This window comes from Pseudomonas sp. TE12508 (genome assembly GCF_056279485.1).
Genome location: NZ_JBWCCN010000024.1, coordinates 1 through 56205, shown reverse-complemented (window position 1 = coordinate 56205; position 56205 = coordinate 1). Strand labels below are relative to the sequence as shown.

Annotated in this window: 56 protein-coding genes and 2 pseudogenes (1 of these 58 only partly in view); 46 read left to right on the top strand and 12 right to left on the bottom strand. The window is 55.4% G+C overall.

The window, feature by feature from the left end:
• On the bottom strand, positions 1–954 hold the 5' portion of the coding sequence (locus tag ACZ9IM_RS27540) for an AraC family transcriptional regulator (RefSeq protein ID WP_427624701.1). It extends 72 nt beyond the left edge of the window; the window shows 954 of its 1026 coding nt (coding positions 1–954); its start codon is at positions 952–954; its stop codon lies beyond the left edge, outside the window.
• Positions 955–1085: 131 nt separating this feature from the next.
• On the opposite strand from ACZ9IM_RS27540, the gene ACZ9IM_RS27535 reads away from it, so the two are divergent.
• Genes ACZ9IM_RS27535 through ACZ9IM_RS27525 form a run of 3 tightly spaced genes read left to right on the top strand, consistent with a single transcriptional unit; the run spans position 1086 to position 3775 of the window.
• The gene (locus ACZ9IM_RS27535; protein ID WP_476225523.1) at positions 1086–2270 is read left to right on the top strand and encodes an acetyl-CoA C-acyltransferase family protein; all 1185 of its coding nucleotides are present in this window, start codon (positions 1086–1088) and stop codon (positions 2268–2270) included.
• A gap of 13 nt (positions 2271–2283) precedes the next feature.
• Entirely contained in the window at positions 2284–3135 is an 852-nt protein-coding gene (locus ACZ9IM_RS27530) for a 3-hydroxybutyryl-CoA dehydrogenase (RefSeq protein ID WP_476225522.1), read from the top strand.
• Complete coding sequence (locus ACZ9IM_RS27525; protein WP_476225521.1) at positions 3122–3775, top strand: TetR/AcrR family transcriptional regulator; 654 nt, start codon at positions 3122–3124, stop codon at positions 3773–3775. Before ACZ9IM_RS27530 ends, ACZ9IM_RS27525 begins: the two co-directional genes overlap by 14 nt.
• 121 nt (positions 3776–3896) lie before the next feature.
• Here ACZ9IM_RS27525 and ACZ9IM_RS27520 read toward each other — a convergent pair whose 3' ends face one another.
• From ACZ9IM_RS27520 to gabP, 4 genes are all read right to left on the bottom strand, one after another.
• A complete protein-coding gene (locus ACZ9IM_RS27520; protein WP_033036557.1) occupies positions 3897–5132 on the bottom strand; it encodes a saccharopine dehydrogenase family protein in 1236 nt (411 codons plus the stop codon).
• 27 nt (positions 5133–5159) lie between these two features.
• Positions 5160–6257 (bottom strand): carboxynorspermidine decarboxylase, encoded by a 1098-nt coding sequence (gene nspC / locus ACZ9IM_RS27515; protein WP_476225519.1) that lies wholly within the window; start codon positions 6255–6257, stop codon positions 5160–5162.
• A 237-nt stretch (positions 6258–6494) separates the two neighbouring features.
• Positions 6495–7586 carry a choline metabolism transcriptional regulator GbdR gene (gene gbdR, locus ACZ9IM_RS27510; protein WP_476225518.1) on the bottom strand — a complete coding sequence of 364 codons (1092 nt, stop codon included), beginning with the start codon at positions 7584–7586 and terminating at the stop codon, positions 6495–6497.
• 113 nt (positions 7587–7699) lie between these two features.
• Positions 7700–9106, bottom strand: coding sequence for a GABA permease (gene gabP, locus ACZ9IM_RS27505; RefSeq protein WP_427624705.1), 1407 nt, complete (start codon positions 9104–9106; stop codon positions 7700–7702).
• Positions 9107–9557: 451 nt separating this feature from the next.
• On the opposite strand from gabP, the pseudogene ACZ9IM_RS27500 reads away from it, so the two are divergent.
• A pseudogene (locus tag ACZ9IM_RS27500) lies at positions 9558–10248 on the top strand (SOS response-associated peptidase family protein).
• Between the two features lie 207 nt (positions 10249–10455).
• On the opposite strand, the gene ACZ9IM_RS27495 reads toward ACZ9IM_RS27500, so the two are convergent.
• Entirely contained in the window at positions 10456–11268 is an 813-nt protein-coding gene (locus tag ACZ9IM_RS27495; RefSeq protein WP_476225517.1) for a helix-turn-helix domain-containing protein, read from the bottom strand.
• Positions 11269–11596: 328 nt separating this feature from the next.
• Between ACZ9IM_RS27495 and ACZ9IM_RS27490 the strand changes: the two genes are divergently transcribed.
• From ACZ9IM_RS27490 to ACZ9IM_RS27380, 23 genes and pseudogenes are all read left to right on the top strand, one after another.
• Complete coding sequence (locus tag ACZ9IM_RS27490) at positions 11597–11860, top strand: hypothetical protein (protein ID WP_476225515.1); 264 nt, start codon at positions 11597–11599, stop codon at positions 11858–11860.
• Positions 11861–11935: 75 nt separating this feature from the next.
• Complete coding sequence (locus ACZ9IM_RS27485; protein WP_476225513.1) at positions 11936–12826, top strand: LysR family transcriptional regulator; 891 nt, start codon at positions 11936–11938, stop codon at positions 12824–12826.
• A 257-nt stretch (positions 12827–13083) separates the two neighbouring features.
• Positions 13084–13788 (top strand): hypothetical protein, encoded by a 705-nt coding sequence (locus ACZ9IM_RS27480; RefSeq protein WP_476225512.1) that lies wholly within the window; start codon positions 13084–13086, stop codon positions 13786–13788.
• A gap of 133 nt (positions 13789–13921) precedes the next feature.
• Complete coding sequence (locus ACZ9IM_RS27475; protein WP_476225544.1) at positions 13922–14116, top strand: AlpA family transcriptional regulator; 195 nt, start codon at positions 13922–13924, stop codon at positions 14114–14116.
• Positions 14117–14127: 11 nt separating this feature from the next.
• Positions 14128–14340: a nucleotide-binding protein gene (locus ACZ9IM_RS27470; RefSeq protein ID WP_476225511.1), complete on the top strand. Its 213-nt coding sequence runs from the start codon at positions 14128–14130 to the stop codon at positions 14338–14340.
• Positions 14337–15896: a ParB family protein gene (locus ACZ9IM_RS27465; protein ID WP_476225510.1), complete on the top strand. Its 1560-nt coding sequence runs from the start codon at positions 14337–14339 to the stop codon at positions 15894–15896. The genes ACZ9IM_RS27470 and ACZ9IM_RS27465 overlap by 4 nt, the downstream gene beginning before the upstream one ends.
• A 12-nt stretch (positions 15897–15908) precedes the next feature.
• Complete coding sequence (locus tag ACZ9IM_RS27460; protein WP_476225509.1) at positions 15909–16469, top strand: DUF2857 domain-containing protein; 561 nt, start codon at positions 15909–15911, stop codon at positions 16467–16469.
• A gap of 4 nt (positions 16470–16473) precedes the next feature.
• Entirely contained in the window at positions 16474–17622 is a 1149-nt protein-coding gene (locus ACZ9IM_RS27455; RefSeq protein WP_476225508.1) for an STY4528 family pathogenicity island replication protein, read from the top strand.
• A 160-nt stretch (positions 17623–17782) separates the two neighbouring features.
• Complete coding sequence (locus tag ACZ9IM_RS27450) at positions 17783–18580, top strand: PFL_4669 family integrating conjugative element protein (RefSeq protein WP_476225507.1); 798 nt, start codon at positions 17783–17785, stop codon at positions 18578–18580.
• Positions 18577–19089: a DUF3158 family protein gene (locus tag ACZ9IM_RS27445; RefSeq protein ID WP_476225506.1), complete on the top strand. Its 513-nt coding sequence runs from the start codon at positions 18577–18579 to the stop codon at positions 19087–19089. The genes ACZ9IM_RS27450 and ACZ9IM_RS27445 overlap by 4 nt, the downstream gene beginning before the upstream one ends.
• Positions 19086–19484: a single-stranded DNA-binding protein gene (locus ACZ9IM_RS27440; protein WP_476225505.1), complete on the top strand. Its 399-nt coding sequence runs from the start codon at positions 19086–19088 to the stop codon at positions 19482–19484. The genes ACZ9IM_RS27445 and ACZ9IM_RS27440 overlap by 4 nt, the downstream gene beginning before the upstream one ends.
• A 282-nt stretch (positions 19485–19766) precedes the next feature.
• On the top strand, positions 19767–21776 hold the full coding sequence (locus ACZ9IM_RS27435) for a DNA topoisomerase III (protein WP_476225504.1): 2010 nt from the start codon (positions 19767–19769) through the stop codon (positions 21774–21776).
• Positions 21777–22240: 464 nt separating this feature from the next.
• A pseudogene (locus tag ACZ9IM_RS27430) lies at positions 22241–22927 on the top strand (DNA cytosine methyltransferase); the annotation flags it as partial.
• A 778-nt stretch (positions 22928–23705) separates the two neighbouring features.
• Positions 23706–24116, top strand: a complete 411-nt coding sequence (locus ACZ9IM_RS27425) for a hypothetical protein (protein WP_476225503.1) — start codon at positions 23706–23708, stop codon at positions 24114–24116.
• A gap of 133 nt (positions 24117–24249) precedes the next feature.
• A complete protein-coding gene (locus ACZ9IM_RS27420; protein ID WP_476225502.1) occupies positions 24250–24741 on the top strand; it encodes an STY4534 family ICE replication protein in 492 nt (163 codons plus the stop codon).
• A 135-nt stretch (positions 24742–24876) separates the two neighbouring features.
• Complete coding sequence (locus ACZ9IM_RS27415; protein ID WP_476225501.1) at positions 24877–25179, top strand: hypothetical protein; 303 nt, start codon at positions 24877–24879, stop codon at positions 25177–25179.
• 185 nt (positions 25180–25364) lie between these two features.
• Positions 25365–25892, top strand: a complete 528-nt coding sequence (pilL2, locus tag ACZ9IM_RS27410; protein ID WP_476225500.1) for a PFGI-1 class ICE element type IV pilus protein PilL2 — start codon at positions 25365–25367, stop codon at positions 25890–25892.
• Positions 25889–26527: a hypothetical protein gene (locus ACZ9IM_RS27405; protein WP_476225499.1), complete on the top strand. Its 639-nt coding sequence runs from the start codon at positions 25889–25891 to the stop codon at positions 26525–26527. Before pilL2 ends, ACZ9IM_RS27405 begins: the two co-directional genes overlap by 4 nt.
• An 8-nt stretch (positions 26528–26535) precedes the next feature.
• Positions 26536–27255 carry a TIGR03759 family integrating conjugative element protein gene (locus tag ACZ9IM_RS27400; protein WP_476225498.1) on the top strand — a complete coding sequence of 240 codons (720 nt, stop codon included), beginning with the start codon at positions 26536–26538 and terminating at the stop codon, positions 27253–27255.
• A 44-nt stretch (positions 27256–27299) separates the two neighbouring features.
• Positions 27300–27815 carry a transglycosylase SLT domain-containing protein gene (locus ACZ9IM_RS27395; protein WP_476225542.1) on the top strand — a complete coding sequence of 172 codons (516 nt, stop codon included), beginning with the start codon at positions 27300–27302 and terminating at the stop codon, positions 27813–27815.
• Positions 27812–28240 carry an integrating conjugative element protein gene (locus tag ACZ9IM_RS27390; protein ID WP_476225497.1) on the top strand — a complete coding sequence of 143 codons (429 nt, stop codon included), beginning with the start codon at positions 27812–27814 and terminating at the stop codon, positions 28238–28240. The genes ACZ9IM_RS27395 and ACZ9IM_RS27390 overlap by 4 nt, the downstream gene beginning before the upstream one ends.
• A gap of 2 nt (positions 28241–28242) precedes the next feature.
• Positions 28243–30381, top strand: a complete 2139-nt coding sequence (gene traD, locus ACZ9IM_RS27385) for a type IV conjugative transfer system coupling protein TraD (RefSeq protein WP_476225495.1) — start codon at positions 28243–28245, stop codon at positions 30379–30381.
• Positions 30378–31127 (top strand): TIGR03747 family integrating conjugative element membrane protein, encoded by a 750-nt coding sequence (locus ACZ9IM_RS27380; protein ID WP_476225494.1) that lies wholly within the window; start codon positions 30378–30380, stop codon positions 31125–31127. The genes traD and ACZ9IM_RS27380 overlap by 4 nt, the downstream gene beginning before the upstream one ends.
• Positions 31128–31202: 75 nt before the next feature.
• Here ACZ9IM_RS27380 and ACZ9IM_RS27375 read toward each other — a convergent pair whose 3' ends face one another.
• The gene (locus ACZ9IM_RS27375; RefSeq protein ID WP_476225493.1) at positions 31203–31568 is read right to left on the bottom strand and encodes a histone-like nucleoid-structuring protein, MvaT/MvaU family; all 366 of its coding nucleotides are present in this window, start codon (positions 31566–31568) and stop codon (positions 31203–31205) included.
• Positions 31569–31775: 207 nt separating this feature from the next.
• On the opposite strand from ACZ9IM_RS27375, the gene ACZ9IM_RS27370 reads away from it, so the two are divergent.
• The 14 genes from ACZ9IM_RS27370 to ACZ9IM_RS27305 all read left to right on the top strand — a co-directional run bounded on the left by ACZ9IM_RS27370 (position 31776) and on the right by ACZ9IM_RS27305 (position 44764).
• A complete protein-coding gene (locus ACZ9IM_RS27370) occupies positions 31776–32111 on the top strand; it encodes an integrative conjugative element protein, RAQPRD family (protein WP_476225491.1) in 336 nt (111 codons plus the stop codon).
• Positions 32108–32341 carry a TIGR03758 family integrating conjugative element protein gene (locus ACZ9IM_RS27365; RefSeq protein ID WP_476225489.1) on the top strand — a complete coding sequence of 78 codons (234 nt, stop codon included), beginning with the start codon at positions 32108–32110 and terminating at the stop codon, positions 32339–32341. The genes ACZ9IM_RS27370 and ACZ9IM_RS27365 overlap by 4 nt, the downstream gene beginning before the upstream one ends.
• Positions 32342–32356: 15 nt before the next feature.
• On the top strand, positions 32357–32716 hold the full coding sequence (locus ACZ9IM_RS27360; protein WP_476225488.1) for a TIGR03745 family integrating conjugative element membrane protein: 360 nt from the start codon (positions 32357–32359) through the stop codon (positions 32714–32716).
• A gap of 12 nt (positions 32717–32728) precedes the next feature.
• Positions 32729–33127 carry a TIGR03750 family conjugal transfer protein gene (locus ACZ9IM_RS27355; RefSeq protein WP_476225487.1) on the top strand — a complete coding sequence of 133 codons (399 nt, stop codon included), beginning with the start codon at positions 32729–32731 and terminating at the stop codon, positions 33125–33127.
• Positions 33124–33807: a PFL_4703 family integrating conjugative element protein gene (locus tag ACZ9IM_RS27350; RefSeq protein WP_476225486.1), complete on the top strand. Its 684-nt coding sequence runs from the start codon at positions 33124–33126 to the stop codon at positions 33805–33807. Before ACZ9IM_RS27355 ends, ACZ9IM_RS27350 begins: the two co-directional genes overlap by 4 nt.
• The gene (locus tag ACZ9IM_RS27345; protein WP_476225485.1) at positions 33804–34697 is read left to right on the top strand and encodes a TIGR03749 family integrating conjugative element protein; all 894 of its coding nucleotides are present in this window, start codon (positions 33804–33806) and stop codon (positions 34695–34697) included. The genes ACZ9IM_RS27350 and ACZ9IM_RS27345 overlap by 4 nt, the downstream gene beginning before the upstream one ends.
• Positions 34687–36117: a TIGR03752 family integrating conjugative element protein gene (locus ACZ9IM_RS27340; protein ID WP_476225483.1), complete on the top strand. Its 1431-nt coding sequence runs from the start codon at positions 34687–34689 to the stop codon at positions 36115–36117. The genes ACZ9IM_RS27345 and ACZ9IM_RS27340 overlap by 11 nt, the downstream gene beginning before the upstream one ends.
• The gene (locus ACZ9IM_RS27335) at positions 36095–36520 is read left to right on the top strand and encodes a TIGR03751 family conjugal transfer lipoprotein (protein WP_476225481.1); all 426 of its coding nucleotides are present in this window, start codon (positions 36095–36097) and stop codon (positions 36518–36520) included. Before ACZ9IM_RS27340 ends, ACZ9IM_RS27335 begins: the two co-directional genes overlap by 23 nt.
• A complete protein-coding gene (locus tag ACZ9IM_RS27330; protein ID WP_476225480.1) occupies positions 36520–39369 on the top strand; it encodes a conjugative transfer ATPase in 2850 nt (949 codons plus the stop codon). The genes ACZ9IM_RS27335 and ACZ9IM_RS27330 overlap by 1 nt, the downstream gene beginning before the upstream one ends.
• 409 nt (positions 39370–39778) lie before the next feature.
• Positions 39779–40273, top strand: a complete 495-nt coding sequence (radC, locus tag ACZ9IM_RS27325) for a RadC family protein (protein WP_476225479.1) — start codon at positions 39779–39781, stop codon at positions 40271–40273.
• Between the two features lie 339 nt (positions 40274–40612).
• The gene (locus ACZ9IM_RS27320; protein WP_476225540.1) at positions 40613–41515 is read left to right on the top strand and encodes a TIGR03756 family integrating conjugative element protein; all 903 of its coding nucleotides are present in this window, start codon (positions 40613–40615) and stop codon (positions 41513–41515) included.
• Complete coding sequence (locus ACZ9IM_RS27315; RefSeq protein ID WP_476225478.1) at positions 41512–42912, top strand: integrating conjugative element protein; 1401 nt, start codon at positions 41512–41514, stop codon at positions 42910–42912. Before ACZ9IM_RS27320 ends, ACZ9IM_RS27315 begins: the two co-directional genes overlap by 4 nt.
• Positions 42909–43241, top strand: a complete 333-nt coding sequence (locus ACZ9IM_RS27310) for a hypothetical protein (RefSeq protein ID WP_476225477.1) — start codon at positions 42909–42911, stop codon at positions 43239–43241. Before ACZ9IM_RS27315 ends, ACZ9IM_RS27310 begins: the two co-directional genes overlap by 4 nt.
• A 17-nt stretch (positions 43242–43258) precedes the next feature.
• A complete protein-coding gene (locus tag ACZ9IM_RS27305; RefSeq protein WP_476225475.1) occupies positions 43259–44764 on the top strand; it encodes a conjugal transfer protein TraG N-terminal domain-containing protein in 1506 nt (501 codons plus the stop codon).
• A 3-nt stretch (positions 44765–44767) separates the two neighbouring features.
• On the opposite strand, the gene ACZ9IM_RS27300 is transcribed toward ACZ9IM_RS27305, so the two are convergent.
• Positions 44768–45127: a DUF3742 family protein gene (locus tag ACZ9IM_RS27300; RefSeq protein ID WP_476225474.1), complete on the bottom strand. Its 360-nt coding sequence runs from the start codon at positions 45125–45127 to the stop codon at positions 44768–44770.
• Positions 45128–45338: 211 nt separating this feature from the next.
• On the opposite strand from ACZ9IM_RS27300, the gene mobH reads away from it, so the two are divergent.
• Complete coding sequence (mobH, locus tag ACZ9IM_RS27295) at positions 45339–47171, top strand: MobH family relaxase (protein ID WP_476225539.1); 1833 nt, start codon at positions 45339–45341, stop codon at positions 47169–47171.
• A gap of 250 nt (positions 47172–47421) precedes the next feature.
• A complete protein-coding gene (locus ACZ9IM_RS27290) occupies positions 47422–47661 on the top strand; it encodes a hypothetical protein (RefSeq protein ID WP_476225473.1) in 240 nt (79 codons plus the stop codon).
• 920 nt (positions 47662–48581) lie between these two features.
• Here the strand turns inward: ACZ9IM_RS27290 and ACZ9IM_RS27285 are convergent.
• From ACZ9IM_RS27285 to ACZ9IM_RS27275, 3 genes are all read right to left on the bottom strand, one after another.
• Positions 48582–49070: a hypothetical protein gene (locus ACZ9IM_RS27285; RefSeq protein WP_476225471.1), complete on the bottom strand. Its 489-nt coding sequence runs from the start codon at positions 49068–49070 to the stop codon at positions 48582–48584.
• 15 nt (positions 49071–49085) lie between these two features.
• Positions 49086–49502: a hypothetical protein gene (locus ACZ9IM_RS27280; RefSeq protein ID WP_476225470.1), complete on the bottom strand. Its 417-nt coding sequence runs from the start codon at positions 49500–49502 to the stop codon at positions 49086–49088.
• A gap of 670 nt (positions 49503–50172) precedes the next feature.
• The gene (locus tag ACZ9IM_RS27275) at positions 50173–50937 is read right to left on the bottom strand and encodes a tetratricopeptide repeat protein (RefSeq protein WP_476225537.1); all 765 of its coding nucleotides are present in this window, start codon (positions 50935–50937) and stop codon (positions 50173–50175) included.
• Positions 50938–51345: 408 nt separating this feature from the next.
• Here ACZ9IM_RS27275 and ACZ9IM_RS27270 point away from each other — a divergent pair, with 408 nt between their 5' ends.
• Complete coding sequence (locus ACZ9IM_RS27270) at positions 51346–51744, top strand: hypothetical protein (RefSeq protein ID WP_476225469.1); 399 nt, start codon at positions 51346–51348, stop codon at positions 51742–51744.
• Between the two features lie 194 nt (positions 51745–51938).
• Here the strand turns inward: ACZ9IM_RS27270 and ACZ9IM_RS27265 are convergent, their stop codons facing one another.
• Positions 51939–53465: an MFS transporter gene (locus ACZ9IM_RS27265; RefSeq protein WP_476225468.1), complete on the bottom strand. Its 1527-nt coding sequence runs from the start codon at positions 53463–53465 to the stop codon at positions 51939–51941.
• A 186-nt stretch (positions 53466–53651) separates the two neighbouring features.
• Between ACZ9IM_RS27265 and ACZ9IM_RS27260 the strand changes: the two genes are divergently transcribed.
• A complete protein-coding gene (locus tag ACZ9IM_RS27260) occupies positions 53652–54512 on the top strand; it encodes a LysR family transcriptional regulator (protein ID WP_476225467.1) in 861 nt (286 codons plus the stop codon).
• Positions 54513–54732: 220 nt separating this feature from the next.
• A complete protein-coding gene (locus ACZ9IM_RS27255) occupies positions 54733–55866 on the top strand; it encodes an aminotransferase class V-fold PLP-dependent enzyme (RefSeq protein ID WP_476225465.1) in 1134 nt (377 codons plus the stop codon).
• The last annotated feature ends 339 nt before the right edge of the window (positions 55867–56205 follow it).

Here is a 56205-nt window from a genome sequence, read left to right as displayed (position 1 = left end):
GAACGCGCGATGGAACGCACTCGGCTCCTGAAATCCCAACTGCTCGGCAATATCGCTGATGCTCGCCTTGCTCTGGCGCAACCGGTCAAACGCCACCGCGCGCCGCACTTCATCCTTGATCTCCTGATACGAACAGCCTTCACGTCCCAGTTTGCGGCGAAAGGTGCTGGGGCTCAGGTGCTGTTCCAGGGCGAAGGCCTGCAAGGTCGGCCATTCGCTGTAATGGCTGTGGCGCAGGCGCTGATGAACCTGCGACGTCAGCCCATGCTGGTTGCGGAAGCGGATCACCAGCCATTGCGGTGCGGTGCGTAAAAACACTTTCAACGAAGCAAGGTCTTGAATCACCGGCAGGCGCAGGTAGTGACTGGCGAACTCGATTTCGGTGCGTTCGGTGCCAAAGGTCAAGTTGGGCCCCCAGAGCATGGCATCATCACGCAGCGACAAACGCTGATGACGAAAGTCCGCACGATCGATCGGAATGCGCCGCCCACCCAGCCAGCACAGCAGGCTGATCATCAACACCAGAAACGTTTCTTCCCCCAACCGGCTGACCTCGCTGTTCTGCGCACGGGTCTGCAAGCTGATGACCGCACGCTTGCCACGCACACTCAACGTGCCACGAAAATCACGCAGGAACAGGGCGAAATTGGCCAGGCACTGACGCATGGCTTTTTCCAGCGTCGGCTCCTGAATCAATGCCCGACAGATCAAGGCAAAACTGCCCGGTGGCATACCGTGGGAGTCCAACCGGAAAAACTCGTCGTTCAACTCACGAATCTGCACCAGCCACAACGCGGCGAAAGCCGTGGCCGGCACCCGTGCCGTCGGCTGATCCATCAATGCCGGATCAATTCCCACTTGTTCAAGCACTGACCGCAGACGCTGCGGTTCTTCACGTAGTGCATGGATCATGGGGTACATGAAGTAAACCGCCACCGAATCCGTTTCCCGCATTTGAATGCCTCTCTCGTCACATCTGAATATGGCAAAAAACGCCATCACCCTTGAACAGTTTTGGCATAGGCCAGTGGCGCTGCTGATTCTAGACTCGTGCCCAACAAAAAAGACCTATTCAGAGAGCCGACATGAACCATTCCGATATTTTTGTAGTGAGCGCCGTTCGTTCTGCCATCGGCAGTTTTGGCGGTTCACTCAAGGATGTGCCGCCTATTCAGTTGGCAACCGACGTTTGCCGCGCCGCCATCGAACGTTCAGGCCTGGCGCCCGAGCACATCGGCCATGCAGTGATGGGACATGTGATCCCGACCGAGGCACGCGATGCCTACATCTCCCGGGTGGTCGCGATGAATGCCGGCCTGACGAAAGAGACCCCCGCCTTCAACGTCAACCGCCTTTGCGGCTCGGGTTTGCAGGCGATTGTCAGTGCCGCGCAAAGTTTGATGCTGGGGGATGCGGGCGCTGCGCTGGCAGGCGGCGTCGAGTCCATGAGCCGAGGCGCGTACTTGTTGCCGCAGGCGCGCTGGGGCGCACGCATGGGCGACATTCAGGCCGTCGACTACATGCTTGGGGCACTGCAAGACCCGTTTGCCGGTTTCCACATGGGGATTACCGCTGAAAATATCGCCGAGCACTATGGCATCACGCGTCAGGCCCAGGATGAATTGGCGCTAATCAGCCAGCAGCGTGCTGCCCGGGCGATTGCCGAAGGGCGTTTTGCCGGGCAGATCGTGCCGATCGAAATTGAAACCCGCAAAGGGACGGTTACGTTTGCGACGGATGAGCATGTTCGGGCTGAGGTCAACGCCGAGCAATTGAGCCGTATGAAACCCGCCTTCAAAAAAGACGGTAGCGTCACCGCCGGCAACGCGTCCGGCCTCAATGATGGTGCCGGCGCACTGATCATGGCCACGGGCCAGACTGTTCAGGAACAAGGCCTCAAGCCTATGGCTCGACTGGTGGGTTATGCCCACGCAGGCGTTGAACCGTCGATGATGGGACTGGGGCCGATTCCCGCCACCCGCTTGGTGCTCAAGCGCGCCGGCCTGACCGTTGCCGACCTTGATGTGATCGAGTCCAACGAAGCCTTCGCCGCCCAAGCCTGTGCCGTAGCGCAAGAACTGGGCTTCGATCCACAGAAGGTCAACCCCAACGGTTCGGGCATCTCGCTGGGCCATCCGGTGGGCGCCACTGGCGCGATCATCGCCACCAAAGCGATTCACGAACTGCATCGCTGCCAAGGCCGTTATGCCCTGGCGACCATGTGCATCGGCGGCGGCCAAGGCATCGCCGTGTTGTTCGAGCGGGTTTGATAAGGACATGCGCATGAATCTTCAGAACATTGGCGTCATCGGCGCCGGCACCATGGGCAATGGCATCGCGCAAGTCTGCGCCCTGGCCGGTTTCAACGTGATCATGATCGACATTGCCGAGAGTGCCTTGCAAAAGGCAATCGCGACCGTCGATAAAAACCTCGATCGGCAGGTCGCCAAAAACACGCTGACGCATGAGCAAAAGCTCGCTGCCCTCGACAAGATTCGCACCAGTACCGATTACAACAGCCTGCAAAACGTGCAACTGGTGATCGAAGCCGCCACCGAAAACCTCGACCTGAAACTGCGGCTGCTGCAACAAATCGCCGCGCAGGTCAGCGCCGACTGTGTGATCGCCTCCAACACGTCGTCGCTGTCCATTACCCAACTGGCTGCCAGCGTCAGTCAGCCTGAGCGCTTCATCGGTTTGCATTTCTTCAACCCGGTGCCGGTAATGGGCCTGATCGAAGTGATTCGCGGCCTGCAAACCAGCGATGCCACCCACGCCTTGGCGCTGGACATGGCGACCACACTCGGCAAAACAGCAATCACCGCCGGCAACCGTCCGGGATTCGTGGTCAACCGGATTCTGGTGCCGATGATCAATGAAGCGATCCTGGTGTTTCAGGAAGGCCTGGCCAGCGTCGAAGACATCGACGCCGGCATGCGCCTGGGCTGCAACCAACCGATCGGCCCGCTGGCGTTGGCGGACCTGATCGGCCTGGACACCGTGCTGGCAATTCTTGAAGCCTTCTACGACGGCTTCAACGACAGCAAATACCGCCCCGCTCCACTGCTCAAGGAAATGGTCGCCGCCGGTTACCTGGGACGCAAAACGGGGCGTGGCTTCCATGCCTATGCCTGAGCGGTGCTCACGCTTCGCCGAATACCGGGACAAGGTGCTGGAGCTCTTTGCCAGCAAGGGTTTCGGTCAAGTCGGCATGCGTGAGCTCGCGACCTGCCTGGGGCTCGCTCCAGGCTCGCTGTATCACCATTACCCCAGCAAGCAGCACTTGCTGCTCGACCTGATCGAGGAGTTCTACGAAGAGCTGCTGGCCACCCTGGGGCGCATCGAACAAGCGGCCCCGGCAAAACGCGACAGACTCAACCAATTGATCAGCGCGCACCTGAATCTGCATCAGGAAATGCCCTGGCATTTTCGTCTAGTGGAGCGCGACAGCGGCTGCCTGAATGAAGAGCAGCAGGAACGGGTCCGGCAACTGCGCGAGCAGTACGAACGCAAGTTGCTGCTGATACTGCGCATCCGCCCCCGGTTCAGTGAACAGGGCGTGTTGGCCGCCGGTCATGCCATTGCCGCCCTGCTCAACAGCGCGCCCAGTTGGCTGACGCACTATTCGCTGGATGAACAAGAGCGCGATAATCTGCTGGAAAACATGGTGAGTGGCGCCATCGAGCGATTACTGGCGCCAGGTGATAAACCGCGCCTGGCCAGTGTGATCAAAAAACAGGACGTGTATCCACGGTCGCAAGACCCCATGCAATAAAATCCCGCGCCGGGATTGGCACAACAGATGACGCACAAACAAAAACGCCGCTCAATGAGCGGCGTTTTTGTGTTTGGAGCGAAATACAAGATTCACCTGTATTTCGCACGCCTCAGGCGTTTCAGCTCCAGGGACGGTCTCCATTCTCGTCCTTGATGCGGGTCGGCAGACCCATCACATCCAGCGCCTTGAGGAACGGCTCGGCCGGCAGCTCCTCGACGTTGGCCATGCGCTGCACATCCCACTCCCCGCGTGCGACCAGCAGGGCTGCCGCCACAGGTGGCACGCCAGCGGTATAGGAAATGCCCTGGCTGTCGGTTTCGGCAAAGGCTTCTTCGTGGTCGGCGACGTTGTAAATGAACACTTCGCGCGGCTGGCCATCCTTGGTGCCTTTTACCAGGTCGCCGATGCAGGTCTTGCCGGTGTAGCCGGGCGCCAGCGAGCTCGGATCAGGGAGCACGGCCTTGACCACTTTGAGCGGCACGACTTCCAGGCCTTCAGCGGTTTTGACCGGTTGCTCGGAGAGCAGGCCGAGGTTCTTGAGTACGGTGAACACATTGATGTAGTGCTCGCCGAAGCTCATCCAGAAACGCACGTTGGGCACGCCGAGGTTCTTGGACAGGGAGTGCACTTCATCGTGGCCGGTTAGGTACAGGTTCTGCGCCCCTACGACTGGCAGGTCGTCGGTGCGTTTGACTTCGAACATAGTGTTGCTGGTCCACTGACTGTTCTGCCAGCTCCACACTTGTCCGGTGAATTCGCGGAAGTTGATTTCCGGATCGAAATTGGTGGCGAAATACTTGCCATGGGAACCGGCATTGACGTCGAGAATGTCGATCGAATCAATACGGTCGAAATACTGTTGTTGCGCCAACGCTGCATAGGCGTTGACCACACCCGGGTCGAAGCCCACACCGAGGATGGCGGTGATGTTCTTCTCTTTGCATTCCTCGAGGTGCTTCCACTCGTAGTTGCCGTACCAGGGCGGCGTCTCGCAGATTTTGCCCGGTTCTTCGTGAATGGCGGTGTCCAGGTAGGCCACGCCGGTATCGATGCAGGCACGCAGCACCGACATGTTGAGGAAGGCAGAACCGACGTTGATGACGATCTGCGATCCGGTTTCGCGGATCAGCGCCTTGGTCGCCTCGACATCCATAGCGTTCAGCGAGAAGGCTTTGATGTCAGCGGGCTCTTTGAGGCTGCCCTTGGCCTTGACGCTGTCGATGATGGCCTGGCATTTGGAGATGTTGCGCGACGCGATAGCAATACGACCGAGTTCATCGTTGTGCTGCGCGCACTTGTGGGCCACCACCTTGGCGACACCTCCTGCACCAATGATAAGCACGTTCTTCTTCAATTTTTCTCTCTCTCCTTCTCTGCCAGCTTACGAAAGGCTGGACATGTAGTCGTTGAAACCAAACTCACGAACCACCTCGACACTACCGTCGAGTTGTTTCACTACGATGGACGGCATTTTCAGGCCGTTGAACCAGTTCTTCTTGACCATGGTGTAACCCGCCGCGTCGACGAACGACAGCCGATCACCGATAGCCAAGGGACGATCAAATTGATACTCGCCGAAAATGTCGCCGGCCAGGCAGGATTTGCCGCACACCATGTAGGTGTGTTCGCCCTCGCTGGGCGCCAGCTTGGCATTCAGGCGATAGATCAGCAGATCGAGCATATGCGCCTCGATGGAGCTGTCCACTACGGCCAGGTGCTTGCCGTTGTAGAGGGTGTCGAGCACGGTGACTTCCAGCGAAGCGCTCTGGGTGATGGCGGCTTCGCCCGGCTCCAGGTAGACCTGCACGCCGTATTTCTGCGAGAAGGCCTTGAGCCGCGCGCAGAACTCGTCGATCGCGTAGCCTTCACCGGTGAAGTGAATGCCGCCGCCCAGGCTGACCCATTCGACCTTGTGCAGCAGATGGCCGAACCGCTCTTCGATGGTGCTCAACATTTGGTCGAACAGGCCGAAGTCGGCGTTCTCGCAGTTGTTGTGGAACATGAAGCCCGAGATCTGCTCGATGACCTGTTCGATCTTCTCCGGATCCCACTCGCCCAGACGGCTGAATGGCCGCGCCGGATCGGCCAGCAGGTAATCCGAGCTGCTCACCTGCGGATTGACCCGCAGACCACGCACCTTGCCCGCTGAAGCTTCAGTGTAGCGTTGCAACTGACCGATGGAGTTGAAGATGATCTTGTCGCAGTTGTCGAGCATCTCCTCGATCTCATCGTCGGCCCAGGCCACGCTGTAGGCATGGGTCTCGCCAGCGAACTTCTGTCGACCGAGCTTGAGCTCGTAGAGCGACGACGACGTAGTGCCGTCCATGTATTGCTGCATCAGGTCGAACACCGACCAGGTGGCGAAGCACTTGAGTGCCAGCAGGGCCTTGGCCCCGGACTGTTCGCGCACATAAGCGATCTTCTGCATGTTCGCCAGCAGCTTTTGTTTGTCGATGAGGTAGTACGGCGTCTTGATCATTTCGAGGCCTCCGGCAAGGCCAGCCAAAAAAAGGATGCGCATTGTGCCTTCACTGGCAACTTATCGAAAGAGCAGAGAGCGCAGTTTGCCGAGCCGTCCTTGATTGGATCCAGAAGCCAGCGTCAGCGGCAGCTCAAACGGCGGCTGCTTTCTCGAACACAATGCAATACTTCATCGCTCGGGAGATGTCGACGCTATTTCGGCTGCAGATGCTGACTCTAACGCGTACCGGATCGTTCAGGGTTTCAGAATTTTGATACTGGCGAACGTTGATTCATCACGTGCCTGATCCAGCAAACTCATCGGCCTTGCCATTGGCAATGCCTGTACAACCGGCCTTGATGTCACTTGCGGTTGCGTTTGCGTCGCCAAGCGCTCATCGCTGGGTGGAATGCCGAAATACTCGCGATAGCACTTTGAAAAATGGGGTGTGGACACAAAGCCACACACCACCGACAACTCTACTATCGAAATCGGCGTTTGCTTGAGTAACTGACGAGCGCGGATCAGACGCAGCTTGAGGTAGTAGCGTGATGGGGAGGAATGCAGGTATTTCTGGAATAACCGCTCCAGCTGTCGACGGGACAAACTGACATAGTTCGCCAGTTCGTCGAGGTCGATCGGCTCTTCCAGATTGGCCTCCATTAAGGCGACGATTTCCTGCAACTTCGGTTGGTGGGTACCCAGCATGTGTTTAAGGGGCACGCGCTGATGATCCTGCTCGTTGCGGATTCGCTCGTAGACGAACATGTCGGAGATGGCCGCTGACAGTTCATGACCATGATCGCGACTGATCAGGTGCAGCATCATGTCCATTGGCGCGGTGCCACCGGAGCTGGTGAAGCGGTCTCGGTCAAGGGTGAATAGACTGGAGCTGAGGTTCACTCGCGGAAAAGCTTCCTGCATGGCCGCCAGAAACTCCCAGTGCACGCTGCAGTCGAAGCCATCGAGCAAGCCTGCCTGGGCCAAGGCCCAACTACCTGTGCACACGCCCCCTATCCGCTTCGCGCGCCGCGCCTGGGCTCGCAACCAGGTAATGTGTTCACGGGTCACCGCGCTTTGAATGCCAATGCCACCGCAAACGATCACGGTGTCCAGTATCGGTGCGTTATTGATCGCCGCATCCGGAGTGATCGGCATGCCATCGCTCGCCCACACCCGCTCGCCCCCCAGGCTGAAGGTGTGCCAGCGGTACAGCTCTTGTCCGGTCAACTGATTGGCCATTCGCAGAGGCTCTATGGCAGATGCCAAAGAGATCAGCGTGAACTGGTCCAGCAGCAAAAAACCAATGGTTTGCAGAGGAGCGGCGTTGGAGGTGTCGTATGCCATCGAAGTTTTTTCTCGCAGTGAGCGGTAATGGCCCGTGGCGCTGGCGGCGTTAACCGCCCCGCCACTGCTGGCGCACTGAAAAGATCGCAAGCAGGTTTATGCTGATATGGCTGCTATGCACTTTCCGCCGACACTGCACTGCGCGGCTGCCCATGCTGACGCGCGGTCACAAGGCCGATAAAGGAAATCACCAGCGCCAGACCGATGGTCGAAGAAACTTCCATACGGTGCTCGGGCGTCACCATCATCACCGCCAACGCTGCGCAGATGAAGGCGATGACCAACCAGGTAAGCCAGGGGAACAACCACATTTTGAAGGTCAGCGTGACATTCTGCCGAAGCAGAATCTTGCGCATACGCAGTTGCGACACTGCGATAACCAGGTACACCAGCAAGGCAATGGCGCCGGAGCTGGCGAGCAGAAACTGAAACAGTCCGGCGGGCATGAAGTAGCTGAACAAAGTCACGCCTGCTCCCAGTACAGTGCTGGCGATCACTGCAGCCCTCGGCACGCCACACGACGACGTCACCTTCAGCGGCTTCGGTGCATCACCGCGCTTGCCCAGCGAAAACAACATGCGCGAGGCAATATAGATCGACGAGTTCATGCAGCTGGCCACGGCAATCAACACCACCACATCTACCATTAACTTGGCGTGGGGAATGTTCATCAGTTCCAACGCTCGCTGGTAAGAGCCCACCGACGCCAGCAACGGATCATTCCAGGGCACCACGGAAATGACCACGAAAATGGACAGCAGGTAGAACACCCCGATCCGCCAGATCACCGAGCGTGTGGCTTTGGCGATGTTCTGCGCCGGGTTGCTGGATTCGGCAGCGGCAATGGTCACCGCTTCTGTACCGATGAAGCTGAACATGATGGTGATGAATGCCCCGACAACCGCGGACAAACCGTTGGGCGCGAAACCGCCATGTTCCTCCATGAGTCGACTCAACCCGCTGGCTTCGCGCTCGGGAATCCAACCCATCAACACCGCAAAACCAAGGCCGATAAAGCCGATGATCGCCACGACCTTGGCCATCGCAAACCAGAATTCGAACTCGCCGTATTTGGACACGCTGAACAGGTTAGTCACGACCAACAGGATGATCGACGCCAAGGCAAACAACCAGGTATCGATCTGCGGGAACCATTGGTTCAATACATGCCCGGCCGCGAGCGCCTCGATGGGTATCACCAGCACCCAGAACCACCAATAGAGCCAGCCGATGGTAAAGCCTGCCCAACGCCCGATTGCCTGGTCGGCGTAGGTAGAGAAAGATCCGGTGTCCGGGTTTGCAACCGCCATTTCGCCCAGCATGCGCATGACCAGAACGACCAAAAGACCGGAAAACAGGTAAGCCAGTAATACCGCCGGCCCCGCCGCAGCGATGGCATGTCCGGAGCCAACAAACAAACCTGCGCCGATAATCCCCGCGATAGAAAGCATTGTGACGTGACGCGGTTTGAAACCCTGCGCCAACTGACCGTTCGAATCTCTGGAGTTCAGGTTATTCATTGTTTTTTTTGTTCTCTGGTGATCGACGTTAGGGCGTACTGACTGAGGGTCAGGCGATCATCATTTTTCCCTGTTGCCGCGTCTCGAACGCGGCGCACCTCAACGCTCCGGAGTTTCTAAATCAAGCATCACAGCCGCACACGGCCATGAAGTGACGCGTCACCTTACGCGTCTTGACTTGAAAGCCAGTAGCCCGAGTGCGCCATCTACGAGTCTGATTTCGACACGTGTTGCGCGTATCGCGTGTGGTGCATTAACCGGAAAAAAAGAGAGACCGATGTCTGTTTTCTTGTTTTTAGCTGGCCATTAACAAACAGCAATATGGGAATCGGCCCGTGGTTCAGTGCCGCCACACCGTAAATCGATGTTCAGGCCGACACTGAGACAAGGTTTCCTCATCAAGCCGCCAGGTTCTGATCTACGCTGAAAACACAATCGGAGGCTTCCAACGATGTGCGGACGTCTTTCCCAGTACCGAGGCATTCATGACTTTGTCGCGGCGCTCAACATTCCAAACGCATTGATCAACTATGCAGGAGACAAGCCTTTAGAGCTCTACAACGTCGCGCCATCCGCTCAGCTCGCCCTCTTCCACCAAGAAGGTCAGTTTATGCGAGCCGACATGGTGCACTGGGGATGGCGGCCACGCTGGGCAATGGAGCATGCCGCGCCGATCAAGGTCCGAGTAGACGGAGTTGCCCATAATCCATTCTTCAGAACGATATGGCCGCATCGGGCGATCATCGCGATCGACAACTGGTTTGAATGGGTGGACGAAGGTGGAGCGAAAACACAGCCTTATCTGATCCGGCGCAAGGATCGCGCCCCAATCTTCTGCACCGCGATAGGCCAGTACCCCACCGCCGAGCATGCACCGGAAGCGCATGACGGCTTCGTGTTCATCAGCGCCGACAGCAAGGGCGGCGTGGTGGATATACACGACTGGCAGCCAGTGACGCTCAATCCCCGAACTGTCGCGGGAATGGCTGAATCCAGCTACATCGGAAAAGCGCGCGGAGCAAATAATGCTATTACAGTGGGAACCGCCGGAGGCTTTCGAGTGGTTCAAGGTCAACCGCGCTATCGGTAATATCTGCAATCAGCAAAGCGGCCTGATCAATCCCAGCGATCCGCTTATCTGAGTTCCTGCTGATTCTCTAACTAGTAGCAGCGTTGGTACCTAAATCAGGTCATCCAACGCGTGCATAATCAAGGGAAAAAGCCGATTCTTCCGGCCCGCTGAATTAGCCGCCTACCCATGCAGCGGAAACCGTAACGATGCGGTTTGTCAGATATTGCGATGACCATACGAATCAAGCAGATTCAACTCGCTAGCTGAACATAGGGCCTCAGGCAATTTGGAACAGACCATCAACAATTTGTGCCCGCCCAAGCCTCTCCTTCAAATCGCCGTCTATTTGCTCAGTATCCGCGCGATAAAGACCAAGCCTGCTATAGGCCTTTTGCTGATCTATCTCTACGCCTAAAAAGTGCCATACCACCCTTGAACAAACCGGTTTGCGGGAATCACATGCTGAAACGCCCATCTTCAGCCCGTTGAGACGAGTTATTCGACTTTTAAAGCTTGGGATGAGAATGGTTTGACTGATTTCATTAGACGTCAGCGATTCGTAGTCGATGAGGAAAAGCCTATCCTGCAGGTAATACGCAACGCCTTTATACCGAGAACGATCCAGATCTTCGACACCAGGGATACTGGACTGTAAACGCTCACGACGTTCATATATGAAACAGTCGTCACTCTGTCGTATATGCACCAGCGAGCACGCGATGAAGCCTGGATCTGACATTGCGTAGTAGTACTCGTGGTAGTACCCCAGCAACGCCCGTATATGGGGTGATGATTGCTGTTCAAGATGTTCAATCGCTCGCTGCGCCGGGGTCAATTCCAGAGACGTGCTTGACTGATTTGACCGGGCGCCTATCAGGTTGACGAACTGCTCTGTCGGTAGGCCAATCTCGTATTCCTCCAGACCAAAAAAATCACAGATGCGTTTTAGATTGAATGCCGCAGGCAGGCTGCGCCCACTCAAATACTTGTTGAACTGACCACGGCTGATTTTCAGCCTTCGGCAGACCTCTGCAGTGGATCGGTAGTGACGACACAGTTGTTTCAAATTAGCAGGGAAAAACTCACGCATTTTTCGATCAGTACTTATCCGCGAAGGCGCTAGAAGGCTTAAAGTTAGCAGCAATTCGCGCCACTATCGAACAACTCGCGCAATTGCACACGAACGGATAATGACTAAATATTACCACCGGGGTAGCGGGCTCAAAATTCGTTCGTCTATAAGCCCCCGCGACTACAACAGATAGTAAGGAATACTACAGACTTGAAGTCATAAACTACTCCTTACCGGGAAATATTCTGACAGGACCACGGTATTATCGTGGTTATTTGTCACTAGACTTTCACGCGTTGTCGCCTGATTCTTTTTGAAACCACATCAGCATCCTCAGGAGCTAAACATGGATCGTTATCGCCCTTTGAAAACAAATGCCACCTCCACTTCGGTTCTCCTGATCGACACCAACGCAGAAGCGTCGCAGCTTTTGGAAAATGCTCTATTTCGGATTGGAACCGGCACTGGGCTATTGGAAGCCTTAACCTCAGTCACGCTGAAAAACTTAAGAGAAGTTGACTTCTATCGATTGATATCTTCAGCTTACATACCACTCCAAGAGGGCTTGGAGCTTCTAGAGCAGTTCCATTCAAAATCTACAAAAAAATAAGTCACGCCTTGGCAGTTATCTTACAACTTGCTATCACCTTTTTCTTTTTTAAAGGGTGATAGCTGAGGAGCTATTTTGGAACTTCGCCATTTGCGCGGCTTCATCGCTGTTGCAGAAGAGCTTCACTTCGCGCGCGCTGCGGAGCGGTTGCACATAGAACAATCCCCACTTTCAAGGACGATCAAAGAACTGGAATCGGACATAGGCGCCCAGCTTTTTGACCGAACCTCTCGCGGCACCCGGTTGACGTGGCCTGGGCAAGTTTTAGCTGAGGCCGTCCATCGTATATTTCAAGCAGTGGACCAAGCACGTAGCAATGTTCAGGCAGCTGCAGCTGGATATCGGGGATCCCTCAGGATCGCTTTATCCGATGGTGTTCTGCCTCAACGTTTGACAGCGATTTTGGCTCGGTGTCGAGAGCAAGAGCCAGAGGTGGAATTACGTTTATTCGAAGTCTCGTTATCCCAGCAATTGAAAGGACTGCGCGAGGACTTGTTCGATGTTGGCTTCGCTCGCTCAAAGGACATAGGTGAAGGTTTAATTGCTCAACCTGTATGGCAAACGCCGTTAACCGTAGCCGTACCTGCACGACACCCGCTCCTTGCCCTCAAGCACATTCCGTTGGACCAAGTACTGAACTACCCGTTGGTGCTGTTCCATCCTCAAACGCACGCCGGACTTCATCAGCAAATTGACAGTTTTCTGCGCCAAATACCGTCACCTGTGACAGTTGCCGGACAAGTGTCCAGTCAGGAAGTAATGCTGATCTTGGTCGCTGCCGGCTACGGTCTTGGACTCACCTGTGAAGCGCAGATGGCGCTGTGCCAAAGCGCCGAGGTCGTGACTCGTCCTCTGGCCGGTGATCCGCCTGTACTGACCAGTTACCTGCTTCGTTCATCAAATGATCCCAGCGAGCAACTGAAGCGATTCATAACCCGTGTCACCGATATGGACTCGGTCACTTGAACAGATAAACACTCCAAAAAGGCAGGACCGATTAGGTCCTGCATCAGACCCTCATTGCATCAGTACTCTCCCAGTTTGCTCAGCACGAAACTTGGGGATCCCCCCATATCCAAAGCACCCAGTCACCAAAGGCCCGTAACCCAGAAAGTCTCGACCACCACCATCGATAAATGGGTATCTACCAAGACGTATTTCGTCTTTCCCTTGAATCACGCTGACGTTTCTATAGATGGACATTGCCATCCACGGAACGCCCAATGAATCAAAAACATGAACAGCACGGCACCAAGGTCTTTTACAGCCCCATCGAAGCAGCCGTCCGCTGGAGCGACTTGCTTGATCAAGAGACCAGCATACTCACTGTGACATCGCTGACAGCGCCCACAACCGCGGAGGCCGTGCCGCTCTGGCCCTTATTAGGACTGAACATCGAGCGTCTTTACGACGCTATGCGCAACGGCGAGCTTGTGTTCGGTAAAGCAGGGGTAACCTCCAATAATCCGGCGTTGCTTGATGACCCACAGCTCACTATCCGGCACGTGGATCTCAAACGCTGGATAGCGAAGACTTACCCGGATCAAAAGCCTGGTTTTCTGTTCGATGAATTTGAAAAACAGCTACATAGCGCCATCGATCTCGACTCCGTTCAGGCATTGCTGCTGCAGGTCAAAACACTCAAGGCGCAATTGAGTGCACGGGCACAACCTCAACAACCAAAATCTGCTGAGAGCAAGGCTCAACTTCCGATCAGAGCTGAAACCACGTACCTGAACATCATCGGCGGCCTACTGACACTGCTCTTGGGGCAATCACCGAGCGGTGTGCGCTACTCATCCTTCAACACCCTTGAATCAGTCATCAGCGCGCTGATCGCTCACCACAACGGCCGACCTGGAATCACCGAGCGCACGTTATGGGGGAAATTCGCTGAAGCTAAACGTCAGCTTTCCGGTGATTCGTAAGCGTTGCAATTGCAGTCGCTCATTCTGCAACTGCAGTGTTTTCCGCCTTTTAACGGCATTCAATAACCAACACTTCCCACTAGACGCTACAGGGCGTCAAGGAGTGTTCACCGTGTCTCAGCAGAACGAAACAATGGCTCGGAGGGAGCCTCGCATCTTGCGGCTTTCTGACGTTGAGCAGAAAAGCGGTTTCAAGCGCGCCCACATCTACAACCTGATGAGCCAAGGCAAATTCCCGAAATCTGTGCGACTTGGAGTGCGAGCCGTAGGATGGGACGCCGCCGAAGTTGATCATTGGATTGCTGACCGTCTACAGGACCGCACCTAAGGAGCAATACCATGCGTGTGGTATCAAACATATTGACCAAAAGCGATGTTGGAACAACCACCTGCGCAGCCAAAATCGGTGGTTTGGCCACCGAAGCGGGCTTGAGCGTTTTACTCATGGAACTGGACATTCAACCCAACCTGTTGAGCATTTTCGAACTTGATAGGCGGGCGCCAGGCATCCATGAACTGTTGGTTTCTCAGTCTTGGAGGTTGCAGCAATGACCGAGAGGCGATTGGAAACCACGGCCAATTTTTTATTGGCAGAAAGCTCTATCCGGTCAGGACCTGCTGCACAGGCGTTGTGTGACCCGATCATTGACACACCATTGGTCATGACGCTGGACCAGTTGAAACCTTATGACCTGGATCCGCGGGTAACCCGCAACCCTCGGTACGATGAGATCAAGGCGTCGATTCGCCATCGAGGGTTGGATGCCCCGCCGGCCATCACCCGGCGTCCGGGCGAGCCTCACTTCCGAATTCGTAATGGTGGTAATACCCGGTTATCAATATTGAACGAGCTGTGGTCGGAGACCAAAGACGAAAAGTTCTTTCGTATTTTGTGTCTATTTCGTCCCTGGCCCCAGCGGGGCGAGATCGTCGCGTTAACTGGCCATCTGGCCGAGAACGAACTTCGCGGAGGACTCACCTTTATCGAACGAGCACTGGGTGTCGAGAAAGCCAGAGAGCTTTACGAACTGGAGTGCGGCTTACCCCTTTCACAATCGGAATTGTCGCGACGTCTGAGCGCTGATGGTTACCCCATTCAACAGTCGCACATCAGCCGCATGCGCGATGCAGTGCAGTTCCTGTTGCCGGCCATCCCCAACGTTTTGTATGGCGGTCTGGGCCGGCATCAGGTTGAGCGCCTGGCCGTGATGCGCCGTTCAGGTGAAAAAATTTGGGAGGAGCACGCTCATGGCAAATTGATGGGCATCGATTTTGCGACCTTGTTTCAGGAAGCTCTGGTGATGTTTGACGGAGAAGCTGCCGCGTTTTCCTTACCGCGAGTGCAAGACGAACTGATTGGTCAGATGGCGCAATGGCTTGGCGTCGACTACGACACATTGACGTTGGAATCGGAATCCGGGGAGAGGCGTCAGCGAACATTGGGCGGTGAGCCGCACGATCAGTTGACGCCAGAACCCTCGACGCTCCAGCCTCCCCCTCCTACTCGCTCACCCGACGGGTCCGATTCGGCTCCCGTTAAAGCGGCTTTCAGCCCTGAACAGGGTACTGCTGACGCCCAGGACAATGCAGGACTTACCCCATCCGTTACTGATCGCCTGCAGTTGATCCAGCAAATGGTGGCCGAGCACTCCGGGGACGCGCCTCAATTGAATTCAGACTGCCTTCCTCCTTCGCAGGGCAGTCTCTTTCCGATCTCGGACATATGGAATATTGAGCCAGGCCTCGACGCACCGGAGCGATTGCGAGTCCACATCAGTCAGTTCGCCCGGGAGATCGCACTGGATGAAGCGCAAGCTGATTTCATCACTGAAGTCGATGAAGGTATTGGTTTTCGTTGCACAGCTGGATCGACACCAGAAAATCAACCGACATCCACATTGCTGACCTTGCTTGACATGTTGACTGCAAGCACGAAAACAGCAGTACCGGTGGAAATTGGTTCTCTGCTGCTGGGCTCTACCGAGCCTTGTGCCAATGCCAACAGATTGAGTGACGCCAGTCTGGTCAAGCTGTTCCGATTGATTCGCTTGGCCCGTCGCCTGATAGACCTCAAGTCCGACTTTTACCCAGACACCATAACGCGATGACAGGAGGCCTAAATGACGGCACCACACCCACTAAACCAGGCCGTAATTGCACAAGCCCTGCACGATCTGCGAAACGGCCAACTACGTCGTTGTAAAACGATGGGATTTGGTGACCAAGACCTGGCGGCACTCAAGGTGCCTGCCTTGCTCAGTGTTTTGCTCAATGCCCGTGTGCCTTGGTGCACCGTTCAAATTAATCGTGGAGTCCTGCAGCGGATCCTTCATTCGGTGGATGATGTAGAGCAGGAAATTGCCATGGTCGACCGGATGTTGCGCCTGGGCGCGAGCACGGAGATGGTCAGCAGGTTCTATGGCCTGACTCACCAAGAGGTTGCCCTGCGCCGAGACATACTGGGCCTACCCAAGCGAAAAGGACGGCACCCGGTGCTCAGTGAGGATCAGGACACCTTGTTATGGAACCGTTGGCACCCGCAATTCAAAGCTCGGGGAATCGCAGTGGACGATGATATGGCCATGTTGTTGCTCACCCTGGATCTGGCGCAAGAACTCACGTTTCCAGTTTCAGTGATATGGGCAACCTTGCACAACTGGATCGATCAAGGGCTGGTCTGACACCATGAACCGCGCAGCCCCTGCTTCGCTGTCGTCGCTGCTCGATAACGCATTGGATCGACTGCAAACAGAGGGCACGCAACCCAACGGTGACGGTTTTCTCTTCAGTGGCAATCGCCACGAAACGGTACCGAGGGCGCTGCTGCTCGATGTACGGCTGACACCACTCGAGCGCAACGCCTGGCAGGTGTTTCGGCTGCTGCTCAATGATGATGGTGTCACCGCCTTTCCCACGTACGATCAACTGCGCTGTTATCTGACATCGGTTCCATGCGGGGCGGTGGCCTCTCACGAAACCGTGGCCAAAACCCTGACGATGCTGCGTCTGACACGTTGGCTCAGCCTGGTCAGGCGTCGCCGCGACAAGAACACTGGCCGAGTACTCGGCAATTTATACGTCCTTCACGACACACCACTCAGCCCGTTTGAAGCCATGCAACTTGATCCATCGTATCTGGGATTGGTCAGTCAGGCGTTTGAACACGCGAACAAAGGAATCCAGCGAGTGGGATCGGCAGTGCTCGAAGAAATCAGCCAGGACTCTGATTTAAAGAGCCAGTTGTTGCCCAGTCGCCTGCATGTATTGACGCAGCGTTTGCATGATCAGCAAGCGGGCTGTGACAAGCCTGCCTGCGAATCCGAAGAGCCTGGATTACTCCCTCTTCGGAAAGAAAACGATCCACCTTCGGAATCCGAACCAGGTCTGCAAGGCAGTAAACACGGCAGACTTCGGGATCCGAAGACAGGAAGTACTTTAAATACAAAAGCGTTAAAAGAAGAATTACGTACTGAATCGCACGAGCAGAATGTGTGCGAACTGAGATTTCCAACGCGTTTCAGTTCGCTAACATCCACGCAGCAAACAGGTGCCAAGGTCGCGCTGATGCAGTTGACTCCTGACCTGCGTCAGGCAGTGCTTGATGAATGGGCTGCTCGCTGTCGAAACACACAAGTTCGCAACCCCGCCGGATACCTCTTCGGGATCATCCAGAAAGCCATGCACGGACATTTCACGGCATGGGCGGCGAAGTCCGACTCGCAAGACTCAATGCCTTCCACGCCAACACCCAAGCAAGTAAAAAAAGCAAAACGAGATCCAACCGTTGCTCAAACCTACCTTGCAGAGTTGAAAGGTCGATTTCAACTGCGCTGACTCCTGCCCACACGGTATGACTATCCCCTGGGGATAGTCTCCAGGCCTGCTTGACTGAGTGCTGAAATGAGGCAGCTACCCTCTGCGCTTTGTTCACTGACAGCCTTCCCCCTCTACCTCAATGCTGACCACTCATCCCTCTGTCTATGAGTGCACTCCCATGGCAAATGACATGCAACTCAACCTTGGTGCGTTACGCAGCACCATGCAACTCACCCTGCACACCCATCACGCCTCTCGCATCTGGCATGGCCGATCGGCCTCGGAAGGACGAGCCACCATCATCGGTTTGAACGGCTTCATGTCGGTCATGAACAAGATGAAACGCGGTGCCGAACAGGACGATCCTTATTCGGACGCCTGGATGCTGCGTATCGAGGACAAGCTAAACGATACAAAGGAGTGCCTGAGAGTCCTTCGTGAACAGGTTGACCAGATACTCTCAGAGGTTCCGTCCGCGTTGAGTCTGGGTGAAAACCTGAACGTACAACCGGTCAAGCTGCCACTGTTCATCAATGCTCAGCTTGGATTTATGGCGGTGTATCTTTTGGCCGATTTTGACGATTTAGCCAGGCATCTAATCCTCGCACATCACACAGCCTTAATTGATCGAAGCACCTTGGAGCAATGTCTTAACCAAGGCGCTCATGCCCTTCGCAGCCTGTTTAGCCTGGCCCAGCAGTACAAGCATTCAGGTGCCAATCGAGAAGATTTTGCGGCGAATAATGTAATTGCGCAGATCGCGAAGGAACGGTTTGGCGATATACCGCAAGACGTACTCGAGGGCTCGCGTCGATCACGTTTCGCCCCACCCATGATTCGACGCATGACCATCAACGAGCAGCAGAGCAAAAACAATGCTGCGGCAGATGAATCAGGTGGCGAGAGCGCAGACGCTCCCGAAGCTGACGACTCAAGTGCAGGCTTCTCACCTTCAGAAGAGGAAGAGCCTCGATGAGTCAGAGCTACTTCACGTCTTTGGTATCGGCAGATTTTCAGCGGCTGGCACACGCAGGCTACCTAAAAGGCCTTTTAAATCCTTTTAAAGGTAAGGGGGAGCTGGAGGTCTGGGCCAGCCAATGCTCCGCGCTTCGCGACGACCTCATTGCCTTGGCCGAGGGACGAATCCTCAGCCAGGCCCGGCGTTACCCCTTCAATCTGCTTCCAGTCCAACTGGCCCAACAAGTCACTGCTGCAGGGACGACCTTTTTGCGCTGGCGCAACCTAGACCGTACATCGATGGGGGTGGCGCTGTGGGAGCGATGCATCGAGAGCAAGGCGACACCGAATGTATTAATCAATGACCTCTTCGCCCTGGAGCAACAGCGAATAGTGCTCAACATGCAGATCAGTCTGACCCATAGCCTCACCCGCCAAGCCAGCGACTGCGCCAGCAAAATCGCGCAGGCGGAAGCGGTCTATCAACGCGTCATCCGGCGCAATACACCTAAAGAGAGCACATCATGAGCACCCATTTTTTTGGTGAAGGCAATATCGGTTCTACTCCCGAGTATCGGGAGTTTGCCAACGGCAACGATGAGCCGCGGCGTTTGCTGCGGCTGAACATCTACTTCGACAACCCTGTACCTGGCAAAGACGGTTTTGAGGATCGCGGAGGCTATTGGGCTCCTGTCGAAATTTGGCACCGCGATGCCCAACGATGGAGCGCCCTGTACCAGAGGGGCATGCGGGTATTGGTGGAGGGACGAACTGTCAAAGAGGAATGGGAGGACGCCGATGAAAAAGCCCGTGTGACGTTCAAGATCGAGGCTCGTCGGGTGGGCATTCTGCCCTTCCGGATCGACTCTGTAGTGCTGGGCACAAAACTGTCCGCACCCGATAACGATGGGGATCAACAATAATTCACAATCCCGTGAGCGGCTGCCTCAACGGTCAGCCGCTCACGTTGCGCCAAAGAACGTGCGAGGCGCCTAGCTGCAAGTTCCACTGACGGCCGCTAAGGTCCAGGCAGCGGCACATTGCGAATCTTCTGAACCAAAACCTGCTGACTTCCCCGCGGCACCTCACTCGAAGTGAATCTGCGCAGATTCAATAAGCCAAACGCAGTATCGCTTTGTGGGTCGCGATTGCGGGGGCTGCTGCGTCATCGTCACACGCATCTCAGACCTACTCAGGGCAATGACATGCGACTCTTCCTCTGCGAAAAACCTTCCCAAGGCAAAGACATTGCCCGGGTACTGGGCGCCCATCAGCGTGGAAACGGTTGTTACAACGGTTCCGGCGTCAGCGTCACCTGGTGCATCGGTCATTTGGTTGAAGCAGCCCCACCCGAGGCCTATGGCGATCACCTGAAACGTTGGTCACTGGATCAGTTACCGATCATTCCGAAAACTTGGCGCGTCGAGGTCAAAGCAAACACTGCCTTACAGTACAACATCGTTAAACGCTTGCTGACTCAGACCACTGAGCTCGTGATTGCTACCGATGCTGATCGTGAAGGTGAAATGATTGCTCGAGAGATTCTTGATCTCTGCCAGTACCAAGGTTCGATTCAGCGACTGTGGCTGTCAGCCCTCAATGAAGCCTCGATTCGCAAGGCGCTGGCAACTTTGCGATCGGCCAATGATACCGTACTGCTGTATCACTCTGCCCTCGCCCGCTCCCGCTCAGACTGGTTGATCGGCATGAACCTGAGTCGGCTGTTCACCCTGCTTGGCCGACAGTCGGGGCATGGTGGTGTGCTCTCAGTCGGTCGCGTTCAAACACCGACGTTACGTTTGGTCGTTGATCGAGATCGCGATATTGCTCGCTTCATATCAGTACCCTACTGGGCTATCGATGTGGTGCTGGCGCTTGGAGGACAGCCGTTCAACGCGCAATGGATGCCTGCGCCAGACACGGTGGATAATGCCGGACGCTGCATTCGGCAAGCGGCCGCACATCAATCGCTTCGGTCCCTTCAGGGAGCTTCGCAGGCCCAAGTCACCTCGGTGGATACGCAACGAATGCGCGAAGCGCCTCCACTACCCTTTGACCTCAGCACGCTGCAGGAAGTGTGCTCAAGGCGTTTAGGGCTTGACGTGCAAGAGACTCTGGACATCGCGCAATCGCTCTACGAAACCCACAAAGCCACGACCTATCCTCGTTCTGACTCCAGCTATCTCCCCGAAAACATGTTTAGTGAGACGGCGACCGTTTTAGACTCGTTGATGATCAGCGATCCTAACCTTGCCTCTGTAATTGAGGCCGTTGATCGCACCCAACGTTCGCGAGCATGGAACGACAGCAAGGTCAGTGCTCACCACGGAATCATTCCAACACTTGAGCCATTCAAGATGGATGCGCTAAGCGACAAAGAACGGGCTGTTTACGAACTGATACGGTCTCACTACCTGGCGCAGTTTCTGCCGCATCATGAATTCGACCGAACCTGCGCACAATTCGAATGCGGCGGACAATCTCTTCAGGCCACAGGCAAGCAAATCGTGGTGATGGGATGGCGCAAAATATTGGATGATGCCCAGGAGGCAAGCGAGGATGATTCCGCACAACGGAGTCAGGTCTTGCCGCCCCTTAGCTCTGATAGCTGTTGCAGCGTGCAACACGCTGAATTGAAGACCCTCAAGACTTGTGCGCCCAAGGCATTCACCCAAGGCGAATTGATCAAGGCCATGAAAGGCGTCGCAAAGTTCATCAACGACCCGCGTCTGAAGCAGACTCTGAAAGACACGTCGGGCATTGGTACAGAAGCGACCCGTTCCAACATTATCAACGGCTTGTTAAGTCGGGGGTATTTGTTCAAAAAGGGGCGATCGGTTCGAGCCTCTGATGCTGCCTTTACCTTGATTGATGCCGTGCCGGCAGCCATCGCAGACCCTGCCACCACCGCGATCTGGGAACAGGCTTTCGACATGATCGAGACCGGTCAGATGACGCTGGACAGCTTCATAGCCAAACAAGCCGAGTGGATCACGCAGTTGGTCGAGCATTACCGAACCACCACCCTGTCGATTCAAATTTCAGGGCCTGCCTGTCCAGTATGTGGTGCACCAATGCGTCAACGACAAGGTAAGCACGGTGCATTCTGGTCCTGCACCCGTTACCCCGAATGTAAAGGTGTCTTGCCCGTCGAGGTCAAGGCAGGCCCTGCATCTAAATCCCGAAAGCCACGCCGCTCAACGCCAAAAAGGTAGCGAGCGGGTTTGCCCAAGCACGTCTCTCCTTCTGAAATAGCGTGCGCGGACAGTCCGATCATTTGATCGCTGACGAGAAGGACTTATTTATCATTGATGCGCTCAAGGCGCGTCACCTTCATTTAGAAGTTCACTCCCCAAGGGTTCCCTGATCACTTTGATCAAAGCGATCAGGAAACCCTTCGGGGTGGACGTAATCGGTACCGGCACCCACCGGTCAAACAATGGGTTCCCTTTGTACACGGATGTGTGCCTCACGATGCGACCCACGCCACGACACGGGTCGGGTGTGAATGCTGCAAAGGGCCTGGCAATAACGAGCGCCATGATCCTGCGTAGCCTACCGGTGGCTTCCTTGTTTCAGCCGAAGGTTGAGCCTTCGGCACCTTAGTCCCTTCCCCTCTACCGCGCCTCTCCAGAATTTCCTCTGGCAAAAAAACGCGCAACAGCGAAGGACTCACCCAATGAACCATCCCTTTACCGGTCTTCAGTACGCCAGTGTCTGTAGCGGAATTGAAGCCGTCAGTGTCGCTTGGCAACCTCTTGGAATAACGCCCGTCTGGTTCGCCGAGATCGAGCCATTTCCCTGTGCGGTTCTGGCCCATCACTACCCCGAGGTGCCCAATCTAGGCGACATGGCATTACTGGCAGAGAAGGTGCTCAGTGAACACATTCCTGCCCCGCCCATCTTGATTGGAGGCACACCCTGCCAAGCCTTCAGTATCGCAGGATTACGCGCCGGTCTGGCTGATCCGCGCGGTGTGCTCAGTCTCAAATACGTGGAACTCGCCAATGCCATCGATCAAATCCGCTGCAGTCGAAATGAACCTGAATCAATCATTGTCTGGGAGAACGTACCTGGCGTGCTCAGCGACAAAGGCAACGCCTTCGGCTGCTTTCTCGCGGCGCTTGCTGGAGAAGAAAAGGTGCTGGAGCCGCCAAGGAAAACGTGGTCGCACGCAGGTGTTGTGCTTGGCCCCCAAAGAACAATCGCGTGGCGAATCCTGGATGCCCAATATTTCGGCGTGGCCCAACGACGCCGTCGTGTGTTCCTTGTCGCAAGTGCTCGACTCGGGTTTGATCCCGCCGCGATACTTTTTGAGCCCGAAGGCATGCGCCGGGATAGTCCGCCGGACCGCTCGCCGGGGCAGATTGCTTGCGCCTATCATGGAACGAGCGCTGATCCGGATGATGGCCTAGAACAGCTTCATGTCTTCACAAACACATACGGGATGGCCAACGGCCAAGGGGGCGCAGAAGTTTCACTGGAGTGCTGCCCTACGCTGACCTGTAATCACGACGTGGCATTCGTCGTTTACGAACCGCCAGAGCTGACACATAGCGAATCCGTTGGCCCCCCTGACATCCTTGAAGATGGAGTGGTTCGAGCCAATCCAATCACACCAGAATCAAGCCACAAGGTTCGTCGCCTGCTCCCTAGCGAATGCGAGCGTCTTCAAGGCCTACCCACTGGTTACACCAGAATTGCGAGGCGCTATTACGCGACCAAGCGCGTCAGTCGTAGCCGCCCAAATGATCTTTGGGAGCCCATGAAAACTGGCTGGATGCTGATAGCAGCCGATGGTCCAAGGTACAAGGCCATTGGCAACAGCATGGCCGTGCCCTGCCTTACCTGGATCGGAAAAAGACTCCTGGCTGCTCTCTAAATAGGGTGTGGAGGTTCGAGGTATTCATCGCTGACAGGTCTGGGCTCGAAGCTCAATCTCTGGGTTCGCATCACTGGTTGCTAACCAGTGCCTGCCCAGGCAGCCGAGGTCTTCAGGGTTGCGACGTGAATTCTCACGTTGACCATGCCAGTCCGCCAAGCATCACCTCTGCGGACCCACGCCTTGTACGGCGTTGATGCCTATCCCTCTTCGCGCTCTTCCAATTGGATGCAGCGTTTATCCAGATACCAAGGAGCACCTTATGAAAACTTCCATTGTTTCTCAGCTTTCTTCGTTACCTGTATCGGGCTATAAGCAGACCGATCAAGCGCAGGATTTAGCGAGTACCTCAGCTGCATTCCTATACGCCTGGAAACAGGGCGTCGCGTTAGCGGGTCCAACCTATTTTGGCGATTGCACAAAAAACAGTGTGGAAAACGCCAAGTGCAGATGCGACCTACGTCCTGACCTCCTAGTGATCAATCACTCCTTCCAGGTACTCAGTACCAATGAACGCATTTTTCTGGCGGCCATGGTCAGCTTTTACGACCCGGTAGAAGGTAATGCTCTTCTTAATCAGGTGGGTTTTTTGGGGCTAGCCAATTTGGGGCCTTTAGATCAGGAGCGGCGTGACGTTATCGCTTCGTTGGTCATGCATTATCACGGCTGGTAATTAAGCCATCTCAGTTCATCAGTAGTTCAGTCACATTCATTAGTGGGCCATACAACTCACTCACCTATCGGGGGCCAACCACCCCTGCTGGGTTGGCGCGCCTCCATCCGCTTTCTCTAGCCTGGAGGCACGCATGAACAATGCTAACTCTGAAACTTCGTACTTCGATCTTCATATCACTGGACTGGGTTATCTCAATCGCATACGCGAAGTGAAACTCAGGAAAGGTGAATCATTTTTAGCCTGTGACATTGCAGCGCTCAATGGTCCTACCGATTCACCGGAGTACCGACGCTTCGATGTACGAGTGACGGGTGAGGAAGCGCAAAACCTAGTTCGTCGCTGTATGTCAGCTGTTGCATCGGAACAAAAGGTACTGATCGGTTTCCGCCTTGGAGACCCGTGGGTGGACACCTTTACGTATTCCAAAGGCCTGAACGTCGGGCAACTGGGCGTCAGTTTTAAAGCTCGGTTGCTGTTGGTGAACTGGATCAAAATTAATGGCGTTCTAGTGCACAAACGTGAGCCGGCGGCTCAGGACGGCGACAGCGATGTTGATTCAACGAACACAGTGAGTTCCTCCGCAGCGACTATCGCAGAGCCAGAGCCGGAACCGGCATTTTGATTACTGATCCTTCTGCGGGTCGTGGGTTTTCTTATTTGCACTAACCATTAGAAGACGTTTCGTCTTCCAACCAACCCTCGTGAGCCATGCCTCCCGAGGGAGTGTCATGGCCCATCTTTGAACAGGAAACAGACCATGATTATTCTCAAATTCGGCTCCTCGCTTAAGCCTTTTTCCGAGCTCGGGGCCTTGGTATTGACCAAAGGCGTGGATGCATTGGTTCGATCGGAACGATTAGATCCATTTTGCTACTTCGGCCGCCACTTACAGGGCGACTGGGGAGACGTCTGCGATGAAGATCGCAGGGTCAACGAAGATGCGTTGATTTCAGGTGACCGACTGATGTCTGTCTATAAGGTCGAACCGGGGCTGACACTCTGGATCATCACTGAAGCAGACCGCAGCGTGACCACCATTCTCCTACCTGAAGAGTATTGAAGCCCTTTACAAGTAGCGCGACTTACTCATTCAGACGAACAATCCAACTGTTCTTCTCAACGGCCTCCTCGGAGGCCGTTTTTCTTTTCCGATGTTGAATACGAGCGCTCACTGTTTCTCATTGATGGCTGCCTACAACCGTACAGCCTGCGATGTTCCCTGGATCTCATCCAGGAACCCGGCCTATGCCATCGCTCAATGCCTGCTTCATACCCCTGATTTTGTTGAACAGTCTGGCACTCATGGGTTGCAAAAGCCCCCAAGTGCCCACCGCCGTCCCAACCAGTGAACAAACGATTGCCCAACCTTCAGAAAACTACATTCCCGTTCAGCGCTACGGTCGTTACACCTTGGTCGAGCTTGCACCAGAGGCAGCCCAGCAGAACCTCCTGCTGCAAGTCGTCGATATCGACCTTCCCCCCGCCTGGTCCCTCTCTGTCGGTGACGCTCTGCACTATGTTCTGTTGCGTTCAGGTTACCGACTTTGCGACAGCACACCTGAAGTCGCGGTGCTGTTCGATCTGCCACTGCCCGCTGCTCACCTGAGCCTTGGCCCCATTGTGCTGCGCGATGCACTGCAAATTCTTGCTGGCCCTGGATGGGCACTACAGAGCAATGAGCAGCTTCGACAAATCTGTTTCACTGCGGCAGCTAGCGCTATTTCCGAACAGGCTTCTGCGACTAAAACGACACCTGCGCAGGTGAACCCATGATTTACACAACCTCTTCAAACTCGGCGTTTAGGGCGCGGCTTTTACGCTGGTCGACTCCATTCTGGCTGACGCTGACAAGCGTTGTGCTTGCCACCCATCAGGCATCGTTATCAAGACTGGAAGGAAGTGTTCAAGAGCAGGCTGACGCAGTAAAACTCCAATTGCTTGAAGATCGGCTCATTGAGTTGGAGCGGTCCAATTTTGATACGTCTCAAAAGAGAGTCACCCAAACTCAACTTAACCAAACCACCGATGCTCTTAGCCGGCGCATAGAGGACATGCACACAGCTATTGCTGGCGCCGCAGCAATGGCAGATCTGCAAATATTGCAGGACCAATTGCAGCATCTGGAATCCAAACATCAAACGACGACCCCATCGCCTGTACCCAGCAAACTCAAACTCAAACCTCGCAAGGCAACAAAGCCCACTGAGCCCTCCTTCCAAATTATCGGACGTGAGTTGCGCGGTGGTGAGCGCTTCCTTGCCATCAACCCGCTCGGCAGTCAATCACTGGAACAGAGCCGGATCATGCGCATTGGAGAAACCTACGCAGGATGGCGGCTTCGGGGTTTCGACGCGCAGACAGCAGAGTTTGTCGTTGACGGCGAGTTACGTCGGCTGAACATTCAATAGGGGCGCTCATGTACCGATTATTACTACTGTCCTCGCTCCTTGGGTCGTTGAGTACGAATGTGCAGGCTCAGGAATCCAGCTCTACAGTCTCAAAAGAAACCGCAAGCAAACTCCGTCCTGATACGCCCAGGAACATCGACAAAGCATTGTTGGCTCAGCAATGGGGGTTGCGGGAAGAAGAACTCGATCGCTACGACACTCTGATGCAGGGGCCCCTTGGGATTTACTCCCCCAATCTTGATCCTTTAAGCGCGTTGGGAATTGAAGCCCAATCTGAGACGGAACGGCGACGTTATGCCGAGCTTCAAGTGCAAGCTGAGGCTCTGCGAGTTGAGAAGTTGCTGGCTTATCAACGTGCCTACGACCAAGTCTGGAAAGACCTTTATCCCGCAGCGGCGCTGATCAATCTACCCCCAATGAGCAGCCCGTTGATGATCAAGCCTGCACAAAGGAAAGCTGTTTTCGTTCAATACGATTGCCCCGACTGTGAACGTACGGTCAAACAGTTGCATACCTCTGGTACGCCATTTGATCTCTACGTTGTAGGGAGCCAGCAGGACGACAAGCGTATTCGCGTGTGGGCCAAAAAAGCCGGAATCAATCCCGTCAAAATCCGTGATGGAACTATCACGATCAATCATGACAACGGACGCTGGTCATCGATCGGCGCTCAAGGTGAATTGCCAGCTGTCATGTACGAGGTGAATGGCAAATGGTCACGTCGATAAACCCCTGCTGCGCACTATTGCGCCTGCTCAGTTACGGGATCCTGATGGACATTGTCCCCGCCGCCCTCGCCCATCCGGTCCAGGCGCCTCCACCGGCCTACGGCGTTGCCGCACGGCAAGCAGGTGTTCCATCCGAAGTGTTGTTTGCGGTGGCGCTACAAGAAAGCGGCGTTATGTTGCGGGGTCAACGATTACCCTGGCCCTGGACGTTGAACATTGCTGGCACAGCTCATTACTTCGCGAACCAGACTGAGGCATGCCGAACACTTTTGCTTGCTCTGAAGCAACATCCAGCGACGCGTGTCGATGCGGGTCTGGCACAAATCAATCTGGGCTATCAAAAGCGGTTCTACCGGCATCCATGCGAACTTCTCATTCCCCACAGAAACCTGGCTATCGCTGCAAAAATCTTGCGTGAACAGTACCGCTCCGGCGAGGGCTGGTTGGAAGCCGTTGGCCGCTACCACCGCCCCGCTGGCGGCCCTTTAGCCGCAGGCTATCGGCTCAGCGTCAGCAAACACATGAATCAATTCACTGCGGCAAGGAGCAAACAGCCATGAAACCAGGGATCGCAATCACGCTGGCGATTAGCGTACTGAGCAACAATCTGTGTGTAGCAGACACGCTGAAACCGGAATATGCAGAGGCACGCTACAGCGAAGAAGAGATGCTGCCGGTACGTTCCACTTTATTGTCTCCCGGGAAAGTCGAACGCCGCGTATTGGACGCAACAGGTTTGCCATCATTCTTCCTGATAGGCGAAGACGCACGCTCTCGGAACTGGCTCAGGCACCGATTACCCGCGCTCATGAAAATGAATGCAGTAGGACTGGTCGTTAATGTCGAATCCAAAACTGCACTCGACAGTCTTCGTCAGGCTGCAGCAGGTCTCACACTGACCCCTGTCCCAGCTGATGATCTGGCTCAACGACTCAACCTACGACATTACCCCGTACTGATCACAGCTAGCAGTATGGAGCAGTAGCTGTGACGCAATCTCACGCTGTGGAAACCCTGCTCCGGCCAGCGGTTGAACTTTATAGCGTAGCGGCGTGTGGCTCGGCCGCGATTTTGTGCCTAGTGGCGCCATGGTCACTGGCGCTGGACTCATCCATGGGTGCTGGGGCGGCACTCGTTTGTACTGTGTTTGGAGCCATTCGCCTCAAGCAAGCCTGTACGGTGCTGCGATACCGGCGGCAAATGAGACGTTTGCCCCGTTACGTGATGACCAGCCGTGAAATCCCTGTCAGCAATCATCGGTTGTTTGTTGGACGAGGATTTCAATGGGATCAGCGTCATACCCATCGCCTGATGCAGACCTACCGACCTGAGTTCAGACAGTATGTCGAGCCATCGCAGTTGTATCAGATGGCACGCAGTCTGGAAAAACGGCTGGAGTTTGCGCCTCATCCGCTGTGCCAGCTGCCTATTCTCATCGGCTGGGACAGCCCGCTGAACCCTGTACGACCATTACCGCCTGTAGGGGGGCTTCCCCGCTTGCACGGCGTCGATCCTCAAGAAGTCGATGTCACCCTGCCCTTGGCCGAGCGGGTTGGCCACACCCTGGTCCTGGGGACGACGCGCGTAGGCAAGACCCGACTGGCCGAACTTTTTATCACTCAGGACATTCGCCGCGGCGAGGTCTGCATCGTGCTTGACCCTAAGGGCGATGCTGAGCTGCTCAAACGCATGTACGTTGAGGCCAAACGCGCGGGGCGCGAAGGTGAGTTCTACGTCTTTCATCTGGGCCAACCCACAATCTCGGCGCGCTACAACGCCATTGGAAGATTCGGGCGAATTACCGAAGTGGCCTCCCGTATTGCGGGGCAACTTTCCGGTGAGGGAAATTCTGCTGCGTTCAGAGAGTTTGCCTGGCGCTTTGTCAACATCATTGCCCGGGCACTGGTTGAGCTGGGACAGCGGCCGGACTACCTGCTTATTCAACGTCACGTCATCAATATCGATGCGCTGTTCATAGAATACGCCGCCTATTTTTTTGCTCAGAACGACCCCAAGGCGTGGGATGTCATCGTCCAGATCGAAGCAAAACTCAACGAGAAGAACATTCCGCGTCACATGATGGGACGTGAGAAGCGCGTGGTTGCTATCGAGCAATACCTGTCCCAAGCACGGCTGTATGACCCTGTTCTCGACGGCCTGCGTTCCGCCGTACGCTATGACCGCACCTACTTCGACAAGATCGTCGCATCGCTGCTACCGCTGTTGGAGAAGCTAACCACCGGGGACATCGCGCAATTACTGGCCCCTGACTACATGGACCTGGAGGACCCTCGGCAAATTTTTGACTGGATGCAGGTCATCCGCAAACGAGCCGTAGTTTATGTGGGGCTCGATGCGCTATCGGACTCCGAAGTCGCTTCTGCCGTAGGCAACTCGATGTTCTCCGACCTGGTGTCGGTTGCCGGGTACATCTATAAGTTCGGTGTGGACGATGGTCTGCCGGGGGCTTTGCCCGATAAAAAGATCCCCATCAATGTCCATGCCGACGAGTTCAACGAACTGATGGGGGATGAGTTCATTCCCATGATCAACAAGGGGGGTGGTGCCGGTATTCAAGTGACAGCCTACACGCAGACCCTCAGTGACATCGAGGCTCGAATCGGCAACCGCGCCAAGGCAGGCCAGGTCATCGGCAACTTCAACAACCTGTTCATGCTGCGAGTGCGGGAAACGGCCACCGCGGAGCTTCTGACCAAGCAATTGCCCCAAGTCGATGTCTACTCAACGTCGGTGATGAGCGCAGCGACTGACAGCTCCGATCCGCAAGGCAACACCGCATTCACCTCTAACACCCAGGACCGCATCACGACGACCAGTGTCCCCATGATTGAGCCAGCGCATGTGGTGGCCTTACCCAAAGGGCAAGCCTTTGGACTCATCGAAGGGGGACAACTCTGGAAAATTCGAATGCCCCTGCCCGCTCCAGATCCAGATGAAGTCATGCCCAAGGATTTACAGACAATGGCTGGGTACATGCGCAAGCGTTATGTTCCAGCAGATGAGTGGTGGAATCCGTTGGCCGTGCAAGACCAGGACGAGGATTTGCCTTACGACTTGCGCAGTGAATCCAGCCCTTTGGGACAGACTGAGCCAGCCAACTCATGAGCGACCCAGCGGCAACCGCAAGACGTCAGCAGGAACAGCAGCAAGGTTTGCTGATGAGCCTTGTGACATTGCCATTTCGGTTTATTAGCGTGCTCTTTGGATCTTTGTTGCTCAGCATCATCATTGAGTGCGCAGGCATGCTCTTCCTCTGGCCAGAAGAAAGCTGGCGACATTCCCAGCGCATGTTTGAATTTGAGCTGGAGCAGCTCTCCGAGAATTTCACTCATAGCGTACTGGTGCAGGAACCAGGTCACACCGCTCAAAAGCTTGTCGCAATGGCCTATGACGGGGCATTGGTTAAAACCGGGATCGACGAATGGACTCAGAAGGCCTCTGAAAACGTAAAAGTGGTTCAACGCGCAACGGGGCGTGATACCCGTTACCACATTGCTACGGTGTACGCCCATATAGAAAGCTGCCTCGTCGCTGCGGCTTACACCACGCTCGTCTTCTTGATTCGGCTGCTGGTGCTTACGCTAACGATACCGCTATTTGCGGTAGCCGCATTTGTGGGGCTGGTCGACGGATTGGTTGGTAGGGACCTTAGGCGCTTTGGAGCAGGACGTGAGTCAGGTTATGTTTATCACCGTGCTAAAGCCAGCCTGAGTGTACTTTTCGTACTCCCTTGGGTTATTTACCTGACGGTGCCCATCAGTATAAGTCCCTATTTAATCTTGCTGCCATGTGCTGCGCTTCTTGCACTCGCAGTCGACATTACGGCGCGAAGCTTCAAGAAATACATTTAGTGACGAAACAAAATGTCGCGACAGGTATTTACCTCAACAAAAAAGGCCCTGACGGGCCTTTTTAGGATCAAAAAACTACTGACTGCGCCATGACTCAACAACGTCTGCACCGAATTCAGTTTTCCATTCTTTCAACTTGCGATGATTACCACCTTTGGTCTCGATCGTCTCACCCGTTTTAGGGTTCTTGTAGACCTTCACCTCGCGAGCTTTCCTCGTTTCCTTTTGGGCTACTGCTGCTGGCGCGCGGCCGCTCGCTTGTGGGTCAAGCAAATTGACGACGTTTTTGAGACTGTAGCCGTACTCTGCCAACAAGGCACGCAGCTTCTTCTCAAATTCGATTTCTTTTTTGAGACCGGAATCATTTTTCATCTGCTCCAGCTCAGCCATTTGACTGACGAGCTGTTGCTCCAACAAACGAAATTCAGCAAGACGGGACATGTAACACCTCATATTGTAAACACTGTTTCATCATGAGGGGGCGTGCCGGCAAAGCAATAATCAGACACACACTTAAAGCCTGAGACAGCATAAGAAACAAAAAGTAGCCAGACAAACAAACGGATACCCCCCGTTTCTTATTGAATCAAGCAACAACTTTAACGCGCTCTAACATTTGCCCACCTCTAACAACCATGGTGAGCTCAAATGATCAGAGCAACTGGTTGCATTCAGCAAATTCCGGCAATCACGCTGACTGCGCTACTTACAGGATTGACTGTTCCATCACACGCCTCGCTTGATCGGGATGACTACGCGCTGATGCTGCGTCAACTTGATGTCATTGAACGTTTGACGTCCCAACTTGCCGCACGCCCCCGCGCTGATCAAAGCCGTTACCACTTCAATCACGAACGCCTTCGAGCAGACATCCACCGCCTTCGCGCCGGCGTTCAGGACTTTCTGTCTCCCGAACGTGCCCAGCCCCGCGATCCCGTCGCTCTGCATGGCGACTACCGCGATGAAACGGTCGGCGCTCCATGACCAGCGCCCAGATAACTGCCTTCAAGGCAAACGGCGGCTTTGCCCCATCCATCACTGCCTCTGTGCTGATGTGCGCTGTCTTTGCAGTGCTCCTGCTTTGGGGGGCTTGGGCAATGCGCACGGCTTACACCGGCTGGGCCGAACAGCGACTCAACCAGCGGCAGTTCGTAGGCGTGGTTATCCGATTCGCCGCGATGTACCTCGCCCTGTCCTTCTTCCTTCTTTCCTGAGCATGGAATAATCGTATGAACTGGTATTCACTTCGCTTTCAGCTGCTGATCACGACCGCCACATCTCTCACCGCAACGCTGCCAACTCTGGCATTGGCCAAAGGCAAGTTACCCACGATGGAAGATCCATCTCGTGGAGCCGGCAAGGGCATCATGGAGACAATGCAAAACTATGGTTACGACATCGTTTTGCTCGTCGCGTTGTTGGTGGTTTCCTCAATGTTTATTGGTGTCTGCTACCACGCTTACACACGATATTCGGAGATTCATACTGGACGATCTACCTGGGGCCAATTCGGGCTTAGCGTAGCTGTCGGTGCCATCATGTTGGTCGTTGGTATCTGGCTGCTCACCAAAGCCACCGGGATTCTGTGAGGTTAAGTCACCATGGAATCCAATCAAGATAGTGCTCCCGATGACGCAGTGACGTTTCTGCCCCATCGCCTGAACCGTCAGCCGATCGTCGTTCGAGGGCTGACCGCGGACGAGCTCTGGATCTGTACCGGATTGTCAGCGCTCACCGGCGTCGGCCTCGGCATCCCGTTAGCGTACCTGACGAGCAGCATCGCCATGATCCCCACCTCAATCGTCCTGATGATTGCCGCAGGTCTCTTTATCGGCGGCGGATTGTTGCGTCGACAGAAACGCGGCCGGCCAGAGACTTGGCTCTGCCGACATATGCAGTGGTGCCTAGCCTGCCGGTATCCAGCCCTCTGGAATACGCTCGGGGCACAGCAACTGATCACCCGCTCTGGATTCTGGACGACACGTCGAGGTGGCGCATGAGCCGCTTCAAGAACGAAGTCTTGCACTTGCAAGCACATGTGAAGACGTTGCGGCTTTGCTCGACGGCGTTACTCCTAGTGGTGTTGTTGATGGGGGCTGGCTGGTGGAATGCACCACGCGATCTGACGATCCATGTGCCACCCGACCTGCGATCAGGCAGTACCCGTAAGTGGTGGGATGTGCCACCCGAGTCTGTCTACGCATTCACCTTCTACATCTTCCAGCAACTCAACCGCTGGCCTGCTGATGGAGAGGAGGACTACAGCCTCAATATTCAGTCTCTGTCTGCGTACCTGACACCAGGATGCCGTTCGTTTCTGCAAGCGGACTATGAGCAGCGGCGGCGTTTAGGCGAGCTACGTAAACGAGTGCGGGGGCTATACGAAATCCCAGGGCGAGGTTACGGCGATGATCCCGATATGCGCGTGAAAGTTGTCTCGAACAGCGACTGGGTTGTCACCTTGGACGTCAACGCTGACGAGTATCACGGCACCGAGCAAGTCAAGCGTGCGCTCGTGCGCTATCCCATCAAAGTCGTGCGGCAGGATCTCGATCCGGAACTCAACCCATTCGGTCTCGCACTGGACTGCTACGACGGTGCACCTCAGCGGATCGTTGTGCCTACCACTACCTCACCTATAACCCGACCTTCGAATCGCCCCTTAGGAGATGCATCATGAAATCTGTGCAGATCTCTGTGTCGTTGGGACTTGTGTTCACCCTGGGGGCAATTACCTCAAGCCACGCTATAGAAGTGATGCGATGGGAGCGCCTCCCACTGGCCGTTCCTCTGATCGTTGGGCAAGAGCGCGTTGTGTTTGTTGAGCGTAATGTCCGAGTCGGTGTGCCGGCCTCCCTGGGAGATAGGCTACGAGTGCAAAGTGCTGCTGGCACCGTGTACTTGCGCGCCAATGAGCCGATTGAGCCCACTCGCTTGCAGCTTCAAGATGCGACGACCGGCGAGCTGATTCTTTTGGACATCGTCGCTGAACCCTCCACCAACGGTCAGTCGATATTAGAACCCATCAGAATCGTGGATCAGCAAGCCTCACAACAACCTCTTGGTAATGGACGCTCTACGAACAATCAGCAACCAGACGAGCCTGCGAAAATAACACCCCTGCCGGTGGTTCTAACTCGTTATGCGGCTCAGAACCTGTATGCCCCCCTGCGCACTGTCGAGCCCTTGCCTGGTGTTCGGCGCATCAACCTGCCTCCAGACCTATCGCTCGACTTGCTGCTACCCAGTTTGCCTGTTCATGCCAAGGCCCTTTCAGCATGGCATTTGGATGATTACTGGGTAACGGCCATTCGACTGACCAATCAGGCAAGCCAGACAGTCGATCTGGACCCGCGCCTGCTGCAGGGAGATTTTGCGACGGCCACGTTCCAGCATCACAACCTGGGGCCGAAAGGCAGCTCTCTTGATACCACCATTCTTTACCTGTCGACCCGCGGCCACGGCATCGCTCAATCACTCATACCCACCATCAGCCCTGTCGATGCGGCCCTGAATCTGCCGCAAACCACCGCACCATCAATGTCCAGGGAGGCTCCCGATGAAAAGTAACGGACTGCTCAAATGGTTGATGATCCCAATGGCACTGTTGCTTGTCCTGGTAGTACTGAAACTGTTGCCCAGCAACAGGCCGGCAACAACCGGACTAGATGACAGCGAGAGCCAACTCACACCAGAAGAAATGAAAGCCCTGGGCATCGAGGGAGACACACCGAGCGATACCGTTGCCACGTTGGTGGCGCAGGTCAAGCAACTGCGTGGCGAACTGAAAAAGTCGCAAACCAATCCCCAGCAGCACAAGGATGAAAGCGAGCAACTGCGCCAATTCGAAACCACCCTGGAACTTCGCATCCAAGGTGCACTGGAAAAAGAACGTGACCGTTTGCAGGCTGAACATGCAGCAGTTGGCAGTGATACAGCCGAGACTTACGGCTTGCTCCAAGACCTCCAGCGACAACTCGACCAGTTGAACCAGAGGGACAACAACCTGGACTTGCCTGTGGGGCTTGGCCTGCAGGAGGATGACGGACAAAACTTTGGAACCGGTACACGCTGGATTGAACCAGACGATGCAAAACCCAAAGAGAACTCCGGATCCTCTGAACCAGGTTTTAGCTTCCCCACACGCTTTGGCCCTGCTCAAAGAACACTGGAAGGCGTCACTGACTCCATTGCGACAACGGTCTCCAGAGACTCTGGTCTTTCAGTTGCCAAGCCAATGTATACCGTGCCTCCAAACTCAACACTGATGGGGTCGATAGCGATGACTGCGCTCATTGGTCGGGTCCCTATCGATGGCACAGTCAATGACCCCTACCCGTTCAAAGTATTGATCGGTGCCGAGAACCTCATCGCCAATGGTATTGATCTACCCGAAGTCGCAGGTGCGGTTGTCAGCGGCACCGCCTCCGGCGATTGGACACTGTCGTGCGTTCGCGGGCACATCCGCTCGATCACCTTCGTATTTCAAGACGGCACCATCCGAACGATACCGGGTGATGGCAGTTCTGGTTCAAGCGGCAACTCTCAGAGCTCTGCTAACAACAGTGCAACCCAGGAAGGTCTTGGCTGGATCAGCGATCGCCATGGCATCCCCTGTGTCAGCGGCGAACGCCGAAGCAACGCTCAGCAATACCTGGGCTCCCAGACACTGATCACCGCTGCGGGAGCTGGTGCAGCGTCCCTGATCAAGTCCGATGGCACCACCTATATCAACAGTGGCAATGGAGCACAGGGCAGCACTGGCATTTCTGGCAATGAGGCTATGAGCCGAATCCTCGCCAGTGGCGTGCAGGACATGTCGCAATGGGTCAACAAACTCTACGGCCAGGCCTTTGCGGCGGTGTACGTAAAACCCGGCGCTCAAATTGCTGTTCATATCGAGCAACCGCTCTTCCTTGACTATGACGCCAATGGGCGCAGGGTCAACCACGCCCTTGGAGGTCGCCATGTCGCACCGGAACTGGACTAACGCGATGACGGCAGTATTGATGGCTGCGACAGTGGCAGGCTGTGCAACGAACACCGAGCAACTTCTTAGCCATGACGACAGCACCATGCTGGACGTCTGGAACAAGCAAACCGGTGGCACACAAAACGGGCAAGCCGGCCAAGAGCTCCTGGATGCGCGTCAGGCATTGAGGCGTCCCCTCATGGAACCGCTGATACCTTCGTCAAGCATGCCCTACACGCGAACCGCGCAAAACGAGGTTTATCGACAGTTCCACCGCCTGCCCAACCCAGATCTGGTGATGTACATCTTTCCACACTGGGCTGGCACAGATCCGGTGCCTGTACCGGGTTACAGCACCGTATTCCCCCTGTATCAGCGCGTGCAATACGCCATGCCCGGCGAACGTCTGGAGGACTACTGATGACGTGGCTTCCCTTATGGAAAGGCAAAGTTGATTCCGAAGAAGCGGAGGAGCCCGGGGCGTGGGAACGGCATATCGCTCATTTAGCGGCTAATGGCATTCCGGAGCCTGGACTGCTGCAAGGCAATCCCGTCACTCAGGCCGATGATCATGCCTTCTACGACACGGCCCCCTCCTTCGTAGACAGGCTCCCCTGGGTTGAATTTTTGCCTCAGTCCCAATGCCTTTTGTTGGAAGACGGCACCTCTGTCGCAGCGTTCTTTGAACTGACGCCATTGGGTACCGAAGGCCGAGAAACCGCCTGGCTGCTCCAAGCCCGCGACACGCTGGAAAATGTTCTGCAAGACAGCTTCGACGAATTGGACGACAACCCTTGGGTGGTCCAGCTCTACGCTCAGGATGAAACCAACTGGGACAGCTATCTGCGAACGCTCAAGCAATACGTGCAACCGCGAGCCCGTGACACGGCCTTCAGCGAATTCTATCAGCGATTTTTTGCTCATCACCTAAAGGCGATCGCCAAACCCGGCGGCCTGTTCGAAGACACCAAACTGACGCGCTTGCCCTGGCGCGGACAAAGTCGCCGCGTGCGGATGGTCGTCTACAGACGATCAACGACTAAGGCGGCTTCACGTCGAGGGCTGTCCGCAGAGCAGGCGTTGTCAAATGTTTGTGAACGACTGACAGGCGGCCTTTCCAGCGCAGGCATCAAAACCCGACGCCTGGGTGCCTCTGACATTCACGACTGGTTGCTGCGCTGGTTCAATCCGTGCCCCGCGTTGCTGGGTCCTGCGGCAGATGATCGCGAACGTTTTTATCAGTTGAGCAGTTACCCCACAGAGACCGAGCCCGGTGAGATAGAACTGGCCAGTGGTAGGGATTTCTCACAACGCCTGTTCTTCAGCCAACCCCGTTCCGATGTTGCGCAAGGGGCGTGGTACTTCGATGGAATGCCCCATCGAGTCATGTTGATGGACCGGCTGCGCAATGTGCCCAATACGGGTCACCTGACCGGTGAGACGCGCAAGGGTGATGCAGTCAATACGTACTTCGATCAGATGCCCGAAGACACGATGATGTGCCTGACGCTGGTCGCCACTCCTCAGGATGTCCTGGAAGCGCACCTCAATCACTTGAGCAAAAAATCAGTAGGCGAAACGTTGTCCTCTGAGCAGACCCGACAAGACGTCCATCAAGCCCGTTCGATCATAGGCAGTTCCCACAAGCTCTATCGTGGTGCCATTGCCTTCTACCTACGCGGTAAAGACATTGCTGAGCTGGACGCCAAGGGGATGCAACTGGCTAACGTCATGCTCAATGCAGGCTTACAGCCAGTGCGTGAAGACGATGAAGTCGCGCCGCTCAACAGTTACTTGCGCTGGCTGCCGTGCGTGTTTGATCCCTCTAAAGATAAACGTCAGTGGTACAGCCAATTGATGTTTGCTCAACACGCAGCCAACCTCGCGCCCGTGTGGGGGCGCAGTCAGGGAACGGGACATCCCGGTATCACCTTCTTCAATCGAGGTGGAGGCACCCTCTCCTTCGATCCTCTGAATCGGCTCGACCGTCAGATGAATGCGCATCTGTTCCTGTTCGGTCCTACCGGCTCGGGCAAGTCAGCCACCCTCAACAACCTGATGAACCAGATCACCGCCATCTACCGGCCAAGAATATTCATCGTCGAGGCGGGTAACTCCTTCGGCCTCTTTGGAGACTTTGCCAAACGCCTCGGGTTGAGTGTGCACCACATTAAACTTTCACCCGGTGCTGGCGTCAGTCTGGCGCCCTTCGCGGATGCCCGTCGCCTGGTGGAAACACCGGACGAGATAGAAACACTGGACGCAGACCAACTCGACGAGTCCTCGACCCAATACGAAGGTGACGAGCAACGGGATGTCTTGGGCGAGCTGGAAATTACTGCCCGTCTGATGATCACCGGAGGCGAAGAAAAAGAAGAGGCACGGCTAACCCGTGCTGACCGTAGCCTGATTCGGCAGAGCATTCTGGACGCGGCGCAATGTTGCAACGATGAGCATCGACCCGTGCTGACTCAGGATGTACGGGATGCGCTGCATAAGCGAGGCAGTGACAACGCGCTACCGGAAGCTCGGCGAACGCGGCTGTTGGAAATGGCCGAGGCCATGGACCTCTTCTGCCAAGGGCTGGACGGAGAACTGTTCAATCGCCCTGGCACGCCTTGGCCCGAAGCCGATATCACTATCGTCGACCTGGCGACCTTTGCTCGCGAGGGCTACAACGCCCAACTCTCCATCGCCTATCTGTCGCTGCTCAACACCGTCAACAACATCGCTGAGCGGGACCAGTTTCTTGGACGGCCGATTATCAATGTCACCGATGAAGGACACATCATCACCAAGAATCCTTTGCTCGCTCCCTACGTGGTGAAAATCACCAAGATGTGGCGAAAACTGGGGGCCTGGTTCTGGCTGGCCACGCAGAACATCGACGACCTGCCCAAAGCAGCCGAACCCATGCTGAACATGATCGAATGGTGGATCTGTCTCAGCATGCCGCCAGATGAGGTTGAGAAAATCTCTCGGTTCAGAGAACTCAGCCCTGCGCAAAAAGCGCTGATGATGTCGGCGCGCAAAGAAGCCGGGAAATACTGTGAAGGTGTCGTGCTTTCCAAATCGATGGAGGCGCTTTTTCGCGCCGTACCACCGAGCTTGTATCTGGCCATGGCCATGACTGAGCCAGAAGAAAAAGCAGCCCGTTTCAAGCTGATGCAAGAGCACGGCATCAGCGAGCTGGATGCCGCGATACGTGTGGCTGAAGACATCGATCGGGCGCGGGGAATTGAACCGTTACGGTTCAGCAACAGCGATTAGCATCTGCTTTGCGATGACATATCAATTGGTGCATGAGGGCCTCATGCACTAAACCAAATATTCACGGCCCTCGGTGTTTCTAAGTGACTGATTCAAAAAAGTGGGGACACCGTGTATCGCTTTGAATGCCGACGGATGCGACCGTCTGCTCAACAATCCATCACATCACAAGTTTGCCTGCTGCCTCGTCAGCGACATGCCCAGGTAGCCCTGATCTTCAAGGCTACGGCTTAGCTCTGCTGAGTTGATCAACACCACTCGCCTCGCATCCATTTTTACGCGAGTGGCCATCGCTCGCGCGATGGTGGATGCCATTTTTCAAGGCTCAACTTGAGCCGTCCGACATCAACTTTCCCTTGGGGTTACTGCCCCTTGGGGCAGGAGCCTCTCATTCGTCTCTGAGGTTCCTATGACAAAACAGTTTCCTAATGCTGATATGCGTGTCGCACAGGACAATACCGGACACCAGGAAGACCTGCTGATTGAGCAGGCCATCGCGGTTCTGGAGCATCGAATATTCAAACGTGGTCCCCGCCTGGACAACCCGCAGGAAGTCCGTCGGTATCTGCGACTTAAACTCGCTGGCGAAACACAAGAGGTTTTCTCTGTGTGTTTCCTAGACTCTCATCTACAGGTGATGGCGTACGAGCCATTGTTCTACGGCACCATAGATGCAGTAAGCGTGTATCCGAGGAGGATCTTGCAGCGGGCATTAGAGCTCAACAGTGCCGCGATTATCGTTGCTCACAATCACCCCTCTGGAAATACAGAGCCGAGTCAACACGATAAAAACATCACTGCCCTCCTGAAAGATTGGCTACCCCGAATGGACATTCGAGTTGTCGATCACTTCATCATAGGTGCAGGCGAACCCTACTCCTTTGCAGAAGCCGGCCTCATCTGAGCTGCTGACACAGCTAAAGCGGCTAGAATCTCGCTCAAAAGCGCCCTCCGGGCGCTTTTTTTCTGCACTCAATACATCCCATCAATGCATGCTTGAGCACCGGCTTTTGGCGCCATACATGATACTCAGTAGGAAAAAAGAGTACTGATGGCTGCGGCGGAACTTTACCGATTAGTCCACCAATGCCTCCCGCCATGTCAATGTGGTGCAAAGCCGTACCCGTTTCATACGGGTAGACACCTCCTGCCACTGGTTCACTGCGCACACCGCTTGCGCAGAGATAACACCATGCCCCACAACCATTCGAAGGCTTACCGTTTGATTGCACTTGCCACAGCGATGGGATTTCCGCTGTCGGCACCTGCCCTCGACACTGTAACGATCACAACCTCCAGCCTATCTCCCGATTGCCTGGCCTATCGCGTGGTTGGTATTTGTTACTGGCTCTATTGCACCAACTTCGGTTGCGAAGTCAAAACCTCGCCCAAGGTCCGTCACTACGTACCTGATGCCGTGGTGTCGAGCTATAGCAACACAGGAGAAAATCCCTGGTCGGAAGTTCGAGTGCTGAGCTCGACCAATTCCACCGCCCGAGGTGGTGGCGACGGCAGCGCTGGCATCACCCACGAAAACGATCTCGCCAAATTCAAAAACGCTGATGTGATTGGCCATCCCGGTGGTGCAGCATTCAGTCAATTCGCCGGCCAATCCGGTTACGCCTGTTCAGGCACCGGCGAAATCCTCATGCCCTATTTTCTGAGCACACTGGACACCATCGCCTGGCGGCACAACGTCCCCGAACTGGCATTCCCCGAATCACTCACACCAGGTGTGCGAGAGATCGGCAGTCGCACCAGTGCGAATCTGTGGGGAGCGGTATATCCGCGTGGTGGATTCCTGCATGGAGTCGATGACTACAAGAGTGCAGCCGTGGTTGCTCAACGCGCTGGCGACATCGTTACCCGCCGCGGACAGACTCATGTCTATCAGCCGATGCTAGGCAAAAAGCGCGATGGGTATTGGCCTGCGGGCCCACTCAAGGAAAGCGATCCCAGCACGGGTAAATGGCAGGAACTGACACCTGGTCAATCTCAAACCTGCGCAGTGTTTCCTAACAACCTCGCTCACACTCAATCCCCACGAGGTGACTATGCGTGGGCCCTTTGGCGGCCCTATAGCTGCTGCGAACGCAAGGGCCAACTCTTCCTGGGAAGTACAGATTTCGCAGGAGCGAACCAATGAAAGCAGCCTGCCAACGCGTTACAAGCCTCCCTCAATACAAGCCCTCCAGGATTCTGATAGCCGCCCTACTGCTGTCAGCAGCCACCACTCATGCCGCGAGTAAATACGAGATCAACCAAAGCGGCACAGCAATCGGTGACGACGTGCTTTACAGCATCGGCGGAGGCAGTGCCGTCACCATGAGCGGCGCTGCCAGCATGGACAGCATCAGCGTCGGGGCCGGTTGGGACACCAACCTGATTTGCGGAAACATGGACCTAAACACAACCCTACAAAACCAACTCAACGGAGCCACAAACGGCTTCAAATCGATTATGAGTAACGTGATCAAGAATGCCACCAGCGCCGTGGCCTCCCTCCCGGCACTGATCATTCAGCGAGCCGACCCAGGGCTTTACAACCTGCTCAGCAACGGAATTCTGCAGGCCCGGCTCGATTTCGATCGGTCCAAGTCCACCTGCAGAGCTGTTGCCGAACGCATGGCCGATGTCGCAGGCGGTCAACTCGGCTGGGGGCAACTGGCCGAAGGTATGGCACTGACTCATACCGTCGCCAGTCGAGATGCAGTTGCCGCCGTCGAACAGGCCGAGACGCGCCGAGGCAATAGCGGTGTGACCTGGGTTGGCGGGCACTCGGCCGGGGGAGCAAGACAGGCACCCATCAAAGTGGTTTCCGATGTCACCCGGGCTGGCTTCAACTTGCTCAATGGTCGAGACGTCGGCGATCGATCTGCAATCCCCAACAACACCTGCGGCAACCGCCTGAGCTGCCAAACCTGGTCCTCGCCGCAGCAAGCGGAGGCCTGGGCGACACGTGTGTTGGGTGAGCGCGAGCACCAAACCTGCGACAACTGCACCAAAACTCAAACCAAGCCAGGCGTCGGCCTTACACCACTGATACAGGAAGAGTACGACGTCAAGTTGCAGGCCCTTGAGGCCCTCGTCAAAGGCAGCAAGCCGACCTCAGCCGAGAACTTACTCGCGGCTAGCAGCCAATCATTGCCCATTACCCGAGGTGTGATCGAAGCCCTGCGCGATGAACCTGATCAAGACTTGCTGGCACGACGCCTGGCCTCTGAGGTGGCGCTCTCCAGCGTCCTTGAGAAAGCCCTGCTGTTGCAACGAACCCTAATGACCGGACGCAAGGAACCCAACGTCGCTGCCAACCAATTGGCTCAGCAGGCCATCAGCACCGAAAGCGAAGCCCTGACACAGGAAATCAACAGCCTCAAAACCGAGCTCGAATTGCGCCGAACGCTTGCCGGCAACTCACCCATGGCTCTGATCCAGCGCCAAAACGAGCGAGCGGCAGGTTCTCGTGGTGTCTATCAGGGTGATCCGGTGCGCAATCGTCTGGACCTGATCCAGCAAGCGACACCTAAGGATCAGTCACCATGAAACAACCCAAAACTCATCGAACACCCAAAGGTCAGCTCGTCCTCTGGGTGGTACTGATCACCCTGGCTGTCGTCGTTATTGGCTTACTGGGTATTGAATCGGCCAATGACATGAACGACTGGAGTCACTGGCTGAAGTCTCAAGCTACCGCGCTTCTGATTTGGCGCCTGGCCCTGTATGGCGCCACCGCTTACGGCTGGTACCGGATGCGTCAGCGTCTGACCTCTGCCGGACTCTCCACAGAACAGCATCAACAATTGCTGTATGCCGAAATCGCAGCAGTGGCGGCCATTGCCCTGCTTGAGCTGCACACCATCCGCCCGAACTAACAACCACGGACGATCCCATGACGCTCTATACCAACGACTACCTGGAGTATTACCTGACCCTGGTCGGGTGGATCGTCAACAACGGCATCTGGGAGCTGCTGGTCGCCAGCGGCGTGTTCGCCCTGCCCTTTTTGGCGATCATTCTCCAAGAGTGGCTCAAGGCTCGAACCGAAGGTGCCGATGAAGGCAATAAGGGCGTGCTGTCCTCGATGCGAATCGAAAACCGAGTATGGGTCGCCATCATCGTCATCATGTTCGCGGGTATCCCTTTCATTGATGTCGACCTGAATACCATCGAGTTCGACAGCACTCGCTCCACCCAATGCCAAGTCAGCGTCCCCAAGCCAGAAGACACTCGCTGGTCCAACAGCTTCACAACGCTCAACAACCAAAGCGCCAAAGTGCCCATCTGGTGGTTCTTCATGCACTCGATTTCCAAAGCTATTACGGGGGGGGCCATCGCAGCCATTCCGTGCGGTACGGACCTGCGGCAAATGCGCATGGACATTGATGCCACTCGCATCGATGACCCAATTCTGGCTCAGGAAGTAGCTGACTTCAGCAACGATTGCTATGGACCTGCACGATCCAAACTGTTCATGAACCGTCCCAATCTCAGCGACGAACAAATGGACGACATCAACTGGATTGGCTCAAAGCACTTCCTCAATACCAGTGGTTACTATGACAAGTATCACTCCAAGACACCTCGCAACCGCTGGCCATTCAATGCTGCGCGCGACGCGGGACTGGCTCAAGTACCAGGTGGTGGGGGTTATCCGACCTGCCGGCAATGGTGGTCTGATGCAGGTCACGGATTGCGATCAAGGCTTCTACAACAGGTCGACCCCGGCCTGATAATCCGACTCAGTAAATGGGCCGGTTTCCTGAGTAAAAACGAAACCGATGACGCCGTCATCCGCTCCGTCGTATCGCCACGTCAACAGACGCTGAACCAAGGACAGGTTTACTCCAGCTACGGGGGCCAGATCGACATGAAGGCGTCTAACATCGCCGCGCGTGCTGCCGCAGACTTGGGTCTGACCGTTGGATCAACGGCCTTCTTTCCGGCCATGGATGTCGTTCGCCAAGCCCTACCCATGGTCCTGTCCTTCCTCAAGATGGCACTGACCATATGCATCCCACTGATCCTGGTCATCGGCACCTACGACCTCAAAGCCCTCATGACCATCAGCTGCGTTCAGTTCGCCCTGTTCTTCGTTGATTTCTGGTTCCAGCTCGCCCGCTGGATCGACAGCACCATCCTCGACGCCCTATACGGCTGGAACTCACCGCACAGCAATTTCAACGTACTGATGGGTCTGAACAACTCCTTCGGCGATATGCTGCTGAACTTCGTTATGGCGACGATGTTTTTAATCCTCCCGACATTTTGGATTACAGCTTTGTCATGGGTTGGGCTCCGCGCAGGTGGGATGCTTCAAGGTCTGACGCAAGGAGTCGCAGAAGCAAAATCAGCCGGTTCTCAAGGTGCAGCCATTGCGAGGGGTGCGCTCAAATAGAACTTAGGGCATCTCATCGGGATCATGTGGGTCTATTCGGACTCCTGTCCGATCATAGAGACCGAAGCCAGATAGCCCATCCCTCCAATCACTTTCTTCATAATCTGACCTGAAATCAGAGTTGATGGCAGCACGGATCACAAAAACTATCGCGACAGCTATCAATGCAATCCAAAACGCGAGACACAGCAGTGCGCTGAGAACAACCGCTTTAAGAATCCAGCCGAAGATCTTTGCCACATTGATCGGCACACCGACTCGCTGCTGCCACAGCAGCGAGTTCTTTTCCAATGACAAAATGCCTCTCCAGCGATGTCCCAGCCAGCGACCAAATCGTGCCGCCTTCGTAGGTCGCTCCTCCATCTCAAACACCTCCCTGTTCGCAGACCCCTGCTGTCCATAAAAAGGGGACGACTCGCTCGCCCATTCAACGTAGCGGCCACCACGCAGATTGCCGCAGCCTCAAAAGGTAAATGGAAAAAAGGAAAGGACCAAGGGAATGGAGCACAAGGGGAAAGGCCCTACCCAAAAAGGAGAAAAATCCTTCCCCCAGACCCTGCAGACAGGAGGAAATATGCTCTCGATTTTCTATCGCAAGCCAAAACCCACTCAAAAAGACACTGCCCAAGCCGAGCAATCACCTCCCCCAGGACTCACTACTCCGATGTCAGCTCTGTCATTGCTGGCAACAAATCGCAGACAAAAATTGCTAAACCACATCTGGCAACGAACAGCCCTCTCCCGCGCTCAATTTAATAAGCTCTACCTCGATCCCATCAATCGATTCGCCGAACTTGTCCAGCTGCTTCCTGCCTCAGAAAGCCACCACCATGCCTATCCCGGCGGAATGCTGGACCATGGCCTCGAGGTTGTTGCCTACGCCTTAAAACTGAGGCAGTCCCTACTACTCCCCGCAGGCGCACAGCCGGAAACACAGATCGTCCAAGCTGAAGCTTGGACAGCAGCAATCGCCTACGCCTCTCTTGGCCACGACCTGGGCAAAATCGCTGTCGATGTGCACGTCGAATATGCCGATGGGACGCTCTGGCATCCGTGGCACGGCCCTCTGTCACGCCCCTATCGCCTGCGCTACCGAAAGGATCGCCAATACCGGTTACACGGCGCTGTATCAGGCGTACTGATCTGCCAAATACTGAACAAAGACATTCTGGACTGGCTCTGCACGTTCCCAGAACTCTGGACTTCACTGCTGTTCAACCTGGCAGGCCAACAGGAGTACGCCGGCGAACTAGGCACTCTCGTATCTCAGGCCGACCAGGCGTCAGTTGCACAATCCCTTGGTGGCGACCCAAGCGTGGCGATGACAGCTCCCAAACACGCACTGCAGCGAAAGCTATTGGAAGGGCTTCGTTACCTACTCAGCGAAGAGCTGAAAATCAATCAGCCTCAAGCCTCCGATGGCTGGCTCACCAACGACGCACTGTGGTTGGTCAGCAAAACAGTCTCAGACAAATTACGTGCACACCTACTTTCACAAGGCGTCGAAGGGATTCCTGAAAGGAACATCGCCGTATTCAACGTCCTGCAGGATCACGGTATCGCTTTGCCGAGTGCTGACGGAAAAGCCATCTGGAATGCCACCGTCACTAGTGATACCGGCTGGTCTTACAGTTTCACCTTCCTGAAATTGTCGCCGGCTCTGATTTGGGAAGCCGGAGCACGTCCAGAACCATTCACCGGAAGCGTCATCGTCGACGTAGTCGATAAGACGATCAACTCTGCCGGCACCGCCAACGTTGTCTCAAACCCGCCATCGCAACCTGCAAATGCAATAAGCCAAGCTCAGTCGAAACCCAACCCACCTGCAGCACCTGCTCTTGGAGGAGCAGCACCCGATTCAGTCGATATTTTGATGGACCTGTTCGGCTCCCCTCCTTCGTATTTTGAAGAACTAGACGCCATGGAGGACATGGAGCTTCAAGCCATACAGGCACTGACGATCCCGAACATAGTCGAACCTTCCGGAGCCCACTTCATGGAGTGGTTTACCAAGGGTGTTCAGTCACACCGCATCATCACGAATGACAAGAGAGCACTGGTCCATAGCGTCAACGACACGCTCTATCTAGTCACACCCGGTATCTTCCGACGATACGCACAGGAGTTTCCTCACTTGGCCAAAATCGCCAAGCAACAAGGCTTGTCCGACTGGGAATGGATACAGAAACGCTTCGAAGAAATGAAGCTGCATCGTAAACAACGCAGCGGCCTGAACATTTGGGTATGCGAAGTCACAGGCCCACGGAAAACAAGGCGACTGAATGGCTACCTGCTCAAATCACACGGAGGACTGCTCAACGAACTGGCACTGAACAATCCCTACCTTAGGCTAGTGAAGCCTGGCCAAACAGATGATGCGCAACCCGCTTCAGGACACACTCAGTAACCGGTTTGTGGATTGACATAGAACGCGTATGAAAGCACTTTAGGGCAATGTTTTGCTGACTCGATCAGCTACATGCCCAGCCGACAGGATCTTTCAATCGGCGCTACGGTTCAACCGTAGGATCCATCCCAATGACCGCATCGCTTCCGGTAGCGCGGTCAGTCGACTAAGTCGATGGAAGCACAATTTTTCTCACCCACAACGGGCCTTCCCGTTGTGGGTAGGCCTTTATGTTTTTTCTGGAGGCCTTATGAAAATGGAACTGGCTCTATACCAAGCGTTGATCTCCATCAACGTCCCCGAGCCACAAGCCAACGCAGTAATCGAAGCATTGGAGACCGACTTGCAGACATTAATCGCAACCAAAGCAGACGTGGCGTTGATACGAGCTGAGCTCGCTCAGCTTGAGCTCAAGCTCACAATTCGTATGGGGGTCATGCTGTCAGCAACAATCGGTATTCTGATTGCTGCGATGAAGTTTATTCATTAAAAATCTGCAACGCTGGATCTATTCCGAAGCCACCTGTCTTACGACAGGTGGTTTTTTTATGCGTGTTTAGTGGGTGGAGACTGCGGATGAAGCGCATCCGATTTTCTGAGATAACTGCCCGCGCTTGGATTTCAGATCTGCCTGAACGCTCTGTGACAAACCACTCCACAGCGTCAGCCCCGAACGTTCTTCTATCTCTTCATCGCCGAATTCTTGGTAAGCAGAAAACTATTCCCGAAAAACTGACCAGGGTTCACACGTCTCGCCGTGTCGAGACGCGAGAGTGACGCCTTTCCTGCTTCGAAGCTAAACATTTGAAAAATGGACGTGTGCGTCATGCCAAAGATGAAAGGTTCCGTGCCGCAAGCAATTGGTTTTGGCCGACGCAATCGAATCGTCAGAGGTGACTTTCATCCCATAGCTGCCGGTGGTGACCGGCAGAAATCGGCCCAGAGTGTGTAAAAACGCGTCGCCAAAATTGAAGTATGCGCATCTACGCTAAATCTGAAATTTATCGGCACGTCAGCAGATGTGGATTTCGCGTAGAAGCGCGATTTTCAGTCCGGTTTTGAGTACCTGTCGCGCTCAAAAACGTTTTTACACAGCCTCGGCCAAAAGCAGCCGCTCACAAGCGACCGTCTTCGACCGATTCTGTTGAAAAAGTCGGCCCTGGTTTCCACGTCAGAAAAGTACACGCTTGAGATTGAAATCTTTACTTTGAGTAGAGGGTTTCGGGCTCAGATTTCGCGTGGCTGCGCGTAAAAAGGCGTTTTTCAGCAGTCAGTATGCGGGCAGTCTGGAAGGACCGACTTTTTCAACAGAATCGGCTGTGGATTCAAATGTGCCTAGGAATTAGGGGCTATTCACCCTGGCCAGGGAGGGGACGGAAGGAGCCACGCTCCTTCCGCTGGTTCAGCTAGTCAGTTCGTACCAATGAAGGGGTCCCATTGGATGAAACGTGTCGATGGCCGAAGTCCTCCAGAGGTCACCTTGACCTGGATCTGGTACGTGGACTGAGACGATGCGTTGCGAGCCAGGCCCACCCAATAGTTTCCAGCGGCACCGACTTGCATCGGGTAGCCATCGCTGCCGAACACGCTGCCCTGGGAAATTTGGAAGCCGGTGATGGACACCGTGTCGCCAGCGTTCTGATCGATCGGTACCACCTCGAAGCCGATGTAGTCCCCGATGTTGCAGTGGGTGCGTAGTTCCAGCGTTCCTTCGCCGCTGCTGTCATTGCTCAGACGATTGTCGAACATGTACACACCGGTGGAAATGTTCCCGCCACCAGTGCCCAGTACATATGAGGTATCGATGGCAATGGTGATTGCGGTTTGCGGATTGGCGATGCCGGCAAGCACCTGCGAATCAGCAACCCAGACCTGGGCAGTACTTTTTTGGCCACTCATTGTCGTGCTCCTTCCTTAGGCAGAGACAGTCACGCTGGGGTTGAGCTTCACGGTGATACCGGAGCCGCCCGCCACCTGTACGTTGAGGGATACCGGGTAGGACGCGGTACCTGCGTTCTGCACGGTGCCGGTATACGCGCTCGGGTTATCCGAAGCGGTTTGCGGCTGGCCACTGAAGCCCCAGGCGTTCGAGTTACCGAAGGCGGCAATGGAGACCTGCGAGGTCGACTTGGGATTGATCAGGAACACTTGCCAGCAGACATTGCTGCCTTTGGACGCAGCAGTATTTAGGTTGGCGGTGCCTTCGTTGGTGGTGCCAGCAGAGATACGGTTATCGACCAGATAGACCCCCGCGGTGGAGCCATTGGTCACTGCATTGTCGTCGACCCAGATTTGCACCTGGACGTCACAACTGGTGGTAGGAATTGCCATGAGAGAACTCCTTGTAAGGTTTCGACGCAAGCGTCGGGCGTGCCCTATGTCGACCCCACACACTTACCTGCAGGCGTGGTGCCGCACCACCTTGAGCCTTGTGGTCGCGAGGACCTTGGCAAAGCATCTCGGTCAGGCGAGTGGGAAGATAGACCAAGCAAAGAAAGGCAACTTGCCATTACGCTATTAGCGCTAGAGTCGTTCGAAATAACTACCGCGACAGAAGCCTCAAATCGCCTTGGGGCGGCTTGGCGAACCCGCGGAATACAAGGTTCTCGAGCCTGCAGGCATGGCAACCTCAATGCCGAAACGGCTGGCGATGGCCTTGCGCCCGCTCCTCGGCAAGGTGTCAGTACACGGCTGTCCACGTCCTGGGGTCAGCCACTGGCGCTTGACGGCCGGAATCGCCCGGTTTGAAACTCCCCTTATGGCCGGTTTCTGCCTGTCGCCAAAGGCTGCAACCGACCGATTCTGTTGAAAAAGTCCGGCTTGGTTTCCACGGCAGAAACGTACGCGCCTGAGATTGAAACCCTTGCTTTTAGCAGAGGCTTCAGGTCTCGGATTTCACGTAGCAGCGCGTGCAAAAAAGGTGTTTTCACCCATCAATATTCGAGCATTTTGGGCAAACCGACTTTTTCAACAGAATCGGCCAAAAGAAGACACCAGAAACTCAACCGTGCACCAGGTAGGCCCCTGATGGAACCCGATATCGCAGCTTCTTGCATTTGCCCGGTGCAGGCTGATGCCCCGGCGGACGATCAGGAAACCAGATTCGGCATTTACCCGGAGGTGGCATATGGCCGCGGGGAATCTCAACCTCACCGTACGAAGGATCTGGCTCGACATTAACCATTTGCAATTGTCCTTCGGGCCCGGCTCCGCCAGCCGTCGGTGCATCCGAAACCCGATTTGCCTCTACGCGAGTGAAGTTGTCAGCGTCGCGCCCAGTGTTCTGAGTGGATTGCTCAACAACCGTCATTTCCGCTTCGCGGCGCCTTTGGCTCTCCTCTGCCAACCCCTTCTGTACTGCGACCAGGTTCTCTTTGGCATTGGGTGGGGTACCCGAAGACTGGGCCTGCTGCGCCGCCTGGATCAATTGGAAGTTGCGGTTGCGCAACTCGACGTTGCGACCCACCCGCATGTTCGAGCGCACCGCCAAGGTTTCAGCCTGCTGGTACTGCCCCTGCTGAAGACGCAACACACCGAGGTAATGCAGCGTCGCGGGATTGTTCGGCTGGATATGCAGGGCACGCTCCAGCGTGGCGGCGGCCTGATCCAGTTGGCCATGTTCATACTGCCGCGAGGCGGTTTCGATCAGGGTCGTTGATGCGCTGTTGCTTTGCGCAGGCGCTCTTCGCTCGGCAGCAAACGAACAAAGCGACGCGACGGCGCAGAACACCAGAATGAGACCCGGCAGAAAACTCTTGGTTGGCATCAGGGGGCGGACTCGAGTGAATTCGGACGGCACTGCCGTAAAACAGACCACAGCGCTGCTCGGCAATTCCAATACCGGGCCGCTATTGACCTGGCCAATACCCTGAAGTTCCTGCGGCAACGACCGTCGCAACCAGCATCATTTTTTACCATCCCAACATCTAAGCATGAGCTATTGCTGCACTTCGCGCAGAGCAGAAAACGGCCAGAAGCGGGCATCGAGAAAGCAAACTTCAAAAATGGTCGAATACTGAGAGCGTTGGCTAGTTAAGCAACGGTTCCCTAGAACTTTTCCCTATTTATCGGTCTATGTGGATAGGTACATTCGCCAGGTAAGCACGCCTCCCCGCAGGCTTCCCACTGCCAGATGGCCACACGCCCAATTGTCAATCAGAGGTTGTCTTCGCTCATGAAATTCCATGTCCCACGGATGGTGCTCTTCGGCCTTTTCGCGTTCGCGGCAGTGGGCTCGGCATCAGCCACACAGATGAAGACCTCAACCCCTGTTTTCGCAACTGAAGCTCCAGCCGTACAGGCTCCTGTCCAGGCCGCCGGCAACCCTTGGCCGACCTTGGCGAGTATGGCCGGCAAGCAACCAGGGTTGTTGCTTGCCCATGACGACCGATACTGGCATGACGGCCGTTGGCATGATCGTAGAGACAATTGGCGCCGAGACGACTGGCGCAGAGATCAGTGGCGTAGAGAGCAAGCCCGCCGAGACGCTGAACGCCATCGTGATTGGGAGCGCCACCAGGATCGAGCCATGCGGCACCGTTACAAGGATGCTCACGGTTACTATCGTCGCTAGTGCGAAGCCCCGGAACAATCCACCTGCAACACGGGGCGATACTGCCAGCCTGCAAAACCAAGACTCAAATCGGTCCGAAATAGCAGTGCTCGCACACGTCGACGAGCTACGAATCAGATGTTTGTTCAGCGCTTCCCAAGTGAGTCAGACACTTTTTCAACAGAATCGGCCAAAAGCGGTCCTTCAAACTACAGTCACTGCTGAGAACGAACGGCTTTGCTCGAACGAAAGACCAGGCAACTCGCCGCCACTAGCACCCACGCAGCAATACCGCCATACAGCATCACCCAGCCAAACCCGTGCGCCAAAGCTGCGTTGGCGACATCGACCGAAATCGTAGTCCCCTGGCCAGTCTGCGCCAACACAGCAGTGTTGCCGGCAGAAATATTCTCCGCCAGCAACCGTAGTTGCACATCATCGGGCGAGCCATTTAACTGATTGCGCAGGGAAGACAGGATGCCTTCCACCAAGATGAATCCCATAAGCGCGATGTTGATGGCAAGACTGATCATACGAGCGCTGATATCGATGCCCGATGCCATGCCAGCACGCTCACTGGGCACCGATCCGGTGGTGGTATTGGTAACCGGCGTATTGGTCAGCCCCAGTCCGATCCCGGCAATCAGGCAGCCTGGAAGCATTGTCAACCAGCTGGCATGCGTGACACTGCTGCCCCATTTCATCAGCAGGAACCCCAGACCTATGGTGAACAAGCCTGCGGGAATCACCACGTCAGGTCGATAGCGCAGCGTCAGCCGTTCGCCCAACGGGGGGACAACCAGCGTCGGCAGCGTATAGGCCAGCAGTGCCAGGCCGGTGCCGACACTGGCGTAACCCAGGCTATTTTGAAAGTAGAGAGGCAGGTAAATCATGAATGGCCAGAAGCTAAAGTTCATGCCTGCCGACCCTAGCAAGGCACCTGAGAAGCGGCGGATCCGGAATACAGAGAAGTCGAACATCGGATCGACATAGCGTTGCTGCGCGACGACAAAGACGATGAAGCTGACCATCGCCACAACCAGGCTGGCAATGGCCGAACCGCTGGAGAAACCCACCCCCGCTCCCTGAGTGATGAACCAGGAAAGACCTAACACTGCCAGCGATAACGAAATAATGCCCAACACATCCAGCCTGCGACGCTGCGGATCGCGTGATTCGTCGACACCGGCGATTACCAGCACCAGCGCAAGCACCGCAATAGGTGCATGCACCAGAAACACCCATTCCCAACTCGACACCGCCACGATAGCTGCGCCAATAATCGGACCGAACCCCAAACCGATGCCGAACACGATCCCCCAGGCACTGAAAGCTTTGCCACGCGCAGCTCCCGACTGGAATCGGTGAGACAGCACTGCCACCTGACAGATCAGCATGGCACCACCGGACATACCTTGCAGGAATCGGCTTGCGATCAACACGCTAGCGCTTTGCGCCCATCCGCAGCCCAGTGAGGTAATGCCGAAAAGCACCAGGCTGATGACAAACACCCGCTTGCGTCCATACCGATCCGCCAATGTGCCGGTGGCCATCAGCACCGTGGTGCAGGCGATAGTGTAGGCATTCATGATCCACTGCATATCTTTGAAATCGCTGCGCAGAACCGATTCAAGAGTGGGCAGGATTGCCGGTACGCTCGAGATTTCCAGGCCGAACATCAGCGAGGCCAGGCAAACAGCGGCTATTGTGAAAGCATCTTTTTGCGAAGACGAGAACTGCATCGTGATCTTCCAGATCAAGTTGATGGGCACTGGCAAGACCGCTCTGAACATCGTCAGAGGGAGATAGCCTCGCCAGCGTCACCAGACATAACTCCAAGTGACCGGCCGCATTCTGGAAGTAATTAAAAAATGACAGAAATGATTTAATTTCGTAAGTTTTATTAATTTTCGTCATGAGTTGACTTAATGGACTTCGACCCAGCTCTATTGCGTGCTTTTGTCGCGATCAAGGAGACCGGTAGTTTCACTCGTGCCGCAGAGCGGCTGCACTTGAGCCAGTCAGCGATCAGTCATCAGATCCGGCGTTTGGAAGAACAGGCCGGTACCGCGCTGCTGATACGCACCACTCGACGTTTGACGCTGACAGAAGATGGCGAAGATTTTCTGCGCCATGCCGAACAAATCCTCAGAGCACAAGACGCCCTCTCCCAGCGTTTCGAAGCGTCGCCGGTATCCGGGGCCGTGCGTTTCGGTGTGCCAGAAAATTTTATCGGCGACGGCCTGCCACCGTTACTGACTCGGTTCGCCAGACAATTTCCCGCTGTACGTCTGGATGTAACCGTCGGCACCTACCTCGATCTGCGCGCGCAGGTCGATGCCGATGGGCTCGATCTGGCCGTGGTCATGGCATTGCCGGGCAGCCAGGCCGGCGGTACCGTGCTGCGCGAAACCCGGTTTGTCTGGGCTGCTGCGCATAATTTCGACTTTACTGGCGATGCTCCTTTGCCGCTGGCGTTCTCACCAGCGCCCTGCTTACACCGCCAGGTGGCCGTAGATGCGTTGAAGAGTTCCACCGTGGATTGGCGTGTCGCCTTTACCTCTCCAAGTCAACAAGGACTGCGGGCGGCGGTACTGGCGGGGCTTGCCGTCACCGCTCTACCGCTGGGCGATCTAGAGCCCGGTATGGTGGTGATTGACGGTCAGTATGGCCTGCCACCGCTGCTGGATGCTGATTTCAGACTTATATGGAGTGTCACGGGAAAGACGCCCGCGGCCAATGCATTTGGACAACTGCTGGTGGAGATGTCTGAGTCACCATTGATCTAGAACAAGCGGACTGCCATCGGCATTCCAGGAATAAGTGCCCTGTTGATTGCGAATGGTTTCTTTGGATCATTTCCGGCCGCTCCTGACAGGCAGCGATCGGCCCAGAGTGTGTAAAAACCCGCTCGACAGAAGTCGCAATACAATCCCGAGCAATCTTGTCATTTGCCAAGGCTTAGGGCAGGGTCGATACCACTGAGATCTCTGCCAAAGGAGTCACCCCATGTCAAAGCTATATCCCAGTATCGATCCCGAGGGGCTGCTCGAGTACTCAGTGGTCTACACCGACCGCTCGCTCAACCACATGTCGCAGTCATTTCAAGGCGTGATGAAGAACATTTCCAGGACCCTGAAACAGGTCTACAACGCCCAGGCTGTTGCGGTGGTCCCAGGCAGCGGCACATTCGGCATGGAAGCGGTGGCGCGACAGTTTGCCACCGACCAGCAATGCCTGGTTATACGCAACGGCTGGTTCAGTTATCGCTGGAGCCAGATCCTTGAGATGGGCAACATCCCCGCGGCCACCACAGTGCTGAAAGCCCGACCGGTCGACACTGGTCGCCAGGCTGCCTACGCCCCACCCCCTCTGGACGAAGTGCTGGCAGCCATTCACGCGCAGAAGCCGCAGATTGTCTTCGCCCCCCACGTTGAAACCTCATCAGGGATTATCCTGCCCGACGAGTACCTGCGGGCCGTCGGCGACGCCGTGCATGCGGCGGGTGGCCTGTTCGTGCTGGACTGCATCGCCTCAGGCACGCTTTGGGTTGATATGCAGAAATGCGCAGTCGACCTGCTGATCAGCGCACCGCAGAAAGGCTGGAGCGCCTCCCCTTGCTGCGCCCTGGTGATGCTCAGTTCTTTGGCCCTCGAGCGCATCGAACAGACGCATAGCAGCAGCTTCGCCTGCGACCTGAAAAAGTGGCTTCAGATCATGCAGGCCTACGAACAGGGCGGACATGCCTACCATGCGACCATGCCCAGCGATTCCCTCGCACGATTTAACGACGTGATGAAAGAGACGCAAGCCTACGGTTTCGACAAGGTCCGCGGCGAACAACAGGCTCTGGGCGATCGGGTGCGCGCAATGTTGACCGGCAAAGGCATCAAAAGCGTGGCCGCAGCCGGCTTTCAGGCCCCTGGCGTAGTGGTGAGCTACACCGATGATGCCGACATCAAGAGCGGTAAGAAATTTGCCAACCACGGCCTACAGATCGCCGCCGGAGTGCCGTTGCAATGCGACGAGCCGGCCGACTTCCAGACCTTCCGCATCGGTCTGTTCGGACTCGAAAAGCTGCACAATATCGAGCGCACGGTCAGCACCCTCGAGCAGGCACTGGACGAGGTGATGGCTAACTAAGCCCTCATCTTGCCCGCAGCACATACCGAACTTGTGAATTCTGGGAAGGCATCCAGCCCTGGGCACTGCCAGCCGATGGCGCTGATCTTCGACGAATATGACGCTGGTCGCCCGGACGTCATGTTAAAACTATAAGGGAAAGCCCGTGCACGCGTCTTACTGACACGTGCGTCCTTCAGCGTTATCAGAAAAGGTTTCCAATGAAGCCTTTCACGGGGCGGATGATTGGCTGCTGTATAACTTGAATCGACCCAATATAGATAGTCCGTCCCACCTTCATCGATACTGGTAACGGTTGGCAGGTAGCTGTCAGCGAGGGTGGAACATGCACCTGTAGAC

Excerpts from the sequence above, each read along its gene's own strand:
- ACZ9IM_RS27535 (WP_476225523.1), top strand. The coding sequence starts at position 1,086 with ATGAACCATTCCGATATTTTTGTAGTGAGCGCCGTTCGTTCTGCCATC.
- ACZ9IM_RS27530 (WP_476225522.1), top strand. The coding sequence starts at position 2,284 with ATGAATCTTCAGAACATTGGCGTCATCGGCGCCGGCACCATGGGCAAT.
- ACZ9IM_RS27525 (WP_476225521.1), top strand. The coding sequence starts at position 3,122 with ATGCCTATGCCTGAGCGGTGCTCACGCTTCGCCGAATACCGGGACAAG.
- nspC (WP_476225519.1), bottom strand. The coding sequence starts at position 6,257 with ATGATCAAGACGCCGTACTACCTCATCGACAAACAAAAGCTGCTGGCG.
- gbdR (WP_476225518.1), bottom strand. The coding sequence starts at position 7,586 with ATGGCATACGACACCTCCAACGCCGCTCCTCTGCAAACCATTGGTTTT.
- gabP (WP_427624705.1), bottom strand. The coding sequence starts at position 9,106 with ATGAATAACCTGAACTCCAGAGATTCGAACGGTCAGTTGGCGCAGGGT.
- ACZ9IM_RS27495 (WP_476225517.1), bottom strand. The coding sequence starts at position 11,268 with ATGCGTGAGTTTTTCCCTGCTAATTTGAAACAACTGTGTCGTCACTAC.
- ACZ9IM_RS27490 (WP_476225515.1), top strand. The coding sequence starts at position 11,597 with ATGGATCGTTATCGCCCTTTGAAAACAAATGCCACCTCCACTTCGGTT.
- ACZ9IM_RS27480 (WP_476225512.1), top strand. The coding sequence starts at position 13,084 with ATGAATCAAAAACATGAACAGCACGGCACCAAGGTCTTTTACAGCCCC.
- ACZ9IM_RS27475 (WP_476225544.1), top strand. The coding sequence starts at position 13,922 with ATGGCTCGGAGGGAGCCTCGCATCTTGCGGCTTTCTGACGTTGAGCAG.
- ACZ9IM_RS27470 (WP_476225511.1), top strand. The coding sequence starts at position 14,128 with ATGCGTGTGGTATCAAACATATTGACCAAAAGCGATGTTGGAACAACC.
- ACZ9IM_RS27465 (WP_476225510.1), top strand. The coding sequence starts at position 14,337 with ATGACCGAGAGGCGATTGGAAACCACGGCCAATTTTTTATTGGCAGAA.
- ACZ9IM_RS27460 (WP_476225509.1), top strand. The coding sequence starts at position 15,909 with ATGACGGCACCACACCCACTAAACCAGGCCGTAATTGCACAAGCCCTG.
- ACZ9IM_RS27455 (WP_476225508.1), top strand. The coding sequence starts at position 16,474 with ATGAACCGCGCAGCCCCTGCTTCGCTGTCGTCGCTGCTCGATAACGCA.
- ACZ9IM_RS27450 (WP_476225507.1), top strand. The coding sequence starts at position 17,783 with ATGGCAAATGACATGCAACTCAACCTTGGTGCGTTACGCAGCACCATG.
- ACZ9IM_RS27445 (WP_476225506.1), top strand. The coding sequence starts at position 18,577 with ATGAGTCAGAGCTACTTCACGTCTTTGGTATCGGCAGATTTTCAGCGG.
- ACZ9IM_RS27440 (WP_476225505.1), top strand. The coding sequence starts at position 19,086 with ATGAGCACCCATTTTTTTGGTGAAGGCAATATCGGTTCTACTCCCGAG.
- ACZ9IM_RS27435 (WP_476225504.1), top strand. The coding sequence starts at position 19,767 with ATGCGACTCTTCCTCTGCGAAAAACCTTCCCAAGGCAAAGACATTGCC.
- ACZ9IM_RS27425 (WP_476225503.1), top strand. The coding sequence starts at position 23,706 with ATGAAAACTTCCATTGTTTCTCAGCTTTCTTCGTTACCTGTATCGGGC.
- ACZ9IM_RS27420 (WP_476225502.1), top strand. The coding sequence starts at position 24,250 with ATGAACAATGCTAACTCTGAAACTTCGTACTTCGATCTTCATATCACT.
- ACZ9IM_RS27415 (WP_476225501.1), top strand. The coding sequence starts at position 24,877 with ATGATTATTCTCAAATTCGGCTCCTCGCTTAAGCCTTTTTCCGAGCTC.
- pilL2 (WP_476225500.1), top strand. The coding sequence starts at position 25,365 with ATGCCATCGCTCAATGCCTGCTTCATACCCCTGATTTTGTTGAACAGT.
- ACZ9IM_RS27405 (WP_476225499.1), top strand. The coding sequence starts at position 25,889 with ATGATTTACACAACCTCTTCAAACTCGGCGTTTAGGGCGCGGCTTTTA.
- ACZ9IM_RS27400 (WP_476225498.1), top strand. The coding sequence starts at position 26,536 with ATGTACCGATTATTACTACTGTCCTCGCTCCTTGGGTCGTTGAGTACG.
- ACZ9IM_RS27395 (WP_476225542.1), top strand. The coding sequence starts at position 27,300 with ATGGACATTGTCCCCGCCGCCCTCGCCCATCCGGTCCAGGCGCCTCCA.
- ACZ9IM_RS27390 (WP_476225497.1), top strand. The coding sequence starts at position 27,812 with ATGAAACCAGGGATCGCAATCACGCTGGCGATTAGCGTACTGAGCAAC.
- ACZ9IM_RS27380 (WP_476225494.1), top strand. The coding sequence starts at position 30,378 with ATGAGCGACCCAGCGGCAACCGCAAGACGTCAGCAGGAACAGCAGCAA.
- ACZ9IM_RS27375 (WP_476225493.1), bottom strand. The coding sequence starts at position 31,568 with ATGTCCCGTCTTGCTGAATTTCGTTTGTTGGAGCAACAGCTCGTCAGT.
- ACZ9IM_RS27370 (WP_476225491.1), top strand. The coding sequence starts at position 31,776 with ATGATCAGAGCAACTGGTTGCATTCAGCAAATTCCGGCAATCACGCTG.
- ACZ9IM_RS27365 (WP_476225489.1), top strand. The coding sequence starts at position 32,108 with ATGACCAGCGCCCAGATAACTGCCTTCAAGGCAAACGGCGGCTTTGCC.
- ACZ9IM_RS27360 (WP_476225488.1), top strand. The coding sequence starts at position 32,357 with ATGAACTGGTATTCACTTCGCTTTCAGCTGCTGATCACGACCGCCACA.
- ACZ9IM_RS27355 (WP_476225487.1), top strand. The coding sequence starts at position 32,729 with ATGGAATCCAATCAAGATAGTGCTCCCGATGACGCAGTGACGTTTCTG.
- ACZ9IM_RS27350 (WP_476225486.1), top strand. The coding sequence starts at position 33,124 with ATGAGCCGCTTCAAGAACGAAGTCTTGCACTTGCAAGCACATGTGAAG.
- ACZ9IM_RS27345 (WP_476225485.1), top strand. The coding sequence starts at position 33,804 with ATGAAATCTGTGCAGATCTCTGTGTCGTTGGGACTTGTGTTCACCCTG.
- ACZ9IM_RS27340 (WP_476225483.1), top strand. The coding sequence starts at position 34,687 with ATGAAAAGTAACGGACTGCTCAAATGGTTGATGATCCCAATGGCACTG.
- ACZ9IM_RS27335 (WP_476225481.1), top strand. The coding sequence starts at position 36,095 with ATGTCGCACCGGAACTGGACTAACGCGATGACGGCAGTATTGATGGCT.
- ACZ9IM_RS27330 (WP_476225480.1), top strand. The coding sequence starts at position 36,520 with ATGACGTGGCTTCCCTTATGGAAAGGCAAAGTTGATTCCGAAGAAGCG.
- radC (WP_476225479.1), top strand. The coding sequence starts at position 39,779 with ATGACAAAACAGTTTCCTAATGCTGATATGCGTGTCGCACAGGACAAT.
- ACZ9IM_RS27320 (WP_476225540.1), top strand. The coding sequence starts at position 40,613 with ATGGGATTTCCGCTGTCGGCACCTGCCCTCGACACTGTAACGATCACA.
- ACZ9IM_RS27315 (WP_476225478.1), top strand. The coding sequence starts at position 41,512 with ATGAAAGCAGCCTGCCAACGCGTTACAAGCCTCCCTCAATACAAGCCC.
- ACZ9IM_RS27310 (WP_476225477.1), top strand. The coding sequence starts at position 42,909 with ATGAAACAACCCAAAACTCATCGAACACCCAAAGGTCAGCTCGTCCTC.
- ACZ9IM_RS27305 (WP_476225475.1), top strand. The coding sequence starts at position 43,259 with ATGACGCTCTATACCAACGACTACCTGGAGTATTACCTGACCCTGGTC.
- ACZ9IM_RS27300 (WP_476225474.1), bottom strand. The coding sequence starts at position 45,127 with ATGGAGGAGCGACCTACGAAGGCGGCACGATTTGGTCGCTGGCTGGGA.
- mobH (WP_476225539.1), top strand. The coding sequence starts at position 45,339 with ATGCTCTCGATTTTCTATCGCAAGCCAAAACCCACTCAAAAAGACACT.
- ACZ9IM_RS27290 (WP_476225473.1), top strand. The coding sequence starts at position 47,422 with ATGAAAATGGAACTGGCTCTATACCAAGCGTTGATCTCCATCAACGTC.
- ACZ9IM_RS27285 (WP_476225471.1), bottom strand. The coding sequence starts at position 49,070 with ATGAGTGGCCAAAAAAGTACTGCCCAGGTCTGGGTTGCTGATTCGCAG.
- ACZ9IM_RS27280 (WP_476225470.1), bottom strand. The coding sequence starts at position 49,502 with ATGGCAATTCCTACCACCAGTTGTGACGTCCAGGTGCAAATCTGGGTC.
- ACZ9IM_RS27275 (WP_476225537.1), bottom strand. The coding sequence starts at position 50,937 with ATGCCAACCAAGAGTTTTCTGCCGGGTCTCATTCTGGTGTTCTGCGCC.
- ACZ9IM_RS27270 (WP_476225469.1), top strand. The coding sequence starts at position 51,346 with ATGAAATTCCATGTCCCACGGATGGTGCTCTTCGGCCTTTTCGCGTTC.
- ACZ9IM_RS27265 (WP_476225468.1), bottom strand. The coding sequence starts at position 53,465 with ATGCAGTTCTCGTCTTCGCAAAAAGATGCTTTCACAATAGCCGCTGTT.
- ACZ9IM_RS27260 (WP_476225467.1), top strand. The coding sequence starts at position 53,652 with ATGGACTTCGACCCAGCTCTATTGCGTGCTTTTGTCGCGATCAAGGAG.
- ACZ9IM_RS27255 (WP_476225465.1), top strand. The coding sequence starts at position 54,733 with ATGTCAAAGCTATATCCCAGTATCGATCCCGAGGGGCTGCTCGAGTAC.